General features: G+C 74.4%; 56 protein-coding genes and 1 riboswitch (2 of these 57 running past the window's edge). Of the genes, 16 read left to right on the top strand and 40 right to left on the bottom strand.

Going from position 1 to position 55900, the window contains the following annotated elements:
• Nucleotides 1-433, top strand: partial view of an AMP-binding protein gene (locus tag G1H19_RS15795; protein ID WP_202925772.1) — the end only. It extends 1109 nt beyond the left edge of the window; only the last 433 of its 1542 coding nucleotides appear in the window; the start codon falls outside the window, past its left edge; the stop codon is at nucleotides 431-433.
• Between the two features lie 5 nt (nucleotides 434-438).
• Here G1H19_RS15795 and G1H19_RS15790 read toward each other — a convergent pair whose 3' ends face one another.
• The 3 genes from G1H19_RS15790 to G1H19_RS15780 form a co-directional block, all read right to left on the bottom strand.
• The gene (locus G1H19_RS15790) at nucleotides 439-1269 is read right to left on the bottom strand and encodes a ThuA domain-containing protein (protein WP_162392349.1); all 831 of its coding nucleotides are present in this window, start codon (nucleotides 1267-1269) and stop codon (nucleotides 439-441) included.
• A gap of 13 nt (nucleotides 1270-1282) precedes the next feature.
• Nucleotides 1283-2044 (bottom strand): SDR family NAD(P)-dependent oxidoreductase, encoded by a 762-nt coding sequence (locus G1H19_RS15785; RefSeq protein WP_152727378.1) that lies wholly within the window; start codon nucleotides 2042-2044, stop codon nucleotides 1283-1285.
• Between the two features lie 62 nt (nucleotides 2045-2106).
• Nucleotides 2107-3144, bottom strand: coding sequence for an NADP-dependent oxidoreductase (locus G1H19_RS15780; RefSeq protein ID WP_162392350.1), 1038 nt, complete (start codon nucleotides 3142-3144; stop codon nucleotides 2107-2109).
• Between the two features lie 237 nt (nucleotides 3145-3381).
• On the opposite strand from G1H19_RS15780, the gene G1H19_RS15775 reads away from it, so the two are divergent.
• Complete coding sequence (locus tag G1H19_RS15775; protein ID WP_162392351.1) at nucleotides 3382-4158, top strand: SDR family NAD(P)-dependent oxidoreductase; 777 nt, start codon at nucleotides 3382-3384, stop codon at nucleotides 4156-4158.
• A 57-nt stretch (nucleotides 4159-4215) separates the two neighbouring features.
• Here the strand turns inward: G1H19_RS15775 and G1H19_RS15770 are convergent, their stop codons facing one another.
• Nucleotides 4216-4896: a TetR/AcrR family transcriptional regulator gene (locus tag G1H19_RS15770; RefSeq protein ID WP_202925773.1), complete on the bottom strand. Its 681-nt coding sequence runs from the start codon at nucleotides 4894-4896 to the stop codon at nucleotides 4216-4218.
• 65 nt (nucleotides 4897-4961) lie between these two features.
• Here G1H19_RS15770 and G1H19_RS15765 point away from each other — a divergent pair, with 65 nt between their 5' ends.
• Nucleotides 4962-5564, top strand: a complete 603-nt coding sequence (locus G1H19_RS15765; protein ID WP_152727376.1) for a TetR/AcrR family transcriptional regulator — start codon at nucleotides 4962-4964, stop codon at nucleotides 5562-5564.
• On the opposite strand, the gene G1H19_RS15760 is transcribed toward G1H19_RS15765, so the two are convergent.
• From G1H19_RS15760 to G1H19_RS23370, 4 genes are all read right to left on the bottom strand, one after another.
• On the bottom strand, nucleotides 5551-6774 hold the full coding sequence (locus G1H19_RS15760) for an aromatic ring-hydroxylating oxygenase subunit alpha (protein WP_152727375.1): 1224 nt from the start codon (nucleotides 6772-6774) through the stop codon (nucleotides 5551-5553). The genes G1H19_RS15765 and G1H19_RS15760 overlap by 14 nt on opposite strands.
• Nucleotides 6771-7127 (bottom strand): putative quinol monooxygenase, encoded by a 357-nt coding sequence (locus G1H19_RS15755; protein ID WP_202925774.1) that lies wholly within the window; start codon nucleotides 7125-7127, stop codon nucleotides 6771-6773. Before G1H19_RS15755 ends, G1H19_RS15760 begins: the two co-directional genes overlap by 4 nt.
• The gene (locus G1H19_RS15750) at nucleotides 7117-8268 is read right to left on the bottom strand and encodes an aromatic ring-hydroxylating oxygenase subunit alpha (protein WP_162392352.1); all 1152 of its coding nucleotides are present in this window, start codon (nucleotides 8266-8268) and stop codon (nucleotides 7117-7119) included. The genes G1H19_RS15755 and G1H19_RS15750 overlap by 11 nt, the downstream gene beginning before the upstream one ends.
• Before the next feature lie 113 nt (nucleotides 8269-8381).
• Entirely contained in the window at nucleotides 8382-8975 is a 594-nt protein-coding gene (locus tag G1H19_RS23370) for a pyridoxamine 5'-phosphate oxidase family protein (RefSeq protein ID WP_162392353.1), read from the bottom strand.
• Nucleotides 8976-9069: 94 nt separating this feature from the next.
• Here G1H19_RS23370 and G1H19_RS15740 point away from each other — a divergent pair, with 94 nt between their 5' ends.
• Entirely contained in the window at nucleotides 9070-9513 is a 444-nt protein-coding gene (locus G1H19_RS15740; protein WP_162392354.1) for a nuclear transport factor 2 family protein, read from the top strand.
• Between the two features lie 43 nt (nucleotides 9514-9556).
• Here the strand turns inward: G1H19_RS15740 and G1H19_RS15735 are convergent, their stop codons facing one another.
• Nucleotides 9557-11278, bottom strand: a complete 1722-nt coding sequence (locus G1H19_RS15735; RefSeq protein ID WP_152727371.1) for a PEP-utilizing enzyme — start codon at nucleotides 11276-11278, stop codon at nucleotides 9557-9559.
• Between the two features lie 131 nt (nucleotides 11279-11409).
• The gene (locus G1H19_RS15730; protein WP_152727370.1) at nucleotides 11410-11850 is read right to left on the bottom strand and encodes a nuclear transport factor 2 family protein; all 441 of its coding nucleotides are present in this window, start codon (nucleotides 11848-11850) and stop codon (nucleotides 11410-11412) included.
• Nucleotides 11851-11888: 38 nt separating this feature from the next.
• On the opposite strand from G1H19_RS15730, the gene G1H19_RS15725 reads away from it, so the two are divergent.
• Complete coding sequence (locus tag G1H19_RS15725; protein ID WP_152727369.1) at nucleotides 11889-12653, top strand: histidine phosphatase family protein; 765 nt, start codon at nucleotides 11889-11891, stop codon at nucleotides 12651-12653.
• Nucleotides 12654-12691: 38 nt separating this feature from the next.
• Here the strand turns inward: G1H19_RS15725 and G1H19_RS15720 are convergent, their stop codons facing one another.
• From G1H19_RS15720 to G1H19_RS15710, 3 genes are all read right to left on the bottom strand, one after another.
• Nucleotides 12692-13444, bottom strand: coding sequence for an SDR family NAD(P)-dependent oxidoreductase (locus G1H19_RS15720; RefSeq protein WP_162392355.1), 753 nt, complete (start codon nucleotides 13442-13444; stop codon nucleotides 12692-12694).
• A 102-nt stretch (nucleotides 13445-13546) separates the two neighbouring features.
• Entirely contained in the window at nucleotides 13547-14923 is a 1377-nt protein-coding gene (locus G1H19_RS15715) for an aromatic ring-hydroxylating oxygenase subunit alpha (RefSeq protein ID WP_162392356.1), read from the bottom strand.
• Nucleotides 14920-15165, bottom strand: coding sequence for a hypothetical protein (locus G1H19_RS15710; protein ID WP_152727367.1), 246 nt, complete (start codon nucleotides 15163-15165; stop codon nucleotides 14920-14922). The genes G1H19_RS15715 and G1H19_RS15710 overlap by 4 nt, the downstream gene beginning before the upstream one ends.
• 170 nt (nucleotides 15166-15335) lie before the next feature.
• On the opposite strand from G1H19_RS15710, the gene G1H19_RS15705 reads away from it, so the two are divergent.
• From G1H19_RS15705 to G1H19_RS15690, 4 genes are read left to right on the top strand one after another with little or no spacing between them, the layout of a single operon-like run.
• Nucleotides 15336-16715, top strand: coding sequence for an aromatic ring-hydroxylating oxygenase subunit alpha (locus G1H19_RS15705; RefSeq protein ID WP_162392357.1), 1380 nt, complete (start codon nucleotides 15336-15338; stop codon nucleotides 16713-16715).
• Nucleotides 16712-16954 (top strand): hypothetical protein, encoded by a 243-nt coding sequence (locus tag G1H19_RS15700; protein WP_152727366.1) that lies wholly within the window; start codon nucleotides 16712-16714, stop codon nucleotides 16952-16954. Before G1H19_RS15705 ends, G1H19_RS15700 begins: the two co-directional genes overlap by 4 nt.
• Nucleotides 16955-16958: 4 nt before the next feature.
• The gene (locus G1H19_RS15695) at nucleotides 16959-18017 is read left to right on the top strand and encodes a zinc-dependent alcohol dehydrogenase (protein WP_152727365.1); all 1059 of its coding nucleotides are present in this window, start codon (nucleotides 16959-16961) and stop codon (nucleotides 18015-18017) included.
• A complete protein-coding gene (locus G1H19_RS15690; protein ID WP_162392358.1) occupies nucleotides 18014-18844 on the top strand; it encodes a sugar phosphate isomerase/epimerase family protein in 831 nt (276 codons plus the stop codon). Before G1H19_RS15695 ends, G1H19_RS15690 begins: the two co-directional genes overlap by 4 nt.
• Nucleotides 18845-19057: 213 nt before the next feature.
• Here the strand turns inward: G1H19_RS15690 and G1H19_RS15685 are convergent, their stop codons facing one another.
• From G1H19_RS15685 to G1H19_RS15660, 6 genes are all read right to left on the bottom strand, one after another.
• A complete protein-coding gene (locus G1H19_RS15685; RefSeq protein WP_152727363.1) occupies nucleotides 19058-20410 on the bottom strand; it encodes an aminotransferase class V-fold PLP-dependent enzyme in 1353 nt (450 codons plus the stop codon).
• 37 nt (nucleotides 20411-20447) lie between these two features.
• Nucleotides 20448-20562, bottom strand: a riboswitch (SAM riboswitch).
• Between the two features lie 126 nt (nucleotides 20563-20688).
• A complete protein-coding gene (locus G1H19_RS15680; RefSeq protein ID WP_162392359.1) occupies nucleotides 20689-21666 on the bottom strand; it encodes a DUF4352 domain-containing protein in 978 nt (325 codons plus the stop codon).
• Between the two features lie 204 nt (nucleotides 21667-21870).
• Nucleotides 21871-22824, bottom strand: a complete 954-nt coding sequence (locus G1H19_RS15675; RefSeq protein ID WP_152727361.1) for a D-2-hydroxyacid dehydrogenase family protein — start codon at nucleotides 22822-22824, stop codon at nucleotides 21871-21873.
• A 133-nt stretch (nucleotides 22825-22957) separates the two neighbouring features.
• Nucleotides 22958-23524: a hypothetical protein gene (locus G1H19_RS15670; RefSeq protein WP_152727360.1), complete on the bottom strand. Its 567-nt coding sequence runs from the start codon at nucleotides 23522-23524 to the stop codon at nucleotides 22958-22960.
• Between the two features lie 632 nt (nucleotides 23525-24156).
• On the bottom strand, nucleotides 24157-26904 hold the full coding sequence (locus G1H19_RS15665; RefSeq protein WP_202925775.1) for an MGH1-like glycoside hydrolase domain-containing protein: 2748 nt from the start codon (nucleotides 26902-26904) through the stop codon (nucleotides 24157-24159).
• A 79-nt stretch (nucleotides 26905-26983) separates the two neighbouring features.
• Complete coding sequence (locus G1H19_RS15660) at nucleotides 26984-27862, bottom strand: alpha/beta hydrolase fold domain-containing protein (protein ID WP_235927931.1); 879 nt, start codon at nucleotides 27860-27862, stop codon at nucleotides 26984-26986.
• Nucleotides 27863-27966: 104 nt separating this feature from the next.
• Here G1H19_RS15660 and G1H19_RS15655 point away from each other — a divergent pair, with 104 nt between their 5' ends.
• Complete coding sequence (locus G1H19_RS15655; protein WP_162392360.1) at nucleotides 27967-29703, top strand: DUF429 domain-containing protein; 1737 nt, start codon at nucleotides 27967-27969, stop codon at nucleotides 29701-29703.
• A gap of 87 nt (nucleotides 29704-29790) precedes the next feature.
• Here the strand turns inward: G1H19_RS15655 and G1H19_RS15650 are convergent, their stop codons facing one another.
• Both G1H19_RS15650 and G1H19_RS15645 read right to left on the bottom strand, forming a co-directional pair.
• Complete coding sequence (locus G1H19_RS15650) at nucleotides 29791-30489, bottom strand: hemerythrin domain-containing protein (protein WP_152727359.1); 699 nt, start codon at nucleotides 30487-30489, stop codon at nucleotides 29791-29793.
• Between the two features lie 104 nt (nucleotides 30490-30593).
• On the bottom strand, nucleotides 30594-30884 hold the full coding sequence (locus G1H19_RS15645) for a helix-turn-helix domain-containing protein (protein ID WP_152727358.1): 291 nt from the start codon (nucleotides 30882-30884) through the stop codon (nucleotides 30594-30596).
• Nucleotides 30885-30949: 65 nt separating this feature from the next.
• Between G1H19_RS15645 and map the strand changes: the two genes are divergently transcribed.
• On the top strand, nucleotides 30950-31732 hold the full coding sequence (map, locus tag G1H19_RS15640) for a type I methionyl aminopeptidase (protein WP_152727357.1): 783 nt from the start codon (nucleotides 30950-30952) through the stop codon (nucleotides 31730-31732).
• Here map and G1H19_RS15635 read toward each other — a convergent pair.
• The 9 genes from G1H19_RS15635 to G1H19_RS15595 all read right to left on the bottom strand — a co-directional run bounded on the left by G1H19_RS15635 (nucleotide 31701) and on the right by G1H19_RS15595 (nucleotide 41839).
• Entirely contained in the window at nucleotides 31701-33674 is a 1974-nt protein-coding gene (locus tag G1H19_RS15635; RefSeq protein ID WP_152727356.1) for an acetoacetate--CoA ligase, read from the bottom strand. The two genes, map and G1H19_RS15635, sit on opposite strands and share 32 nt — an antisense overlap.
• Nucleotides 33667-34467 carry a cyclase family protein gene (locus G1H19_RS15630; protein ID WP_152727355.1) on the bottom strand — a complete coding sequence of 267 codons (801 nt, stop codon included), beginning with the start codon at nucleotides 34465-34467 and terminating at the stop codon, nucleotides 33667-33669. The genes G1H19_RS15635 and G1H19_RS15630 overlap by 8 nt, the downstream gene beginning before the upstream one ends.
• A gap of 8 nt (nucleotides 34468-34475) precedes the next feature.
• Nucleotides 34476-35366, bottom strand: a complete 891-nt coding sequence (locus G1H19_RS15625) for a fumarylacetoacetate hydrolase family protein (RefSeq protein ID WP_152727354.1) — start codon at nucleotides 35364-35366, stop codon at nucleotides 34476-34478.
• 8 nt (nucleotides 35367-35374) lie between these two features.
• On the bottom strand, nucleotides 35375-36862 hold the full coding sequence (locus tag G1H19_RS15620; protein ID WP_162392362.1) for a flavin-containing monooxygenase: 1488 nt from the start codon (nucleotides 36860-36862) through the stop codon (nucleotides 35375-35377).
• Nucleotides 36863-36982: 120 nt separating this feature from the next.
• The gene (locus tag G1H19_RS15615; RefSeq protein WP_152727352.1) at nucleotides 36983-38242 is read right to left on the bottom strand and encodes an ABC transporter substrate-binding protein; all 1260 of its coding nucleotides are present in this window, start codon (nucleotides 38240-38242) and stop codon (nucleotides 36983-36985) included.
• Nucleotides 38243-38364: 122 nt separating this feature from the next.
• Nucleotides 38365-39459, bottom strand: a complete 1095-nt coding sequence (locus G1H19_RS15610) for a branched-chain amino acid ABC transporter permease (protein WP_162392363.1) — start codon at nucleotides 39457-39459, stop codon at nucleotides 38365-38367.
• The gene (locus G1H19_RS15605; protein ID WP_162392364.1) at nucleotides 39456-40352 is read right to left on the bottom strand and encodes a branched-chain amino acid ABC transporter permease; all 897 of its coding nucleotides are present in this window, start codon (nucleotides 40350-40352) and stop codon (nucleotides 39456-39458) included. The genes G1H19_RS15610 and G1H19_RS15605 overlap by 4 nt, the downstream gene beginning before the upstream one ends.
• A gap of 1 nt (nucleotide 40353) precedes the next feature.
• Entirely contained in the window at nucleotides 40354-41055 is a 702-nt protein-coding gene (locus tag G1H19_RS15600; RefSeq protein WP_235909169.1) for an ABC transporter ATP-binding protein, read from the bottom strand.
• Nucleotides 41042-41839, bottom strand: a complete 798-nt coding sequence (locus G1H19_RS15595) for an ABC transporter ATP-binding protein (RefSeq protein WP_152727351.1) — start codon at nucleotides 41837-41839, stop codon at nucleotides 41042-41044. Before G1H19_RS15595 ends, G1H19_RS15600 begins: the two co-directional genes overlap by 14 nt.
• 120 nt (nucleotides 41840-41959) lie before the next feature.
• Here G1H19_RS15595 and G1H19_RS15590 point away from each other — a divergent pair, with 120 nt between their 5' ends.
• Nucleotides 41960-42496 carry a nuclear transport factor 2 family protein gene (locus G1H19_RS15590; protein ID WP_152727350.1) on the top strand — a complete coding sequence of 179 codons (537 nt, stop codon included), beginning with the start codon at nucleotides 41960-41962 and terminating at the stop codon, nucleotides 42494-42496.
• A 136-nt stretch (nucleotides 42497-42632) separates the two neighbouring features.
• Here the strand turns inward: G1H19_RS15590 and G1H19_RS15585 are convergent, their stop codons facing one another.
• Genes G1H19_RS15585 through G1H19_RS15565 form a run of 5 tightly spaced genes read right to left on the bottom strand, consistent with a single transcriptional unit; the run spans nucleotide 42633 to nucleotide 47463 of the window.
• Nucleotides 42633-43895, bottom strand: a complete 1263-nt coding sequence (locus G1H19_RS15585) for an NAD(P)/FAD-dependent oxidoreductase (protein WP_152727349.1) — start codon at nucleotides 43893-43895, stop codon at nucleotides 42633-42635.
• On the bottom strand, nucleotides 43892-44203 hold the full coding sequence (locus tag G1H19_RS15580) for a 2Fe-2S iron-sulfur cluster-binding protein (protein WP_152727348.1): 312 nt from the start codon (nucleotides 44201-44203) through the stop codon (nucleotides 43892-43894). Before G1H19_RS15580 ends, G1H19_RS15585 begins: the two co-directional genes overlap by 4 nt.
• A 10-nt stretch (nucleotides 44204-44213) precedes the next feature.
• Nucleotides 44214-45470, bottom strand: a complete 1257-nt coding sequence (locus tag G1H19_RS24630) for a cytochrome P450 (RefSeq protein ID WP_152727347.1) — start codon at nucleotides 45468-45470, stop codon at nucleotides 44214-44216.
• Between the two features lie 26 nt (nucleotides 45471-45496).
• The gene (locus tag G1H19_RS15570; RefSeq protein WP_217269536.1) at nucleotides 45497-46261 is read right to left on the bottom strand and encodes a glucose 1-dehydrogenase; all 765 of its coding nucleotides are present in this window, start codon (nucleotides 46259-46261) and stop codon (nucleotides 45497-45499) included.
• Between the two features lie 8 nt (nucleotides 46262-46269).
• Nucleotides 46270-47463 (bottom strand): acyl-CoA dehydrogenase family protein, encoded by a 1194-nt coding sequence (locus G1H19_RS15565; RefSeq protein WP_162392365.1) that lies wholly within the window; start codon nucleotides 47461-47463, stop codon nucleotides 46270-46272.
• 212 nt (nucleotides 47464-47675) lie between these two features.
• Between G1H19_RS15565 and G1H19_RS15560 the strand changes: the two genes are divergently transcribed.
• On the top strand, nucleotides 47676-48146 hold the full coding sequence (locus G1H19_RS15560; protein WP_152727346.1) for a nuclear transport factor 2 family protein: 471 nt from the start codon (nucleotides 47676-47678) through the stop codon (nucleotides 48144-48146).
• Nucleotides 48147-48148: 2 nt separating this feature from the next.
• On the opposite strand, the gene G1H19_RS15555 is transcribed toward G1H19_RS15560, so the two are convergent.
• From G1H19_RS15555 to G1H19_RS15535, 5 genes are read right to left on the bottom strand one after another with little or no spacing between them, the layout of a single operon-like run.
• The gene (locus tag G1H19_RS15555) at nucleotides 48149-48901 is read right to left on the bottom strand and encodes an SDR family NAD(P)-dependent oxidoreductase (protein ID WP_152727880.1); all 753 of its coding nucleotides are present in this window, start codon (nucleotides 48899-48901) and stop codon (nucleotides 48149-48151) included.
• A gap of 5 nt (nucleotides 48902-48906) precedes the next feature.
• Nucleotides 48907-49377 (bottom strand): DUF3237 domain-containing protein, encoded by a 471-nt coding sequence (locus G1H19_RS15550; RefSeq protein ID WP_202925777.1) that lies wholly within the window; start codon nucleotides 49375-49377, stop codon nucleotides 48907-48909.
• Nucleotides 49374-51014, bottom strand: coding sequence for an acyl-CoA dehydrogenase family protein (locus G1H19_RS15545; protein ID WP_152727345.1), 1641 nt, complete (start codon nucleotides 51012-51014; stop codon nucleotides 49374-49376). The genes G1H19_RS15550 and G1H19_RS15545 overlap by 4 nt, the downstream gene beginning before the upstream one ends.
• 46 nt (nucleotides 51015-51060) lie before the next feature.
• Nucleotides 51061-52167 (bottom strand): oxidoreductase, encoded by a 1107-nt coding sequence (locus tag G1H19_RS15540; RefSeq protein ID WP_162392366.1) that lies wholly within the window; start codon nucleotides 52165-52167, stop codon nucleotides 51061-51063.
• A complete protein-coding gene (locus G1H19_RS15535; RefSeq protein ID WP_152727344.1) occupies nucleotides 52164-53012 on the bottom strand; it encodes an alpha/beta fold hydrolase in 849 nt (282 codons plus the stop codon). Before G1H19_RS15535 ends, G1H19_RS15540 begins: the two co-directional genes overlap by 4 nt.
• Before the next feature lie 244 nt (nucleotides 53013-53256).
• On the opposite strand from G1H19_RS15535, the gene G1H19_RS15530 reads away from it, so the two are divergent.
• The 3 genes from G1H19_RS15530 to G1H19_RS15520 form a co-directional block, all read left to right on the top strand.
• Nucleotides 53257-53841, top strand: coding sequence for a nuclear transport factor 2 family protein (locus G1H19_RS15530; protein ID WP_152727343.1), 585 nt, complete (start codon nucleotides 53257-53259; stop codon nucleotides 53839-53841).
• A gap of 28 nt (nucleotides 53842-53869) precedes the next feature.
• Nucleotides 53870-54457, top strand: a complete 588-nt coding sequence (locus tag G1H19_RS15525) for a TetR family transcriptional regulator (RefSeq protein WP_152727342.1) — start codon at nucleotides 53870-53872, stop codon at nucleotides 54455-54457.
• Between the two features lie 151 nt (nucleotides 54458-54608).
• Nucleotides 54609-55900, top strand: partial view of a M28 family metallopeptidase gene (locus G1H19_RS15520; protein WP_204282687.1) — the 5' portion only. The gene runs 274 nt beyond the window's last position; the window shows 1292 of its 1566 coding nt (coding positions 1-1292); it begins with the start codon at nucleotides 54609-54611; its stop codon lies off the right edge, out of view.

Raw genomic sequence — 55900 nt, 5'->3', positions numbered from 1 at the left:
CGACGAGGACAAGACCCGCGCGGCGCACCCCGCCCCCGGGGTGGCCACACTCGGCGACGTGGGGCACGTGACCGCCGACGGGTTCGTGTACGTCACCGACCGGGTCGCCGACATGGTCGTCTCCGGCGGGGTCAACCTGTACCCGGCCGAGAGCGAGCAGGTGCTCCAGCAGCACCCGGCGGTCGCCGACGTCGCCGTGATCGGCGTCCCCGATGCCGACCTGGGCGAGACGCTGCGGGCCCTGGTCGTCGCCGACGGGCCGGCACCGGCCCCCGCGGAGCTGGACGCCTGGTGCCGGGCACGGCTGGCCGCCTACAAGTGCCCGCGGGGCTACACCGTCGTGGAGTCCCTGCCGCGCACCGTCATGGGCAAGCTGGACAAGCGGGCGCTGCGCCGCCCGTTCTGGGACGGCGAGCGCACCATCGCCGGCTGAGCCGGTCAGCCCGGTCGGCCCGGCGAGGCCGGGGACGCCGCGGGCCCCACCGCGGGGAACGCCCCGGTGACGCCCCACTCCAGGCAGCGCTCCAGCACGGTGGTGAACGCCGGGACCAGCCAGCTGCCGCGGTCCTCCCGGCCGGTGTCGTCGACCCCGAGGTCCTGCACGTCGAACCGGCCCCGGGTGTGCCCGAGCGTGAGGTAGCAGACCGTCCCGGCGCCGGTGCGCTTGAGGTAGAGCACCGGCCGGGGCTCGTCGTCGTCCACCCGGCCCTCCTGGAAGCCGCGGCACGACCCGGTGAAGCGGGCGTGCAGCAGCACCTCCAGCGGGGGGTGCAGCTCGCTGACGTAGAGCTCGTCGCCCACCTCGAACGGCGCGATGCCGGCCACCAGCGGGTGCTCGGGCCGGGTCACCTCCACCCGGTACGGCGCGATCGGCGGGTGGCCGAGGAACTGGCTGCCCAGCACCTCGGCCACCGGCCCCAGCACCCGCGGGGTGCCGAACACGCGGGGGCCGCCGTCCGGGGGTGGGTCGATGGCCGCGTTGGTCCCGTGCAGCGCGAGCCACCGCCCGCCGGCGGCCACCCAGTCGGCCAGCCGGCGCTGCTGGTGGGGGTCGGGCCGCAGGTCGCAGGCGTAGGTCACCAGCAGGTCGGCCCGGGCGAGGGCATCCCCGCCGGCGGCGCTGCCCGTGGCGTAGTCCTCGAACACGCGCGTGCGGGCGTGCGGGTGCCGGGCGAGGGCCTCCAGCAGCCGCAGCCGCGCGTGGTCGACGTCGTGCCAGCGACCGCCGCACACCAGGACGACGTCGACCCGACCCGCCGGCCCCGCCACGACGAGCCGGCCGTCAGCTCTGGACGCGGGTGACGATGCCGCCGTCGACGACGAGGTTCACCCCGGTGGTGAAGGCCGAGCGGGGGCTGAGCAGGAACGCGACGGCCGCGGCGACGTCCTCCGGGCGGCCGTAGCGGCCGACCGGGATCTTCGCCAGCACCTCGTCGTAGACCTCCCGGCGGCCCGCGCGGATCTTCTCCCAGTCGCCGCCGGGGAACTCGATCGGCCCGGGTGAGACGGTGTTCACCCGGATGCCCCGGGGGGCGAGCGCCCGGGACTGCGCGGCGGCGTGGTGCAGCACGGCCGCCTTCAGCGCCGAGTAGGCGTTGGGCGAGGCCGGCCGGACCGTGTCGAAGGCGTTGGTCGTGCCGATCGAGACGATCGATCCCCCGCCCTGCTCCAGGTGCGGCACGGCGGCCTCGATCAGCCGGACCAGCGGCAGCAGGTCGCCGTCCAGGCTGCGCTGCCACTGGTCGGCGGCCTTGGAGGCACCGGCGGAGACGTTGGAGACGACGGCGTCCAGGCCGCCCAGCTGCTGGGCCGAGCGGTCGACGAAGCCGGCCAGCTGCGCGGTGTCGGCGACGTCGAAGGCCTCGGCGTGCACCGTGGCGCCCCGCTCGCGCAGCGCGGACGCCGCGGCGTCCAGGCCCTCCTGCCCCCGGGCGCAGATCGCCAGCGCGCAGCCCTCCTCGGCGAGGGTCTCGGCGATCGCCCGGCCGATGCCCCGGCTGGCGCCGGTCACCAGCGCACGCGCACCGGTCAGCTGCAGGTCCATGTCGTCTCCTCGGGGCGGGGGTGCACGGGTGGGGGGTGCGCGGGTGGGGTGTGCACGGCCGGTCAGGCCTGCACGGACGGGTCGAGGCGGACGAGCATCTTGCCGACGTTCGCCCCGCGCAGCATGCCCAGGAACGCCGTCACGGCCGAGCCCAGGTCGTCGGCGACGGTCTGCTTGGCGACCAGCTCACCGGAGCGGAGCCAGCCGGCGACGCGGCGCTCGAACTCCGGCCGCAGGTCCTCGTGGTCGCGCACGATGAACCCGCGCAGGGTGACCCGCTTGAGCACGGCCTGGATCAGGTGGTCGATGCTGGGCCGGCGCTGCTCGGCGTCGAACTGCGAGATCATGCCGCACAGCGCCACGCGCCCGCCCTGGCGCAGGCTCTCCAGCGCCGCCACCAGGTGGTCGCCGCCGACGTTGTCGAAGTAGACGTCGATGCCCTCCGGCGCCACCCGGGCCAGCCCGTCGCGCACCCGCTCGGCGCGGTGGTCGACGGCGCCGTCCAGGCCGAGCTCGTCGACCAGCAGCGCGGCCTTCCGCGCACCGCCGGCGCTGCCCACGACCGACGCGGCACCGAGCAGGCGCGCCAGCTGCCCCGCCGCCGAGCCGACCGCACCGGCCGCGGCGGACACGAAGACCGCGTCGCCGGCCCGCAGCTCGGCGGCCCGCACCAGGCCGACGTAGGCGGTGAACCCGGTCTGGCCCAGGACGCCCAGCCAGTCGGCGGGCGCGGCCAGCCCGGGGTCCACCACGGCCGCGGTGGCGGCGTCGACCACCGCGACGTCGCGCCAGCCCAGGCGGTGCCGCACCCAGGCGCCGGTCGGGACCCCCGCGGCCCGGCTGTCCAGCACCCGGCCCAGCGCTGAGCCGTCCAGCGGCTCGCCGACCCGGAAGTTGGTCGTGTAGTGCTTCTCGGTCTCCTCCAGGCGCCCCCGCATCGACGGGTCGACGCTCATCCAGGCGTTGCGCACCAGCAGCTGCCCCGGCCCGAGCTCCGGCAGGGCCCGCTCCTCCAGGGCGAAGTCGGCCGGCTGCGGGGCGCCCGCCGGCCGGCGGGCCAGCGTGACGACCCGCGTGGTGGTCGGCTGCGCCGTCGTCACGATGGGGCCTCCGCGATGTGGTGGGGCGGCGTGGCTGCGACGGTCCCGCAGCCGGCCGGCGGCCCATGGAGTTTGTTGACTCCGCGCAGAGTAACGGCTGGGCCGCGCAGGACAACCCCGAACCTCGATGGCGGCGCATGCGGTGCACGAAGCCCTTTCTGGCACAGATGTGGCGTGCTTCACTGTACGCCGACCCAAGTAAGTCGATCGCCCGGACCGGGTGCCCGAGGAGGAACCGTGCTGCTGCAGGACAAAGTCGCCGTGATCACCGGTGGGACGGCCGGACTCGGTCTGGGCATAGCCGAGGCCTACCTCCGCGAGGGGGGCAAGGTGGTGCTGATGGGCCGCCGCGCGGAGAAGGGCGAGAAGGTGGTGGCCGAGCTCGGCGTCGGCGACCGGGCGGTGTTCCGGCAGGGCGACGTGATGGAGAAGGACCAGATCGAGGCCACGATCGACTTCGCCGTCGAGCACTTCGGCCGGATCGACATCATGGTCAACAACGCCGGCGGCACCGGCGTGACCGCCCCCGTCGTCGACGTGACCGACGAGGACTGGGACCTCAACATGAAGTGGAACCTGTACTCGACCTTCTACGGGACCAGGCGAGCACTGAGGTACATGATCCCGCAGCAGTGCGGCCGGATCATCAACATGTCCTCGGTGGAGGGCAAGCACGGCAAGGCGGTGCTGTCCGGCTACGTCACCGCCAAGCACGCGGTCAACGGGCTCACCAAGGTCGCGGCCAAGGAGGTGGGCACGCAGGGCATCACGGTCAACGCCCTCTGCCCCGGCCTGGTGATCACCGAGATCGTGCAGGAGAACGGCCCGTCGACGGCGGCCGCCATGGGGATGACCTTCGAGGGCATGGTCGACCTGTTCTCCTCCGAGTCGGCGATCAAGCGGCCCATCACCGTCGAGGAGGTCTCCGCGATGGCCGTGCTGCTCGCCTCCGACGCCGGCGCCGGCATCACCGGGGCCATGCTGTCGATCGACGGCGGCACCGCCGCGTACTGACACCTGCAGCTGACACGTCCCGGCGGGGTGCCGGCCCGGTGGCCCGCACCCTGCCGGTCAGCGGCCGGCGGGCAGGTCCTGGCCGACGATCCGCATGGACACCTCGTCCAGGGCGGCGTGCAGCGCCCGCGGCGAGCGCCGGCTCAGCGGCCCGCCGTCCAGGCGCATGGGGTGGATGGCCATGAGCGTGTGGATCAGGGTGCGCACCGCCAGGCGCGTCGCGGCGTGCTGCGCGGCGTCCGAGCCGTGCCGGCGCTGGTCGGTGGGCACCGCCCGGGCGTAGACGTAGGCCCGTTCGATGTGCTGCTCCTCGAACTGCACGCGCAGCTGCCGGGCCTGCTCGGTGGCGCCCGGCAGGTGGCTGTAGAGCACCCGCGCGTGGTCCGGCCGGGCCTCGATCCACTGCCAGACGGCGTCGACGACGCGCGGCAGGGCCCGGGCCTGGTCCCCCTGCGGCCGGGCCCGCTCGACCACCTCGTCCAGCTCGGCGATCACCGACTGCAGGACGACGTCGAACAGCTCCTCCTTGCCGGAGAAGTGGTAGTAGACCGCGGTCGGCACCACGCCGGCCTCGTCGGCGACGTCCTGGATGCTCGTCTCGGCGAACCCGTTGCGGCTGAACACCTCGATCGCGGCGTCCACGATCTCCTGGCGGCGGGAGGGCCGGTGCGCGGGCAGCTTGGCCGGCCGGCGGGCGTCCACCTCGGCACCCTCGGCGGGCGGTGCTCCGTCCTCCACGGGTGTGCCTCCTCGGCGCTGGCGGGTGCGGCCCCCGCACCTCGGAGACGCACTAGTCTCTCACCGTGACCGCAGCGGACAAGCGCCCGGCGCACCGTCCGTCACGGCGCACCGCGGTCGTGCAGGCGGCGATGCAGCTGTTCGCCTCCCCCCGCTCCGACGCGGTGACCGTCGCCCAGATCGCCGAGGCCGCGGGGATGACCAGCGCCGCGGTCTACTACCACTTCGCCTCCAAGGACGACGTGCTGCTCGAGGGGCTGCGCTCCTTCGGCGAGGCGATGGTGACCGAGGCCCGCCGGGTGCAGCAGGACGTCGCCGCGCGGGGCGCCTCGGTCGGCGAGGTGCCGGTGCGGCTGCTGGGCTGGATGGACGCCCGCGCGGACGAAGCACGCGTGTGGTTCGTGACCTCCTCCGGGGTCAGCCTGGCCGTCGAGCAGCTGCGCCGCGAGCTGCGGCACGACCTGATGACGGTGTTCACGCGCGCGGCGAAGGCCGCCCGGGCCCGCACGTCGGCGGCCGAGGCCGCGGTCATCGCCACGGCCCTGCTCAGCCTGCTGGAGACCGCGGCCACCTCGTGGCTGGTCGAGGACGAGTCCCTGACCGGTCTGGGCCGGCCGGCGTTCCTGGAGGAGACCGACCTGCTGGCCCGGCGGATCACCAGCCTCTGACGGCCCGCTCACCGCCCCCGCTCGCGAGGTGCTCGCCGAGGGTGCGGTGGAAGTGCTGGACGCCGGGCTCGTTGCGCCCGAAGACGAAGTCCTGGTCGGCCATGGCCGCCAGCCCCCGCTGGATGCCGAAGCCGGCCTCGTAGTCCTCGTCGAGCACCACGTCGTGGAACCAGTCCCGGGTGTGGTCGGCGCCCTTGCGCTCCTCGTCGTCCAGGGGTTCCCGGCGCAGCAGGATGTGCTGCTCGGTGCGGGAGCTGTCCCAGGTGCGCCCCGGGAAGACGAAGGACACCGCGACCTGCTCGCGCCAGCCCCCGGCGATGGCCAGGCCCGGGTACAGCCAGTAGATCGCCCCCACGCAGGTGCGCGGGTCCCAGGTCTCCGGCGGGGCGTCCACGGCCTGGGCGATGGGCCGCAGCGCGAAGGAGTTGCGCTGGTGCGGACCCCAGGAGTCGAACGCGGCCATGTTCGACAGGTTGGTGCGGAAGACCGTGGTCCGGTGCAGCGAGGCGAAGTGGTAGCCCTCCAGGTAGCCGTCGACGACCAGCTTCCAGTTCGGGCCGTCCAGCGTCCGGGTCGACCAGTGGTGGCAGCCGGCCAGCTCGAGGGCGTCGAGCAACGTGAACAGCTCCGGGTCGATCCAGGCGTCGAGGTCGAGCTCCGCGCCCGGGGTCAGGCACACGAACACGATGCCGGCGCGCTCGGCCACCGGGAGCTGCCGCAGGCCGAGCTCGCTGCGGTCGACCGGGCCGAAGGTCTTCTCGCCGTAGACCCCGGTCAGGCACCCGGCCAGGTCGTAGGACCAGGAGTGGTAGGGGCAGGTGAGCCGGCGGGTCTGGCCGGTCCCGTCCGGGAGGATCGCGCCACCGCGGTGCCGGCAGGAGTTGACCATGGCGCGGAGCTCGCCGCCGCGATCGCGGGTGAGCACCAGCGGCGTGCCGACCACCTCGACCGCCTTGTACGAGCCCGGCGTCGGCAGCTCGCAGGACAGCGCGACCGGCAGCGGGCGGGTGCGGTGCACCGCCTGCACCTCGCGCTCCCATACCTCGGGGTCGGTGTAGTTGCGCACCGGCTCCCGCCACTGGTCGGCGACCGTGTCGGTCGTGGTGTGCCGGTGGTGCTCGACCAGCCGGGCCATGACGTCGAAGGCGTCCGCGCGCACGGTCGCGTCGCCGAACGCGACGCCGGCGGCGTACTCGGGTGCGGTGGTCATGCCGGGGACTCCTCGGTGCTGCGGGGGGCGGCGGCGCCGCCCATGGGTGCCGAGGCCACGACGGTGTGCCGGGCCAGCTGCCGGCCCGTGCGGGTCAGGCCGGCGATCGAGGCACGCAGCCGGGCGACGTGCGGCAGGGCCAGGTGCGCGGCCAGCGCCGCCTCGCCGCTCCAGTGCTCGAACACCCGGACCCGGCCCGGCACGAGGGCGTCGGGCGAGAACGCGTAGTCGACGCAGCCGGGCTCGCGCCGGCTCTCGGCCACCACCTCGGCGAAGGCGGCCAGCGCGGCGTCCCGATCGGCCGGGGCGAAGTCCATCCAGCCGGCGACGATCACGGCCGGGTCACTGCTCACGGCGCGCCTCGCCGGCGTCGAGCATCCGCTGCACGGTGCGGTGGAAGTGGGTGATCTTGCACTCGTGGTCGTTGAGCACGTTGCGCGTGTAGGCCGAGGAGGTGCGGGTGGCCGCCACCTCGCCGTAGATCTCGACGTCCTCGGCCACGACCTGCTTGAGCCGCTCCCAGTGCGCGTCCACCTCGGCGGTGTAGTCCTCGTCGCCCTGCGGGTCGTACTGCAGCTCCCAGGTCTCGAACCGGGTGCGGTCGACCGCCAGCGGCACGGCGCGGAAGAGCTGCAGGTGGTTGGGGTTGTTGTTGAACACCGCGGTCGGGAAGACCGTGTAGTGGCAGATGGCCAGGCCCTGGTGGTCGCGGCTCTCCTTGAGCCGGGGCAGCACGCCCTTGTAGGGCACGACCATCATCCCGTGCGGGCCCCAGTGGAAGAACGTGCTCTCCCGGCCGTCCTTGACGTCCTGCGCGGGCACCCGGTGCAGCGCCGGGGCGTGGTAGTTCTCGTTGAAGCCGTCGATGACGACCTTCCAGTTGACCGGCAGGTCGAACTCGAGCTTGTCGATCAGCAGCATGTCCTCCATGCGGTAGGCACCGAGGTCGCCGGTCAGCTCGGGGCCCAGCCACTCGGTCAGCGGCGGCGCGACGCCGGGACCGGCCAGCACCACCCACACCCAGCCACCCCACTCCGCGCACTCGACCGGCGGGGCGGCCAGCCCGTCGAGCTGCTCGGGCGCGAAGTCCTCCCGGTCGGGGACGCCGAGCACGGCGCCCTCCAGGTCGTAGGTCCAGTTGTGCCAGCGGCAGCGGAAGCGCCGGGCACCGCAGCCGGACTCCTTCACGATCCGCGCGCCGCGGTGCTGGCACACGTTGTGGAAGCCGGTCACCCCACCGTCGCGACGGCGGGTGACCACGATCGTCTCGCCCTGCCCCTCCCACACCTGGTGGTCACCGGCGGCGGGGATCTGCGAGGAGCGGCAGACGATCTGCCAGGTGCGGGCCAGCACGTCGGTGCGCTCCCGCTCGTAGCGCTCGGGGTCCCGGTAGACCGACGCCGGCACCGTGGCGGGCTCCGCGCCCGCGGGCAGCAGCGGGACGTCGGGACCGTGCCGGGGAGGCAGGTCCCCCCGGGTGGGGACGAAGACCACGAGACCCTCCGATCGGGGGCGGGACAGGCGCGCCGGCTGCGTGTGACCGAGCACACCTCCGGCGGCCCGACAGTGCCCCAAAGAGGAGACCGTGTCAAGTAACTAGGTCGCGCTCACGACGCCGGGCGGGTGGGCGCGGCCGACGGCGCCGCGGACCACATCGCCGCACCGTCGAAGCCGATCCGGCCGGCGGGCACGACCTCCAGCACGACCCGTCCGGGCGAGTCCAGGTGGGCGGCGAAGGACGCGGCCGCCGCCTCGTCGCCCGGGCGCAGGCGGGCGGCCAGGGCCGGGTAGAACCACGCTCGCGTCGCGTCGTCGTCGTGCACGACGCAGGTGCCGGTGCGGGTCAGCGACCGGCTCACCGCGATGCCCGACCCCCGGGAGCTGATGGCGATGCTGACCCGCGGGTCGCGGCGCACGGCAGCCACCCGCGGCCGGCCGGCCGTGGCGGTGAGCCAGAACCGCGAGTCGGCGACCAGGTAGTTCATGACCACGCCGCGCGGGTGCCCGTCGCGGTCCAGCCAGATGAAGGTGCACTCGGTCTGCCGCTCGAGCAGCTCGGCCTCCTGTTGCTGCCCGAGGGGGTAGGCGCGGACGTCCTCCCAGTCCCGGGCGGCGTCCCCGCGCATGGGGTCCCCGCCGCCCAGGGCGGGGCCGGTCGGGGCGGGGCTGGTCGGAGCGGGGCCGGTCGGCTGGTGGGTCACGGTGGTCTCTCCTCCTGCACGGGCGGACCCGGTGCGGCGCGGGTACGACGCCGGACGCCTTGCGCCGTCCGGGGGTGCTGTCTACGTTCTGCCGGTGTCCGATCCCGTACGGCTGCTGCTGGACCGCGCCGAGATCAGCGAGCTGCTGGCCCGCTACGCCACGGCCCTGGACTCCCGGGAGTGGGACCTGCTGGAGCAGGTCTTCACCGCCGACGCCCGCTGCGACTACGGCCCCCTCGGGACGCCGCGGGGCGTGCCGGAGATCGTCGCGCTGGTACGCGGCACCATCGGCGACCTGGACGCCACCCAGCACCTGCTGGCCAACGTGGTGGTGGGCGTCGACGGGGACGCGGCGACCGCGGACTGCTACCTGCTCGCCCAGCACGTGCGCCTGGGCGAGCCGGGGGGCGAGCACTACGAGATCGGCGCCCGCTACCACGACGAGCTGGTGCGCACCCCGGCCGGCTGGCGGATCGCGCACCGCACGCTGCACCGGTCGTGGCACCGGGGCAACCGGGACGTCGTCCGCCGCGGGTGAGCGGTGCCGCCGGCACCCCCGCGGGGGCGCCGGCGGCCGGCGGTCAGACGCTGAGCACCGTCACCCGGCCGGTGGAGCCGTCGACCTCCACCTCGGCCCCGTCGGGGATGCGCCGCGTGGCGCCGGTGACGCCGGCGGCGCACGGGATGCCCAGCTCGCGGCTGACGATCATCGCGTGGCTGCCCATCGCGCCGACGTCCACCACGACGGCGCTGGCCACCATGAACAGCGGCGTCCAGGACGGGTCGGTCTGCGGCGCCACCAGCACCTCGCCCGGCTGGAACTCCGAGATGCTGGCCGTGTCCCGCACGATGCGCGCCCGGCCGCGGGCGACCCCGGCCGAGGCCGGCCCGCCCTGCAGCACGTCGCCCGCCCGGGCGACCTGGACCCCGGCCTGCTCCCGCCGCGGGATGTCGGCCAGCGCTGGCACGCCCGCGCGGGAGTCCAGGAACGTCGGGATGTCCAGGCCGGCGAGGCGGTGCCACTCCCGCTCCCGCTCCGCCAGCCGCTCGGTCAGCGCCTGCGGCTCGGCGATGAGGACGTCGAGCTCCTCGTCGGTGGCCATGAACAGCTGCTGCGGGGAGGCCAGGTGGCCCTCGGCGTGCAGCCGCCGGGCGAGCTCGGTCAACGCCATCCGCGCCTCGTGCATGACCTTGATGCAGTTGGTCTTGGCCCGCTCCCGCCACGCGCCGAAGCGCCGGGCCGAGGCGACGGCGAGCTCGAAGGTCTGCCGGGCCTCGACGCTCTCCCCCAGGACGGCGAACGCCTTGGCGGTCGCCTCGGCGCGCTGCCGGTCCTGCTCCCCCTGCCGCGAGCCGGGCGAGGCCTGGTCGTCCAGCTGGCGCAGCCGGTCCACCAGGCCCAGCGCGAGCTCCGGGCGGGTCTCCCACGAGTCGGCCCCCAGGTCCCACTCGCTGGGGCCGCGGTAGCCGAAGTCGCGCAGGAAACGGTGGAACTGGGAGGCGAAGTCGGCGTGCCCGGCCTCCAGCCGGCCCAGCAGCCCGTCGACGCCGCCGTCGAACGTCGCGGTCAGCGACGGGTCGGCGCGCACCACGCGGGAGAGGTCCCACAGCGCGAACGAGGGGGCGGCGGAGTCCACCTCGCCGGCCTGCCCGATCACCTGGACCACCAGGGAGGCGTCGGCCTCACCGAGGAGCTGGGCGAGGACCGCGGGGCCGGTGGCCGCCTGGTTGCTGGCGATGGTCTCGCTGCGCCAGCACAGCCGCTCCAGCGGCATCAGGGAGCGGGCGTACATCACCAGGGCGGCCGGGGACAGCGTGGCCAGGTCGGGCCGGGCCACCCGCACCCGCTCGGCGATCTGCCGCTCCTCCTCCACCTCGGGGAACGTGGTGGTGGTCAGCGCCCACTGGGTGCGGGCGGCCATCCGGGCGCTGAGCTCGGCGTTGACGTCGTCGGGGCGCTCGTCGTGCGGGGGCGAGTCGGCGCTGAAGAACGCCGCGTCGATGGCCCGCCAGCCGATGCCGGCCCGGATGCCGACGACCCGCACGTTGGACTGGTTGATGTAGAGGTAGCCGTAGAAGAAGCCGGCCACCGGGGCCATCTCCTCCTGGGCGAGCTCGGAGGGGGTGAAGGCGTCCAGCGCGGCGTAGCCGGCCGCCCAGCCCGGGATGATGTGCGGGATCCAGCAGAAGCTGGCACCCAGCGGGGTGATCGGGTCGGGCAGCACGTCGTTGGCGTTGAGCCGCGTGTAGACCGGGAACTGCTGACTCGGGACGGTGTCGATCAACCAGCCGTGCTCGGCCATCGGCGAGGTCCTTCCTGGCTCGGAGCGGGAGGACCCGCTGTGACCCGGCTCACGACGCCGGGTGGCCGGAACTCTAGAGGCACTAACTTGTGACTGTCACTAGTTTCAGCGGCGGCGGGCCGGTCGACCGGTCAGCGGGGCGGCAGCGGCACGACGGTGCCGGGGTCCAGCGGCCCGCGGTAGACCATCGAGTGCCGGCGCGCGGCGAACCGCCAGCCCGCGTCGGTGCGGCGGTAGACGTCGTCGTAGTGGCCCAGGTGCAGCGCGCCGGTGCCGTCGGCCCGGTGGTTGAGCTCCAGCACCCACCACGACCCGGTCGCGGTCCCGCCGTCGAGCTGCACGGTGCCGGTGGGGGCCAGCTGGGCGACCCACGGGTAGCGCTCCAGGGCCGAGGTCCACAGCTCGACGACGGCGGCCCGGCCGTGCACGACCCGCCCGCCGCCCAGGTCCCACACCGCGTCGTCGGTCCAGGTCCCGGCCCAGGCGACCGGGTCGCGGCGGGACACCGCGTCGCAGTACCGGGCGACCAGGTCGCGCACGGCGAGCTCGTCCTCGGCGCCGCACCCGCTCACGACCTGCACCCTCGGCCGCGTCCGCTACCGTCCGCCGGGTGACCTCCGCGCACCCGGTGCCCGCGTCCCCGGCGACACCCTCGCCGGCCCGCCGGCCGCCCGCGCCGGCACCTCCGCCGTTCTCGATGCACGACACCTTCCTGCTCTCCCAGCCCGACGGCACCGAGCTCACCCTGGTCCGGCACGGGCAGCAGCAGGTCCCGACCTCGCCGGTGTTCCTGCCGGCCGAGTGGGTGGACCCGCCGCTGTCGGCGGTGGGCCGGCGCCAGGCCGAGCTGGTGGGGCAGGCACTGGCAGCCCAGCCGGTCGACCTGGTGGCCACCAGCCACCTGAGCCGCGCCCGGGAGACCGCCGAGCAGGTCGCGCGCCACCACGGCCTCTCGCCCGAGGTGCACGAGGACCTGCGCGAGGTGGAGGTCTTCCGCGACCTGCCCGACGGCACCTCCCCCGGCGACGCCCTGCCGGAGCCGTTCTGGGCCGGCGTGCGCGCCCGGTTCCCGCTGGAGCGCCGCTGGGACCTGGTGCCCTTCGGCGAGGGCAGCGCCGAGCTGCGCCAGCGGGTGGTGTCCACCATCGAGGGCCTGCTCGCGCTGCACCCCGGCTCGAACCTGGTGGTGGTCTGCCACGGCGGGGTGGTCAACGCCTACCTCGCCCACCTGCTCGGGGTCGCCGAGGACATGTTCTTCATGCCCGCGCACACCTCGGTCAGCCGGGTGCGCCGGCTGGGTGCCCGCCGGGCACTGCACAGCCTCAACGAGCGTGACCACCTGACCGGCGCCGAGCCGGGGCTGCTGACCTACTGACCTCCCCGGCACCCGCCGGCACGGACGGCCCGGCACCGTCAGACCACCGTCTCGCCGCCGTCGACGACCAGCGTCGCACCGGTCACGAAGCCGGCGTCGTCGGAGAGCAGGAAGCACGCGGCGGCGGCCTGCTCGTCGGGCTCGGCGACCCGCCTCTGGATGGTGCCGGCACCGAAGGCCACCGAGCCGCGCTCCAGGTCGCCGTCCCCGCGGGCGAGGATGATCGGCTCGGTCATCCCCGAGCGGGTGCGCCCCGGGGCCAGCGCGTTCACCCGCACCTGCGGCCCGACCTCCAGGGCCAGCTGGCGGGTGAAGCCGAGCACGGCGGCCTTGGCCGCGCCGTAGGGCGCGTTGTCGCGCTGGGCGACCAGCGCGGCGACCGACGCGACGGTGACGATGGACCCGCCACCGCGGCGCCGCAGCAACGGCAGTGCGTGCTTGCAGACCAGGAAGGTGCCGCCGGCGTGCACCAGCATCATCCGGTTCCAGCGCTCCAGCGACCACTGCTCGATCGGCCCGAACTCGGCGTGACCGGCGGCGCTGAGCACGGCGTCGATCCCACCCAGCTGCTGCTCGGCCGCGGCGAGCGCGGCGCGGACCGACTCCTCGTCGGCGACGTCGCAGGCCAGCCCGACCGCTCCGTCCAGCTCCGCCGCGACCGCCCGGGCCCGGTCGCCGTCCAGGTCGGCGACGGCGACCCGACCACCCTCGGCGGTGAAGCGGCGGGCCACCGCGGCCGCGATGCCGGACCCGCCGCCGGTGGCGAACAGGACCTTGTCCGAGAAGCGCACGGGACCTCCGGGTGGGGTGGACGGTCGGCTCACCACGCACGGGCGCAGGCCCGGGTGGTCACCCGCCCACGCAAGCAGATACTGGTGACCCCGTCAAGAAACTCAGCGGTCGTCGCCCACCCACCGGTCGTACAGGTCGTGGAAGTGCCGGATCTTGCTCTCCTGGTAGACGGCGAACGACAGCCCCGGCTTCCGGCTGGCCCGCAGGCCCTTCTGCACCGCCTCCAGGTTGAACTCGTCCTGGTCGAAGACGCGGGCCAGCGACCCCAGCTCCCCCACTGCGCTGCGCCACGGCTCGTCCGGGCCGAGCCGGCGTTCCCGTGCCGGCGGCGGCCGCTCACCGGCGAACGGGGCGAGCAGCAGCACGTCCATGATGCAGCGCTCGTGGTCGTCGCCGTCGGGTCGCCAGCGGTAGGTGATCTGGTTGTAGCCACCCCACGGGTGCATGTTCGGGAACACGGTGAGGAAGTGGCTGTCGACCAGCTCGGCGTCCGACAGCTCGTCGGCCCGCTCGCCGATGACCGGGCGCAGGGAGCGCCGGGCCGACCGGGCCAGCGCCTGGCGCGCCGTCCAGCCGTCCGGCACCTCGAGGCCCGGGGGGTCGTCCATCCGCTGGTCGACCTGGGAGTCCAGCCGCTCCTGCTCGGTCGGGTCCCACGGCAGGTAGGGGCTGGGCACCCCGCGCGGTGAGATGGCGCGGGAGACGTTGCCGAAGACGTCGTACTGGGAGTTGGCGTCACCGAAGCCCGGGAGCAGCTGCGGGTGCGTGGTGATCACGTGGTAGGACTCCATGAAGGCCTCCTGCGCGACCTTCCAGTTGGTCCGGATCACCTTCGACAGGTGCACGCGGGTGTACCGCTCGGTCAGCGGCCAGCGCTCGAACAGCGCGTCCAGGTCACCGAGGAAGTCCGCCAGCGGCGCGCAGTCCGGGTCGGGGTTGAGGAACACGAACCCGCCCCACGTGCCCACCGCCACCTCGGGCAGCGTGAAGGCGTCCGGGCGCACCTGCGGGAAGTCCCAGGCGCTGGGCACCCGCTTGAGCCGGCCGCCCAGCGACCAGCAGAAGCCGTGGAAGGCGCACTCCAGCTCCTCGACCCGCCCGGGCCCGTCGCGCAGCGTCCGGCCGCGGTGCAGGCACGCGTTGACGTAGCCGCGGATGCCCCCGGCCCCCGGCGCGGCGCGCACCAGCAGGTAGCTCTTGTCCACGATGTCGTAGACCTGGGTGTCCCCCACCTCGGCGAGCAGCTCCTCGCGGCAGGCGAACTGCCAGACCCGCGACCACAGGTGCTCCTTCTCCCGCTCGTGCCAGGCGCGGTCGAGGTACCGCTCGACCGGCACGTCCTGCTCGCCGAAGTACCCGGGCTCGGAGCGGCGCAGCAGTGCCGGCACCGGCTTGCTGTCCCGGTCCAGCAGGTCCTGGTAGCTGGGCCCCCGGCCCAGGAAGCCGGTGCGGGGGCGGCCGTCGGGCTCGGCGGTCACGAGAACGTCTCCTCGGTCTCGAAGCGGCGGCTGCGGCTGCCCGGGCCACCCGGCTCCCGGCCACCGCTGACGATCCAGCGGCACAGCTCGGGGTCGGCCCGGCGCACCTCGCCGGCCACCCAGCCGCCGTCCCGGTCGAACCGGCCCTGCCGGCCCTCGCGGTCGGTGACCAGCACCGGCCCGTGGTCGTCGGGTGCCCACTCGTAGACCGCACGGCTGAGCGCGTGCCTGATCTTGCGCATCCACCCTCCCCGGGGCCGGCAGCGGCACGGGCCGCGCACTTTCTGCTGTCCGTGACCAGTATGTACTCGACCGCGCCACCGGGGAGGCCCCGGACACGATCCGACGTCGACAACCGGGCCCGGCACTTTGTACGGTTGCCCTCAAGTTACTCACGCCCAGGGAGCCGACCGTGACGATCTCCGAGGTGCCCGGCAGGACGCGCACGGCCGGCCTGAGCTGGTACGACCTGGTCGGCGAGGACGAGCACCCGCCGGCCGAGCACCTGCGCCGCCGGCACCCCTACACCGCCCGCACGCAGCACGTGCCGGTGGAGCGCTACACCAGCCGCGCCTGGCACGAGGCCGAGCGGCGTCACCTGTGGCGCCGGGTGTGGCAGATGGCCTGCCGGGAGGAGCACCTGCCCGAGGTGGGCAGCTACGTGGTCTACGACATCGCCGGCGACTCCTACCTGGTGACCCGCACCCGGGACGGGTCCATCCGCGCCTACGTCAACGCCTGCCTGCACCGGGGCCGCGCGCTGAAGGACGACGACGGCCGGTGCAGCGAGTTCCGCTGCTCGTTCCACGGCTTCACCTGGAAGCTGGACGGCACGCTGCGGCACATGCCCGGGAGCCGGGAGTTCCCGGAGATCGAGGCCGACCGGGACGCGTGGCGGCTGCCCGAGGCGGCCGTGGGCACCTGGGGCGGGTTCGTCTTCCTCAACCCCGACCCGGACGCCGAGCCGCTGGCGGACTTCCTCGGCGGGCTGCCCGAGCACTTCCGCGGCTGGGACCTGGAGCACCGGTACGTGCAGGCGCACGTGGCCAAGCAGGTGCGCTGCAACTGGAAGGTGGCGCAGGAGGCGTTCGACGAGGGCCTGCACCTGGGCGCCACCCACCCGCAGTCGGCGCCCTACGTCGGCGACGCGAACAGCGCCGTCGACGTCTACGGCACGTGGGCGCGGCAGATCAGCCCGTCGGGCACCCCGATCGAGGAGATCCCGGTCGAGCCCACCGAGCGGGACATCCTCGCCCGGATGCTGGACGTGCGCGAGGGCGAGGACCTGCCCATCCCGTTCGAGCAGCGCACCACCGCGCGCGACAGCATGGCCACCGCGGCCCGGGAACGCTGGCGGGCGGTGCTCGGCGACGAGGTGGACGGCGTCTCCGACGCGGAGTTCGTCGACCACTGGAACTACGCCGTCTTCCCCAACCTGCACCCCTGGGGGGCGTTCAACCGGATCGTCTACCGGTTCCGGCCCGACGGCGACCGGCACGACCGGTGCATCTTCGAGGTCATGTTCCTGACGCCCTTCCGCGGCGAGCGGCCCCCGCCCGCGCCGGTGCGCCGGCTGGGGCTCGACGACCCGTGGACCGAGGCCACCGAGCTGCAGACCCTGGCCCTGGTGATGGAGCAGGACTGCTTCAACATGGAGGCGGTGCAGCGCGGGCTGCAGGCCACCCGGCGCTCGCACCTGATCACCTCCGACTTCCAGGAGGACGTGATCAGCTGGCGCCACGACCTGCTCACCGACTGGGTGGAGCGGCCCGCCGCCCGGGAGCGGGCATGACCCAGCCGACCGGTGGGATCCGGCACCCGCTGAACCCCCGCGCGCTGTACTCCCCGGACGAGGGCGGCACCGTGCGGGTGACCATGGGCCGGCGGTGCGGCCGCTTCAGCCGGGACGGCCGGTGGCTGGAGGGTCCGCTGTTCGAGGCCGACCCCGAGCTGTGCCTGTGGGTGTCGGCGCCGCGGCCGGCCGGTCACCACCGGCTCAGCCGGCTGGTCGACGCGCCCGCCGAACGCTGAGCACGTGGCCGTGACCGCGGTGACCGCGGCGCTGGTCACCGGCGCCGGGCGGCTGGAGCTGCGCACCCTGCCGGCGCAGGAGCCCGGCCCCGGCACGGTCGCGGTGGACATCGCGCTGTGCGGCATCTGCGGCACCGACGTGGCCTCCTACCGCACCGGCCACCTGCACAGCCCCGCGGTGTGCGGGCACGAGTGGGTCGGCGTCGTCGCCGACGTGGGCCCCGGCGTCGCCGCACCCCTGGCCGGGCAGCGCGTCGTCGTCGCGGTGCCCCCGGCGTGCGGGCACTGCCCGGAGTGCCGCGCCGGGCTCGGCGACCACTGCCGCACCGCGTCGCTGGTCGCCCGCGGGCGCGACCCGCTGGCCCCCGCCCACGGCGGGTTCGCCACCCGGATCGTCGTCGCTGCCGGCCGGGTGCTGCCCGCCCACCCCGGCCTGTCCGACGAGGAGGCCGCCCAGGTGGAGCCCGCGGCCGTGGCCCTGCACGGGGTGCGCCGCTCCCGGGTGCGCCCCGGCGACGCCGTGGTGGTGCAGGGCGCCGGCCCGATCGGCCTGCTGGTCGCCCAGTTCGCCCGCGCCGCCGGGGCCGGGCAGGTCCTGGTCGTGGAACCCTCACCCGGCCGCCGCGCCCTCGCCGCCACGCTCGGCGCCACGCTGGCCGTGGCCCCCGCGGCGGCCGCGGACGCGGTGCAGGAGGCGACCGGCGGGCTGGGCGCCGACGTCGTCCTGGAGTGCACCGGCGTGGCGTCGCTGCTGCAGGGCGCCGCGGAGCTGGCCCGTACCGGCGGCGTGGTCGGGCTGCTCAGCTACCTGAGCGAGCCGGCCGCGCTGCAGGGTGCGCACTGGCTGGCCCGGGAGCTGACCCTGGTGGCGTCCAACGCCTGCACCCACGAGGACGTCCGCCGGGCGATGTCCTTCCTCGCCGACGGCCGGGTGCAGGCGGCGCCGCTGCACACCCGCACGGTCGGGCTGGCCGACCTGGACGCGACCCTGCGCTCGCTGGCCGCCGGGGCCGGCGACGACGTCAAGGTGCTGGTGGACCCGCGCCGCGGGCCGGCGTCGTGATCGGCAGCGAGCTGGTGCTCAGCCACTTCAGCCTGGGCCGGCACCGGCCGTTCGAGGAGCGGGTGCGGGCGGCAGCCGGCGCCGGGTTCGCCGGGATTGGTCTCTACGCCGGTGAGCACCGGCGGCTGCTGGCCGAGGGCGCCACCGACGCGGACCTGCGTGCGGTGCTCGACGCGCACGGCATGCGCGTCGTGGAACTGGAGGTGCTGCGCGGCTGGTCGGCGGTGGGCGCGGAGGCCGAGGCGTACCGGGCCGCCGAACGCGAGGTCTTCGCCATGGCCGGGACGCTCGGCCCCGCCCGGCACGTCCAGGTGGTCGGCCCGTACCTGGGCACCCTGGACGACGCGGCGGAGGCCTTCGCCGGGGTGTGCGACCGCGCGGCCGAGCACGGGCTGGCCGCGGCGCTGGAGTTCCTGCCGGAGATGACCAACATCCCGGACGCCGGCACCGCGCTGGAGCTGGTCACCCGGGCCGGGCGCCCCAACGGCGGGCTGTGCATCGACGTGTGGCACCACGTGCGCGGCGCGCACGACGAGGCGATGCTGCGACGGGTGCCGCCGGAGCGGGTGGTCGCCGTCCAGCTGGGCGACGGGCCGCGGCGCCGGGTCGAGGCCGACTACCGCTCGGACTGCACGCGGCACCGGCAGGTGCCCGGCGAGGGCGAGTTCGACCTGCCCCGGTTCCTGCGGCTGCTCGACAGGATGGGGGTGCGGGTGCCGCTGTCGGTCGAGGTGCTCTCCGAGCAGCTGCTGGCGCTGCCGGCCGACGTGCTGGCGCGCCGGTTGTACGACGGCACGCGTGCCGTGCAGGCCGCCGCGGCCGGCTGACCGGCCCGCACGGGCGCGGCCGGCTGCAGCTCCGGGGCCCGGTGCGGGCCTCGGGTCGGCGTGCCCGGATCCAGCGCTGCAGGCCCCTGGTGGCGGCCGGCGTGCCCGGATGCAGCGCTGCAGGCCCCGGTCGCTTCCGACGCGCGCGGATCCCGCGGTGCAGGCCCCCGGTCGGGGTCGGCGCACCGCCTGCCCGCCCAGCTCGCGCCGGGGTCAGGCGGCGGCCGGGCCGCAGACCGAGGCGCGGGCCAGCAGCTCGCCGGCGGACGGCCGCGGGTCGTCCGCCGGCTGCCAGCGCCCGGCCACCCGGGTGTAGGCGACGGCGGGCCCGTCGGTGAGGTACCGGGTCAGCCCGTGGAGCAGCCGGTCGACGTCCTCGGTGGTGCTGCCCACGCCGACGCTCGCCCGCAGCGCTCCCTCCGGGACGCCGAGCCGCTCGGTGAGCGGGTGCGCGCAGAACCGGCCGTCCCGTACGCCGATCCCGTGCTCCGCGGACAGCACCGCGGCGACCAGCCCGGGGTCCGCGCCCTCGACGGTGAACGCGACGACGCCCGTGGGCTCGCCCGCGTCGGGCCAGATGCGCAGCACCCGCACCCCCGGCAGTGCGGTGAGCCCGTCGACCAGCCGGGTGCGCAGCGCCCGCTCGTGCTGCTGGCGGGCACCGTCGGGCAGGGCGACCAGCGCGTCGCACGCCGCCGCCAGCGCCACCGCACCCACCACGTTCGGTGAGCCGCCCTCGTGCCGGTGCGGTGCTGCGGCCCAGCTGGTCCGGTCGACGGTGACCTCGTGCACCGCGCCGCCGCCGGCCAGGTACGCCGGTGCCGCGTCCAGCCAGTCCCGGCGCCCCACCAGCGCCCCGGTGCCGAACGGCGCGTACGTCTTGTGCCCGGAGAACGCCACGTAGTCCGCACCGGTCGCGGCCAGCGAGAAGCGCCGGTGCGGCACCAGCTGGGCGCCGTCCACCAGCACGCGGGTGCCGGCCGCGTGGGCGAGCGCCACGACCTCCTCCAGCGGCAGCGCCTCGCCGGTGAGGTTGGAAGCGCCGGTGACGGCCAGCAGCGCGTACTCGCCACGGGCCAGCTCGGCACCGATCGCGCGCAGCGTGCCGGTGACCGTGCCGGCCGTGGGCAGCACCGTCACCGGGCCGCGGCGCTGCCAGGGCAGCAGGTCGGCGTGGTGCTCGCAGTCCAGCACCAGCACCGCCGCCCCCTCGGGCACGGCGCCGGCCAGCAGGTTGAGCGCGTCGGTGGTGTGCCGGACGAGCACGGTGACGTCGTCGTCCCGGGCACCGACGAAGCGGCCGACGGTCTGCCGGGCCTGCTCGTACAGCGCGGTGGACACCTGGGAGAGGTAGCCGGCGCCGCGGTGCACGCTGGCGTACAGCGGCAGCACCTCGGTGACCCGCGCGGCGACGGACGCGAGCGGGCGGGTGCTGGCCGCGCCGTCCAGGTCCACGTAGCGGGCGGTGCCCGATGGCACGAGCGGCACCTCGATGTCCGCGCCGACCAGCGGCAGCAGGGCGTCGGTGCGAGTTGCGACGGTGGTGGGCAGCGTGGAGATCGACATGGGTGGAGCTCCCAGCGGGCCGGGGACCCGGGGCCCGGGTCCGCGCTTGCCGGCTGCCGGACGGCAACCTGCCTGGTCGTCACCCGGGGCACCCCGTCGCGGAGGAGGGTTGCCGGCCAGCGAGCCGGGGCTTCGCGCTGGCACTCGTGACCGGCCTCCAGACTGACAGCGCAGCCCCATCACGTCAAACCGATCGGCTTGGTGGTCTTTCGTGTCGCGCGCATGTCCGCGCTCGTCAGACGAGTGCACTGGCCGGCCAGCAGGCCGGCCCCCGGGCCTCAGCGGAGCTCGACGCTGACTCCCGTCGAGAAGGGGGAGTCGTGGAGCTCGATGGACGTGGGGATCATGCCGGAGGGCACGTCGAACACGATCTTGGCGTCCAGTGCGTTGCCGGGGTTGATCTGCTCGTAGAACGACTGTGCATCTTCGAGGTAGAGGGCCGCACCGACATCAGCCGAGTACTCCTGCCCCTGGGCGTTGTACAAGGTCGAGTCGTCGCCCGAGAACCTCTGTGCTTCGTCGCCGATGTTGTGGACCGTCAGATCGACGACGCAGAAGGTCCCCTGCGCGGTGGCGTTGAGGTACCTGCCGCCGATGGTGGTGACGGAGCAGTCGATGCCGTGGACGACGAAGCTCAAGTCGCCATCCGCGACTGCTTCGCCGAGCCGTGGAGCGGGAGGGTCCACCGGCTGCGGGGCCGGCGTGGCACCGTCGACGTCTGCGCCGGCGACGTCTGTCTGCGCGGCGTCCGGAGTGACTTGACCCGATGCCGACGCAGGCCCGCTCCCAGCGATGCGTCCGTCCGTCTCGCTCGCCTCCAGGACGGCGCCGAACAGGAACAGGCCGGCACAGACCAGGACCCAGGGCCGCTTGTAGAACGGCGGTTTCGGGGGCGGCAGGTATGCGGTCGGGATCGGTCCGTAGACGTGCGGCGACTGGCCGGGGAACTGATGATGCGGACCTGCGCCGGGCATCGGGTGTGGCCGCGGACCAGGCTGCCCGCCAAATGGGCGCATCCGAGGATCACCGTTCGGCGGCCCGTAGTCCAGTGGGGTCACGTTGCTCGTCCCGGCCTTCGTTCGAGTGCGGGCGACCACCCGCAGCGCGACTGAGCGTAAGCAGGTCCGTGACCGGCGAGGCGCGAGTTTCCCCGCGTGCTGACCCAGACGGGTGACCCGCCCCGATCGGTCCGACAGCGCGGCGTCGAGTGCGGTGAGCACGAGGGCCACCGCGAGCAGCCAGGTGCTGATCTCCACCCGGTCGGCCCCGGCGCCGAGGCCATTGCCGCTGGGTGGAGCGCGCCGACCTCGGCCCGGAGGACCGCGGTGGGCGGCAGCTGTGGAACGCCGAGGGGTGCGCACCAGCATCTCCGCGCTGGGCGCCCGCGCCCGGCGGTGGGCAGCGGACCACGGGCGGCGGGCAGACAGTACACCCGTCGAGACGCGGCCCGCTGACCTGCCTCAGGTCAGGACGCGGACCGGCGTGCCGGCGAGGAAGGCGGCAATGTCCTGGACTGCCTCGGTGAAGTACCCGGTGTAGTTGCGCCGGGTCACGTAGCCCAGGTGCGGTGTGGCCAGCACGTTCGGCAGCGTGCGGAGCTCGTCCTGGGCAGGAAGGGGCTCGACCTCGAACACGTCCAGTCCCGCACCGGCGATCCGCCCCTCGCGCAGCGCCGTCACCAGTGCCGCGCCGTCCACGACGGCCGCGCGCGAGGTGTTGACCAGGAGGGCGGTCGGCTTCATCGCCGCCAGCTCGGCGGCGCCGATCAGCCCGCGGGTGCGGTCACCGAGCACCAGGTGCACCGACAGGACGTCGCTCTCGGCGACCAGCTCCTCCTTGCTCGGCGCCAGCCGGACGCCCACCTCCTCGGCGCGGGCGGCCGTCAGGTTCTGGCTCCAAGCGACGACGTCCATGCCGAACGCGGTGCCCACCCGGGCCACCATCGCCCCGATCTTCCCGAGCCCCAACAGACCGAGCGTGGCCCCGTACAGGTCCGTGCCGACGGTGCTCTGCCACGGTCCCGATGCGCGCAGCGTCGCGTTCTCCTGCGCCAGGTGGCGAGCCAGACCGAGGATCAGAGCCCAGGTCAGTTCAGCGGGCGGTTCGGAGTTGCTGCGGGTGCCGCACACGACGACGCCGTGCTGCTCGGCCGCGACCAGGTCGATCGACGCGTTGCGCATCCCACTGGTGACCACCAGGCGCAACTGCGGCAGCCGGGCGATCAACGACGCAGTGAGAGGCGTCCGCTCCCGCATGACCACGACGATCTCGACACCGGCCAGCGCGGCGACCACCGCGTCCTCGTCCGCCAGGTGCTCGCGGACGACGATCACCTCGACGGCGTCGACGATCGGTGACCAGTCGGCCGACGTCAGGGCGACACCCTGGTAGTCGTCCAGCACGGCGCAGCGCATGTGTTCCCCCATGGACCGGTGTCAGGGCGGCGACGTCCCATGGTCCTCTGCAGACACGGCTGGTTCGCGCCGGGGCGCGCCACCTCCAGGACGTCGATGACCGCCGAGGTGCGCTCGATCAGCGCGCGGCGGCTCACTCACCCCGGGCGGCGCTCAGCGCGGTGAACACGATGGCCACCACCAGCAGCCAGGTGCTGATCTTCACCCAGTCGGCCTTGGCGCCGACACTGGTGCCGTTGGCGTGCAGCGCGTCGACCTTGGCGCGGATGATCGCGGTGTACGCGGCCGCGGTCGGCACGGTGAGGGTGCGCACGAGCAGCTCCGGCGTCGGCGCCTGGTGCCAGCGCCGGACGCCGAGGGCGAACAGGCCGGTGGCGATGACCGCCGCGTGGGCGACGAGGGCCACCACCACGAGGGCGCCGCCCTGCTCGGCGAGCAGGTAGCCGACCAGTGCGATGCCGGCGGCGACCAGCGACCCGGCCTTGGTGTCCAGCTCGTTGATCACCGCGCGCTGCCCGTCGAGCCGCTGGCCGATCTCGGCGTTCACCAGTGCCAGCAGCGTCTCGTCGATCGTGGTGCCGGCAACCGCCCCGGGGACGGCGCGGGCATCGACGAGGTCGGCGTGCGTCCGTGCCCGGGCCGGCGGCAGCACCGAAGCGACCTTGCTCCGCCACCGGTCGACACCCGACGTCTCCCCCACCCGCCGAGTGTCGCAGCCACCACCGACACCCACCGCCGCCGCGCCGCGCCGCCCCCCGCGCAGGCCGCCCCGCGCCGGCCGCGCCTCGCCCGCGGTACCGCTCATCGCCGAGCCGTGTCCCCCTCCTCGCTCCTGCGGTGTCGTTGCGGCTCGTGCGGCCGCGCATCACCGCGAGAGCAACGAGAACACCGCAAGAGCCGGGCGGTGCGCGGCGCCCGCGGCCACCCTGCCGATGGCGGCCGGACGCCACACCACCCCGCAAGCCCGCTTGCCAGCGCCTACCTCTCGCCCGCGCGCCCTGACCCTTCGCCCTTCTCGCCCGCTTCTGCGGTCGTGTTGCTGCTCCTGCGGTGTTGCCGCACCGCAAGAGCAACGAGAACACCGCAAGAGCCGAGCGCGGCACGGCGCCTCCACCGCGCCCGCTCGCCGGCTCGGCCCCTCCCCCCACCCGCGCTCACCCGCACGCCCACTCTTGCGGTCGTGTTGCGCCTCTTGCGGTGTTGCAGCACCGCAGGAGCACGGGGAACACCGCAAGAGCCGGGGATCGCGCGGCGATCTTCGACCCAACGGGCGCCGCAGGCGCAGGCGGTCACCGGCAGACGGTCACTGGCTGGGTGGTCGCCGGGCGGGGGTCACGCCCAGCGGGGGTCCGGGGGCAGCCGCGGGTTGAGCAGGTGGGCGACCAGCGCCGTCCACCCGGTCTGGTGGCTGGCACCCAGGCCCTCGCCGGTGTCGCCGTCGAAGAACTCGCTGAAGGTGGGGTGCTCGCGCCACAGCGGGGAGTCGCTGGACTCGATCCGGTCGCCGTCGGCCGGGCGCTTGCCGTCGACGGGGCGGAACAGCGCGGTCAGCGAGTTGTCGATCAGGTCGGCGGCGTCCACGAGGGTGCAGCGGTTGCCCGAGCCGGTGGGCAGCTCGATGGTGAACGAGTCGCCGTAGAACCGGCCCAGGGTGCGCAGCTTGTCGGCCAGCAGCACGTTCACCGGGAACCACACCGGCCCGCGCCAGTTGGAGTTGCCGCCGAACAGGCCGGTGCGCGACTCCCCCGGCTCGTACTCGATGGAGGCGTCCCGGCCACCGACCTTGGCGATCACCTGCTCGGTGGCCTTGGACAGCGACCGGATGCCGTAGGGCGACAGGAACTCGGCCCGGTCGAACATCCGGGACAGGATGCGCTCCAGCCGCTCCCGGTCCACCAGGGACAGCAGCATCTTGCGGCCCTCCGGCGCCGACCGGCTGCGCAGCGGGCCCATCAGCTCCGGGCGGCGCTTCTGCAGCCAGCGCAGCCGGGCGGTCACGTCGGGCACCTCCTGGGTGATCCACGCCGGCACCTCGGTGGCGCCCAGGATCGGCAGCAGGCCGACCATCGAGCGCACCCGCATCGGCTCCGGTTCGCCGTCCGGGGCGACGAGCACGTCGTAGAAGAAGCCGTCCTCCTCGTCCCACAGGCTCACGCCGTGCGAGCCGAAGGTGTTCATCGCCTCGGCGATGGACAGGAAGTGCTCCAGGAACTTGGTCGCCGTGCCGTCCCACGCCTGGTCGGACCGGGACAGCTCCAGGGCGATCTTGAACATCTGCTGGCAGTAGAACGCCATCCAGCTCGTCGCGTCGCTCTGCTCCAGCCGGTAGCCGGGAGGCAGCGGCGCGGACCGGTCGAACAGCGCGATGTTGTCCATCCCGAGGAAGCCGCCCTCGAAGACGTTGCTGCCGTCGGAGTCCTTGCGGTTGACCCACCAGGAGAAGTTGAGCAGCAGCTTGGTGAACACCCGGATGAGGAACTGCCGGTCGCGGTAGCCGTCGATCCGGTACACGTGCCAGGCGGCCCAGGCGTGCACCGGCGGGTTGACGTCGCCGAAGGCCCACTCGTAGGCGGGCAGCTGGCCGTTGGGGTGCATCGCCCACTCGCGGCACATCAGGAGCAGCTGCTCCTTGGCGAAGTCGGGGTCGACGTGCGCCAGCGGGATGGTGTGGAAGGCGGTGTCCCACGCGGCGAACCACGGGTACTCCCACTCGTCGGGCATGGAGATCACGTCGGCCAGCGCCACGTGCCGCCAGCTGGTGTTCCGCCGTCCCTGCGCGGCGCGGCCGTCCGGCGCCGGGACGTCGCGGTCGCCGTCCAGCCACTGGGCGACGTCGAAGCGGTAGAGCTGCTTGGTCCAGAGCAGCCCGGCGTAGGCGCGGCGGGCGACGTGCCGGTCCTCGGCGGACAGGCCCGGGTGGATGACCACGCCGTAGAAGTCGTCGGCCTCGCTCCGGCGGGCGGCCAGCACCTCGTCGAACTCCGCGCCGAACATGCCGTCGGCCGGGTCCTCGGTGCGCAGCCGCAGCTTCACGCGCACCGTCTCCCCGGGCGCGACGGCGTCCCAGCGGTACCAGAACGCGGCCTTGGTGCCGTGGTCGGCGGGGTTGATGCCGGAGCGGTCGCCGCGCACCACGCGGCGGTCGACGCCGTCCTTGGGGTAGCGGCTGGTGTTGCGCGCGGCGCCGAACAGGTCGACGGCGTTGGTCTCGTTGTCGCAGCACAGCACCACTGGCGAGCCCTCGGCGGCGAGCACGTAGCGGCCCAGGAACCCGTGCTCGGCCTCCACCGCCTCCAGGCCGCTGACGGTCAGGGTGGGGGCCAGCAGCTGGGTGAGGTGGCCCTGCCGCTTGTCACCGCCCCAGGACCAGGTGTTGCGGAACCAGGCCTGCGGCAGCAGGTGCAGCGGCGCCGGGTCGGGGCCGTGGTTGGTGGCGGTGACGGTGATGCAGACGTCGTCCGGGCCGGCCTTGGCGTAGGTCACCTGGACGTCGAAGAAGCGGTCCTCGTCGAGCACGCCGGTGTCGGACAGCTCGTACTCGCGCTCCAGCCGGGTGCGCCTGGCGTTCTCCGCGCGGAGCTTCGCGTACGGGTACTCGGCCTGCGGGTAGCGGTAGAGCCACTGCATCCAGGAGTGGGTGGGCGTGCCGTCGACGGCCCACCAGTGCTCCTTGGCGTCCTCGCCGTGGTTGCCCTCCTCGTTGGTGAGGCCGAACAGCCGCTCCTTGAGCACCGGGTCCTTGCCGTTCCACAGCGCGACGGAGAAGTTGAGGAACCCGTAGCGGTCGCAGATGCCGCCCAGGCCGTCCTCGCCCCAGCGGTAGGCGCGGGCGTGCGCGTGGTCGAACGGGAAGGCCGCCCACGCGTCGCCGTCGGTGGAGTAGTCCTCGCGCACGGTGCCCCACTGCCGCCCGGCCAGGTACGGGCCCCACATCCGCCAGGGCGAGCCCATGTCGCTGGACTCGGCCAGCCGGGCGTGCTCGGCGCTGCGCGGCGCGGTCGCGTCCTGCGGGCCGGGGGGCGGCTGTCGGGGCGAGGAGCCCGGTTCGTGGAGCGGGGAGCCAGGTTCTGCGGCAGACACGCCGACCACCCTGTCACGGCGGTGCGGGGTCACCGGCGACCCGCAGCTCGGCGCAGGCGTTTCGCCGGTCCCCCACCCCTCAGCCGGCGACGCGGCGCACGATGTCCGCCGCGGCCGCGCGGCCCTCGGGGACGGGGATCAGCGGGTAGACGTGCACGGCTCCCTCGCAGACCGTGACGTCGATCGGCGCCCCGGCCCGCTGCGCGCGGCGCTGCAGCTCCAGGACGTCGGGCAGGCAGATCTCGTGGGTGCCGACGTAGACCACCATCGGCGCCAGCCCGGTGAGCGGGCCGTTCAGCGGGCTGAGCCGGGGCAGCGTCGGGTCGTCGCCACCGGCCCAGGACAGCCCGGCCACCCGCAGCCCGGTGCTGGCCAGCCACGGGTCGCGGAGCTCGACGGCAGGGACCTCCGGGTTGCCGATCGTCAGGTCCAGCCACGGCGACAGCAGCACCAGCTGCCGCGGCTGGGGCAGCCCCTCGGCCTCGAGGGTCTGGGCGAACCCGAGGGCGAGGCCGCCGCCGGCGGAGTCCCCGGCGATGCTGACCGCCGACGCGTCGACCTCCGCGAGCAGCTCCCGGTACACCGCGGTGACCAGCGGGTACGCCTCGCGGTGGGTGTGCTGCGGCGCCAGGCCGTACAGCGGCACCTCCACGCGCACACCGGCGTCGGCCAGCTTCGAGACCAGCGTCCAGTGCTGCGGGGAGATCTCGCTGATGTAGGCGCCGCCGTGCAGGTAGACCGCCGCACGGGACGCCGTCCGGCCGCGGGGGGCGACGGTGTGGCAGGCGAACCCGCCGACCGTCCGGCTGCGCACGTCGTGGCGCCGGCGCAGCCGGGCCGGCGGCTCGGGAGAGCCCTTCGGCTCGGCGATCCGCCGCTGGGCCCGCTCGACGGTGGCCATCCGCGGGCGGAAGCGCAGGCGGAACAGGGGCTCGAGAAGGCGCATCCGGAGGCTCACCGGGCCACTCTCGCCGGTCGCCCGGCCGCGCCGCGACCCGGCCCGGTCCCACCTCGGCGGCACCGCCGCACCCGGAGGACGGGCGAGCACGGCAGGCTGGCCCCGTGCAGCACATCGGGATCGACCTCGCCTGGGGCCTCAAGCAGCCGACCGGCCTCGCCGTGCTGGACGACGACGGCCGGCTGGTGCACGTCAGCGCGGTGCGCACCGACGAGCAGATCGAGGCCGCGCTGGCCCCGTTCACGATGGGTGCGTGCACCGTGGCGATCGACGCGCCGCTGGTGGTCACCAACCCGACCGGCAACCGGGCCGCCGAGCGCGCGCTGAACGCCGACTTCGCGCGGTTCCAGGCCGGCGCGCACCCCACCAACACCGGCAAGCCGGAGTTCACCGACGGCGACACCCGCGGTGGCCGGATCGGCCGGATGCTGCGGCTGGACCTCGACCCGCGCTCGGGCCGGGACCGCCGGGCGATCGAGGTCTACCCGCATGCGGCGACCGTGGCGCTGTTCCGCCTGGGCCGGACGCTGAAGTACAAGAACAAGCCCGGCCGCACCGTGGAGGGCCTGCGCGCCGAGCTGCTGGTGCTGATGGCCCACCTGGAGTCGGTGCGGGAGCTCCAACTGGGCGCGCTGTTCGCCGGGCTGCGCGAGCAGGTCGAGCGGGCCGGGCGCAAGAGCGAGCTGCGCGTGGTGGAGGACCAGGTCGACGCGGTGGTGTGCGCCTACGTCGCGTTCATCGCCGTCCGCCGTCCGGACGCCGTCACCACCTACGGCGACGCCGCGCACGGCGCGATCGTGACGCCCACGCTGCCCCCGGACCTGCAGCCGGGCGCGCAGGCGCCGGCGCCGGACCCGGTGCAGCAGGCGATCCAGGCCTACGCCGACGGCCGGCCCGCGACGCTCGCCGCCGGCGCCGCGGCGCTGGCGCTGGTCACCGGGCTGCTGGACGACGCCGGGATCAACTACCTGTCGGTCACCGGGCGCACCAAGACCGTCGCCTCGTTCGCGGAGAAGGCGGCGCGCACCGTCGACGGCCGGCCCGCCTACCCCGACCCGCTGCGGGACATCACCGACCAGATCGGCGTCCGGGTGATCACCTACGTGCAGGACGACGTCCAGGCGGTCGCCGACCTGCTGGGCTCGCAGGTGGTGGTGCTGGACGACCGGGACATGGGCCGGCAGACCGCGCAGGAGGGCAGGTTCGGCTACGCCAGCCGGCACCTGCTGATCGGCCCGGACGCCGCGCGGGCCGCCGAGCTGCCCGAGCTGGTGGGCCGGGTGGTGCAGGTGCAGGTGCGCACCGTGCTGCAGCACGCGTGGGCCGAGTTCGAGCACGACATCCGCTACAAGGGCACGGTGCCGGCCGAGCACGCCTCGGAGTTCGACCGCCGCTTCACCCTGGCCGCCGGCCTGCTGGAGCTGGCCGACCGGGAGTTCACCGCGATCCGCGAGCGGCTGCGCGCCCCGGCCCCGACCGACGACACCGCCGACGACGACCCGGACGACCCGCGCATCGCCCCGCGCGAGCTCGCCGCGTTCCTGGCCGGCCAGTACGCCGAGGCGGGCTGGTCCCGGCCGGACCACTACAGCTGGATCTCCGGGCTGCTGCTGGAGCTGGGCATCACCTCGCTGGTGGAGCTGGGCGAGGTGCTGCGCTCGGCCGACGACGACGCCATCGCCGGCCGGATGGACTACCGGTACCCGCCCGGCGCGGTGCGCCGGCTGGACGACGCCCTGCTCGCCGGCTTCGGGCAGCGGTACGTCGACCTGCACGGCAACGCCGACCGACGCGCGGCCCTGTCCACCCGGCTCGCCCGCCTCCAGCGCCCACCCACCTGACCGGCCGGGTCCCGCGCACCCCCCACACCGCCACGATGGCCATCTTGGCGGTGGGTTCGTGTCGATCCTGGTGGGACGGAGCCGGGGTCAGCGGCGCGCGACGGGCGGGACGGGGACGGGGACGGCGCTGCCGAAGACCATCCGCTCCCGGCGGTGCAGGGCCGGGCCGCGGAGGGCGAGACCGACGAAGGGCAGCAGCCCGGCGCGGGCGACGACGGCCGACCACTGGTCGGTCCCGGCGGCCCGGAACAGCTCCAGCGCGGTGCGCGCACGCCGCCGCAGCGGCTTGTCGACCCGGGCGAAGTCGGCCACCGACACCCAGCGCTCGACCAGCGGCAACACCGTGTCGTCGGCGTCGGCGGCGCGCTCGGCGAGCAGGTCGCGCACCTCGGCCAACGTGCCGGCCAGCGCGGTCGCGGTCTCCTGGCCGGGGCGCGCGGTGAACGAGTCGGCCGCGGCGCGCAGCCGGGTCAGCGCCGGTGCCAGCGCGCGGGGCCGGTCGGGCAGGGCGACGTCCGGGCCGGCGGAGGCGACGAGCACCGGCCAGAGGACGTCGTCCTCGGTGGTGTGCAGGTGGTGCACCGCGTCGGCCCAGTCGCACACGTAGCGGGCGATCGCGTCGGCGCGCCGGCCGTCGACCGGGGTGACGCCGGCCGCGACCCGCTCGGCCAGGCCGGCCAGCCGGTCGGCGTCGTGCCGCACGACCCGGGTGGTCACCCGCAGGCCGTGGACGTCGGGCAGGGGGTCGCCGGGACGGCGGGGTGTGACACGGACGGGAACGGGCATCGGGACTCCTCCGGGGCGGGTGCGGCGACGCCGACCGTGCTCCCCCGCCCTTGCCGATCGCTTGTCGTGCCCCGGCAAGGGACCGGTCAGCACCGACGGGATGCCTACGAGGCCGCGCGCTCCGGTGCCCGCGTACCCGCCGCCTCGCCGTCGGGCAGGGTGATCTCGGCCCAGACCACGTCCAGGGAAAGCCCGAGGACACCGGCGATGGCGGCGACGGTGCTGAACGCCGGGGTGGCCACCCGGCCGGACTCGATCTTGCGCAGCGTCTCCGGGGAGACCCCGGCGTCCAGCGCCGTCTCCAGCATCGAGCGCCCGGCGCGGGCGCGGCGGAGCAGGGCGCCGAGGCGCCGACCGCGCTCGACCTCGGCGGGGGTGAGCGGCAACCGGACCATGCGCGGGATAGTAGTACCGGTACTGTCATCCGGGACAGTGGTCGGTCGAACGAGTGAGGCAGCTGATGATCGAGGTCCTGGACCGCACCGAACTGGCCCGGGCGAAGATCACCGGCGCCCTGGTCGCCGACGTGCTGGAGGCCATGCGGGAGCGCAGCACGGTCGGCACCAACCTGCTGGACATCGACCGCTGGGCGCAGGACATGATCCTGGGCGCCGGGGCGGTGTCCTGCTACGTCGACTACGCGCCGTCCTTCGGCCGCGGGCCCTTCGGGCACTACATCTGCACCTCGGTGAACGACGCCGTGCTGCACGGGCTGCCGCACGACCGCGTGCTGGCCGACGGCGACCTGCTGTCGCTGGACCTGGCCGTCTCCCTGGGCGGCGTGGTGGCGGACTCCGCGATCAGCTTCGTCGTCGGCGGGTCCCCCTCGCCGGCGGACACGGCGATGATCGAGACCACCCAGCGCGCGCTGGCCGCGGGCATCGCCGTGGCCGGGCCCGGCGCCCGGGTCGGCGACATCTCGCACGCCATCGGCACCGTGCTCCAGGCCGCGGGCTACCCGGTCAACACCGAGTTCGGCGGGCACGGCGTCGGGTCGACGATGCACCAGGACCCGCACGTGCCGAACACCGGGCGCCCCGGCCGCGGCCCGAAGCTGCGCCCGGGGATGTTGCTGGCCCTGGAGCCGTGGGTGATGGCCGACACCGACGAGCTGATCACCGACGACGACGGCTGGACCCTGCGCAGCGCCACCGGCAGCCGCACCGCGCACAGCGAGCACACCATCGCGGTGACCGAGACCGGCGCCGAGATCATGACCCTGCCGCGGCACGCCCGGCGGTGAGCCGAGCGCGGCGCTCCCGGGCGACCTGCTGGAAGTCGGCCAGCAGCGACACGTCGTCGACGACGTCCGGTGCGACGACGTCGTCGGGGTCGGCACCCTGCAGCAGCCGCTTCACCGGCACCTCGAGCTTCTTGCCGGTGCGGGTGTGCGGGATCCCGCGCACGGCGAGGACGACGTCGGGCACGTGCCGCGGGCTGGCCCGCTCGCGCACCCGCGCCCGGATGGCCGCGTCCAGCGCGGCGTCCAGCACGCACCCCGGCGCCAGGACGACGAACAGCGGCATCCAGTACCCGCCGTCGTCCTCCTCGGCGCCGATGACCAGCGCCTCGGCGACCTCCGGCATCGACTCGACCGCGGCGTACACGTCCGCCGAGCCCATGCGGACGCCGTGCCGGTTGAGCGTGGAGTCCGAGCGGCCGTGCACCAGCAGGCTGCCGCGCTCGGTGAGCGTCACCCAGTCGCCGTGCCGCCACACGCCGGGGAAGGTGGCGAAGTAGGCGTCCCGGTACCGGGCGCCGTCCGGGTCGTCCCAGAAGCGGGTCGGCATGCTGGGCATCGGCCGGGTCACCACCAGCTCACCGACCGCGCCGACCAGCGGCCGGCCCGCGTCGTCCCAGGCCTCCAGTGCCACGCCGAGCCCGCGGACCGGGATCTCCCCGGCGACCACCGGCTCGGTCATGGCGCCCATCGCGAAGGCGCCGGCGACGTCGGTGCCGCCGGACATGGAGAACACCGGCACCGGCCCCACCTCGGCCGCCACGAAGTCGTAGGCCCGGGCCGGCAGCGGCGCACCGGTGCTGCCGACCACGCGCAGCGCGGACAGGTCGTGCTCGGCGGCCGGGCGCGCGCCGGCGTCCTGCGTGGCGGCCAGGAAGCCGGGGCTGGTGCCGAACACGGTGACCCGCTGGTCGGCGACCAGCCGCCACAGCAGGTCCGGTGTCGGCGCACCGTCGTAGCAGACCACCGAGCCCGCGACCGCGAGCCCGCCGACCAGGCAGTTCCACACCACCCAGCTGGGCGAGGTGTACCAGCAGAACCGGTCGGCCGGGCCGAGGTCCAGGTGCAGCCCGAGCATCGTGAGGTGCTCCAGCAGCACCCCGCCGTGGCTGTGCACGATCCCCTTGGGCAGGCCGGTCGTGCCGGAGGAGAACAGCACCCACAGCGGGTCGCCGAACGCGGTGTCGGCCGGCGCGAACGGGGCCGGCTCGGCGACGGCGTCGGCCCACGGCAGGGCGTCGTCCAGGCCGGGCCCGAGCCGGGGGACGCCGACGACGTGCCGCACCGTGGGCAGCGCCGCCCGCAGCTCGGCGACCGCGGCACGGCGGTCGCGGGGCCGGCCGTCGAAGACGTGCCCGTCGGCGGCGACCAGCAGTACCGGGCGCAGCTGGGCGAACCGGTCGGCCGCCGCCGACGGCGCGTACTCCTGCCCCACCGCCGACCAGATCGCGCCCAGCGAGGCCGTCGCCAGGAACGTCACGACGGTCTCGCCGACGTTGGGCAGGTAGCCGGCGACCACGTCCCCGGGGCGCACCCCCAGCCGGCGCATCGTGGCCGCGAGCGCGGCGACGTCGCGGCGCAGCTCCCGCCAGGTCAGCTCGGCCGGTGCCGCGCCCTCCCCCACGGTGACCACCGCGACGGCGTCCTCGTCGGCGCGCGGACGCAGCACCCGGGCGGCCAGGTTGACCCGAGCGTCGGGGAACCAGACCGCGCCGGGCATCGCCTCGTCGGTGAGCACCCGCGCCGGGTCGACCGGTGCGCCCAGCCCGCCGTGCTCCCACACCGCGCTCCAGAAGCCGGGCAGGTCGGTCACCGACCACTCCCACAGCCGGGGGTAGCCGTCGAGCTCGAGCCCGCGGGTGTCGGCCACCCAGCGGGTGAACTCCGACAGCCTGCTCGGGGCCCCGGGCGTCGGCGTCCAGACGACGCGCGGGCCGTCAGTCATCGAGGAAGGCGACGGCCCGGCACGGGGCGGCGCTGGTGCGCGGCAGGTTGATCGGGAAGAAGCCGACCATGAACCCGGACAGCGGGAGCCGGTCGAGGTTGACCAGCTTCTGCACGATGAACGCCTCCCGGTCGCGGATGGCGAAGTGGCCGTCCCAGATCTGCCGCGGGTCGCCGGTCTCCCGGTAGGCCTGGACCATCACCGGCGTGGGGCGGTCCCAGGCCAGGGCGTCGGTGCCGAGCACGGTCGCGCCGAGCCCGGTCAGGTACCGCGTGCCGTCCCCGGTCATCCCGGGGTAGTGGTAGAACGCCGGCTGGTCGTTGGTGTACCGCTCCTGCCCGGTGCGCACCAGCACCGCCTGGCCCGGCTCCACCTCCTGTCCGGTGGCCGCGATCGCCTGCTCCAGGGCCGACACCGGGATGCCCTCGTCCGGCAGCGCCCACGGCCGGACGTCGAGCACCAGGCCGGGGCGGAACAGCTCCTCCAGGCCGATGTCGCTCATCGTGCGCGCCGGCCGGCCCTCGACGGTGCGGCCGCTGTGCAGCGGGGCGTCGACGTGCGTGCCGCAGTGCGTGGTCATCTCGGTGACCAGGTCGGAGCCGAAGCCGTCGCCGTCGGGCAGGTGCTCGACCGGGCAGCCGTAGATGCCCATCATCGCCTCGCGCCCGGCGGTCTCCGGCGGTGCGTAGCTGATCAGCGGCGCGACGATGCGGTCGAAGCGCGGGAACTCCGCCGGCACCAGCGCGCGGTGCGCGGGGTCCATCACGGCGGTCAGGTCGACCAGGCGGGTCATGGTGCTCCTCAGCAGCCGGAACTCAGGGGGTGGAAGGGCAGCGGGGCGGCGATGGTGTGGTCGAGCCGGCCGATCAGCTCGACCTCCAGCTCCACCCGGTCGCCGGGCTGCAGCCAGCCGGGGAACCGGTCGGGTGCGGAGATGTCGTGCTCCAGCAGGCACCCCCAGCCGACCGTGCCGGAGCCGATGACGTCGCCGGGCACCAGCCGGGTGCCGCGGGAGGCGTAGGAGACGATGTCGGCGAACGACCAGTCGATGCTCGACCAGTTGCCGGCGCTGAACGGGGTGCCGCCGAGCGTCACCGTCATCGCCAGGTCGAAGCCCTTGCCGCTGCGCCGGTGCTCGAGCTCGTCGGCGGTGACCAGGACCGGGCCCAGCGTGGTGGCGCCGTCCTTGCCCTTGATCATGACCAGCCGCTCGCGCTGCAGGTCTCGGGCGCTCCAGTCGCAGAACACGGTGTACCCGGCGATCGAGGCCTCGGCCTGCTCCGGGGTCATGTTCTCCCCCGCCCTGCCGATGACCGCCCCGACCTCCAGCTCGTAGTCGAACTTCGCGCTCTCCGGGCTGATCCGCACCTCGTCGTGGGCGCCCACGACCGACTGCGGGTTCTGGAAGTAGAAGATCGGCCACTGCTCGTGCCGCGGCTCGACCTCGGTGGGCCGGCAGTTGCGGATGTGCTCGTGGAAGCACATCGAGTCGCGCAGCGACGGCGGCACCAGCAGCGGCAGCACCCGGACGTCGGCCACCGCGACGGTCTCGGACGCCGGACGGCCCGCCGCCTCCTCCAGTGCCCCGGCCTGCAGCAGGCCGAGCATCGTCTCCCCCGGCGCCAGCCCGGAGACGACGCCGTCCCGCTCGATGCCCACCCGCTCGACGCCGTCGGCGTGGGAATAGCTCATCCAGCGGGTCACGGTACGGCCACCGGCAGCGGGACCAGCTCGAGGTCGTCCAGACCGAGCGGGACGAACATCGCGTGGTAGGTCGCCTCGTCCCAGGGCCACAGCACGACCCGGTCCCCGGCGCGGTACCAGCTGTCGCAGTCGCCGGCCCAGATGGTGTTCGGCATGGCCTCGTCGATCGCGGCCACGAAGCGCTCCGCCGCCTCCGCCGTCGGGGCGGTCGCGACGCCGTGCTCGGCGCCGTACTCGACGAGCCGGCAGACGTAGTCGCTCTGGTCGACCACGCAGATGGTGGGTGAGATGTTGGCGACCGGCGCGAACGGCCCGTTGACCACCCAGAAGTTGGGGAAGTCCGGCACCGAGACGCAGCGGTAGGCGTACGGCCCGTCCGCCCAGGCCTCGTCGATGGTGCGCCCGCGCAGACCGGTGACCTTCATCGGGCGCATGTAGGCGTGCGAGTCGTAGCCGGTCGCGTAGACGATGACGTCGAGCTCGTGCAGCTCGCCGTCGGCGGTCACCAGCCCGGCCGGCACGACCCGGTCGATGGCACCGACGGCCACCCGCACGTTGGGCTGCTGCACGGCCTCGAAGTACCGGTCGGACTTGGGGATGCGCTTGCAGCCCGGCTCGAAGTCCGGCGTCATCCGGGCGCGCAGATCCTCGTCCCGGATGTGCAGCACGTCCTCGCGCAGCGCGTCCTGGGCCGCCACCCGGTCGGGGCCGGGCTGGATCCGCCACTGGATCGACCGCCACAGTCGCGGGTCCAGCTGCGGGCCGCCGAGCAGCCGCTTCCAGACCAGCCGGCCGACGGCGGGCACCCGGGCGCCCAGCAGGCGCCCGACCGCCTTCAGCCAGCGGGGGGCGGGCGGGTTGGTGATCACCTCCACCCACTGCGGGGAGCGGACGAACTGGGTGACCTGGCTGCCCATCGAGGACAGCGACGTCGTCAGCTGGATGCCCGAGGAGCCGGTGCCGACGACGCCGATCCGCTTGCCGGCGACGTCCAGGCCCGCCGGCCAGTTCGAGGAGTGGAACGACAGCCCGGCGAACCCGTCCATGCCCGGGATGGCTGGCATCGACGGCTTGTCCAGGAAACCGGTGGCCGACACGACCGCGTCGGCCACCTCGGTGGTGCCGTCGGAGAGCTCGAGCTCCCAGTGGTCGGCCACCCAGGTCGCGGCGAGCACCTCGACGCCGAAGCGGATGTGCCGGCGCAGGTCGTGCTCGTGGCTGGCCCGCACCAGGTACTCCTGGATCTCGGTGCCGCGCGGGAAGGCGTGGCTCCAGTCGTACTTCCTGGCGAAGGACAGCTGGTACAGCGACACCGGGACGTCGATGAACAGGCCCGGGTAGGTGTTCTCCCGCCACGTGCCGCCCACCTCATGGCCACGCTCGTAGACCGTGTGCGAGATCCCCCGGCGGGTCAGGTCGCGGGTGAACTGCATCCCGGCGATCCCGGCTCCGATGACCGCCACGTGCACCTGTCTCGGCGTCATGCGCCCTCCCGTCCCTGCAATCGATGAACCGAACGTTGTTAGGTAGAACGTAGGTGCTGGCACCTGCCGTGTCATCCGACGCCGGCACCGGGCGGGCCCGGGTCGGGCCCGCCCGGGGGCCTAGTTGACGATGACCGGGTCGCCGTCGAGCACGAACTGCGCCGTCTCGGCGTCCCAGGCGAACGGCTGCATGCCCGTGACCCCGCCGGTCGCGGTGTCGAAGTCGATGCCCTCGATGAAGGTCGCCGGGTGGAAGTCCTGCGCCCGGGCCGCCTCCATGATCGACAGGCGGGTGAGCCCGTCGTCGGACTCGGCGGCGGCGGTGAGCAGGTCGGCGTAGACCTCCCCGATCGTCCAGCCGGTCACCGACCAGTTCGACATCGGGTCGGCCAGGCCCTGGGATGCCGCGTCGGCGAGGTACTGCTCCACGGCCGGGGTGCCGGCGAACTCCGGCAGCGAGGGGACGACCTCGTACTTGAAGACCCGCTGGCCGTCGGCGGCCGCACCGGCCGGCTCGTACAGCGAGCGGTCGGCGCAGGTGGAGTTCTGGTAGACCTGCGGCGCCCAGCCGATGCGGGAGATCGCCGTCGTCATGGCCAGGCACTCCTGGGCCGCCGAGGCCACGAACAGGACGTCGGCACCGGAGGCCTTGAGCGTGCTGGCCGCGGCGTTCGGGTCGGTGAGGCTCGCCTCCTCGACCACCTCCACGCTGGTGCCCTGCGCCGAGGCCTTGAACGCGTCGGCGTAGACGGTGCCCGACTCCGAGGGGCTGATCGCGACGGCGGCGGTGGCGCCGTCCGGGAACTCCCGCTCGATGGCCGCGACGATCGCACTGGTCTCCAGCTGGACCGAGGGCAGGTAGAGCGTGGCCCACGGGTAGGTCGCGGCGTCCCGGTAGGTCCCGCTGGCCGAGGTGGCGGCGATGAAGGGCACGCAGGCCGCGGCCGCGTCGTCGATCATGGTGGCCACCTGGCCGGTGCCGGTGGAGGAGACGATGTCGGCGCCGTCCTTCTGGATCATCTCGTTGTTCAGTGCCTTGGCGATCTCCGGGTCGAGCTTGGAGTCGGTGGTGAAGAAGTCCACGTCGACCCCGCCCGCGCCGCCCTGCTCGTTGTACAGCGCCATCCGCGCGGCGAACGCGTCGGTGATCTGCTGCCAGACACCGGCGTACGGCCCGGACAGCGGCACGGTCCAGCCCACCTTCACGGCGTCGTCGATGACGGCGGTCGCGGCGTCCGGGTCGGTGCAGCCGTCGGTGGAGACCGTGCCCGCCTCCCCGGTCGCCGCGGGGGCAGCGGCGTCATTGGTGACCCCGCCGCAGGCGGTGACGAGGAGGCCGGTCGCGACTGCGAGGGCGGCGACCGTTCTGGGTCGGCTCATGCGTGTTCCTTCTCTGTGGGGTGGAGCGGGGAGGGTGGTGCGGGGCAGGCGACCGCGGACCCACCGGCGGTGCCGGTGCGTCGAGCAGGTGGGGTGGCGGGGTCGGCCCCAGGCGGCCGAGCTCAGGGCGGGTCGGCGACCGGCGCCGGCATGCCGCGGGGGACGACGTCGACGCGCTGGCGCCACAGCTTGTTGAGCCGGCCGACCACGCCCTCGGGCATGACGAACACGATGACGATCAGCAGCGCGCCGAACAGCACGCCCGAGCCCTGGCCCTGGACCACGTCGGCCAGCAGCACCGGCAGGTAGACCACCACCGCGGCGCCGACCAGCGGGCCGAGCTGGGTGGCGACCCCGCCGAGCACCAGACCGCTCAGCAGCTCGATGGCCTTGAGGATGGTGAACGAGCCGGCCGGGGAGAGTGCCCCGACGTACATCGCGAGCATCGCGCCGGCCAGGCCGGTGATGCCACCGGAGATGGTGAAGGCGAGGATCTTGGTCCGCGCGACGTGCACCCCGAACGACTCCGCCGCCGCCTCGTGATCGCGCACCGCGCGCATGTCCCGGCCCAGCCGGGAGCGCAGCACGCACCAGACCAGCAGCATGGAGACCAGCAGCGCGCTCAGGCAGAGCAGGAAGGTCCACAGCGGGCGGTCCGCCAGCGTGAGGCCGGTCCACGCCGGCGGGGCCAGGAACCGCAGCGGGATCGACAGCCCGGAGTTGCCACCGGTCACCTCGGGCAGCGCGCGCAGCACCTCGGGGAAGGCGACGGCGAGCGCCAGGGTGACCATGGCCAGGTACAGCCCGCGGATCCGGATCGACGGCAGCCCGACGAAGGCGCCCACCAGGGCACCGGTCAGGACCGCCGCCGGGACCGTGATCAGCGGCAGCAGGTTCAGCTGCACCACCAGGACGCCGGTCGTGTAGGCGCCCACGCCGAGCAGTGCCGAGTGGCCGACCGACAGCAGGCCGGTGTACCCGGTGACGACGTTGAGCCCGACGATCGCGGTGGCGATCACGACCGCCCCGGAGAGCTGGCCGAGCCGGTAGGGCTCCAGCCCGGTGGCGGCGAGCACCAGCAGGGCGACCACGAGCCAGCTGCCCAGCACGAGCAGCCGGTGCCGGGTCGAGCCGATCACCAGCCGCAGCCGGCGGGCGGACGGCCGGGGCGGGGCGCCGGCGACGGCGGGCGCGGGCGGGGTCGTCGTCGTGGTCACACGCGCTCCAGCTTCTTGGTGCCGAACAGGCCCTGAGGCCGGACCAGCAGGACGAGGACGATGATCACCAGCACGGTGGTCTCGGAGAGGTTCGAGCCGACGCCGGGCACGTAGCCGATGACCAGCGCCTCCAGCACCCCGATGGACAGGCCCGCGACGACCGCACCGACCAGGCTGTCCAGCCCGCCGAGCAGCGCCGCGGCGGCGGCGGACAGGAAGATCGCCAGCATGGTCAGCAGGCTGAGCTGGGCCGGGGCCAGCGGCGTGACCAGCACGCCCGCGGCGGACCCGATCGCGCCGGCCAGGCCCCAGCTGAGGCTGAGCACCCGGCCCACCCGGACGCCGGCGAGTGCCGCGGCCTCGCCGTCGTTGGCGACCGCCCGCATGTGCAGGCCGGTGCGGGTGCAGCGGAACAGCACGGTGAGCGCGATGAGCACCAGCACGGTGCCGATCCACACCGCGGCGGTGTCGCCGTAGATGCGGGCCGGGCCGAGCGCGACGTAGTCGTCGGGGCCGTTGGGCAGCAGGCTGGCCAGCACCTTGGTCTCCCCGCCCCAGATCAGCCCGTCCAGGGAGTTGAACACGGTGAACAGGCCGAGCAGCACGATGAGCACGGCCATGTCGTTGCGCTTGCGCACCGGCCGGACGAGGAACCGCTCGACCAGCGCGCCGAGCACGAACCCGCTGGCGGTGGCCACGAGCAGGGCCACCCACACCGGCAGGTCGCGGGCGATGACCGACCAGGCCACGAAGGTGGTGAACAGGGCCATCTCGCCCTGCGCGAAGTTGATCGTGCCGGTGCCGCGGAACACCACCACCAGTGAGAGCGCGATGAGCGCGTAGACCGCGCCCTCGGTGGAGCCGGCCACCAGCCGCTCGACGAGCACGTCCACGTCAGCGCCCCCCGAGGTAGGCGCTGCGCACCCGATCGTCGTCCAGGAAGTCCGCGGCCGCGCCGGAGGCGACCAGCCGGCCGGCCTCCAGCACGTGGGCGCTGCGGGCCAGCCGCAGGGCGAGGTCGGCGTTCTGCTCCACGATGAGCATCGACGTCCCGTCGGTGGCGTTGATGTCGGCCAGTGCGGCGAAGACCCGCTGCACCACGATCGGGGCGAGCCCGAGGCTGGGCTCGTCGAGCAGCACCAGCCGGGGCCGGGCCATCAGCGCCCGGGCGATGGCGAGCATCTGCTGCTCCCCGCCGGACAGCGAGCCGGCCTTCTGCTCGCGCCGCTCGCCGAGCACGGGGAAGAACCCGCACCACTTCTCGACGTCGGCGTCGGCCTCGTGGCGGGGACGCACAGCGGCTCCGACCAGCAGGTTCTCCAGCACCGTGAGCTCAGTGAGCGTGCCGCGGCCCTGCGGCACCATGCTCAGGCCGACCCGCACCGTGTCCTCGGGCCGGGTGGGCATCGGGCGACCGTCGAACTGCACGACGCCGGAGCGGGCCAGCACGCCGGAGATCGCGCGCAGCGTCGTCGTCTTGCCCGCGCCGTTGGCCCCGAGCACGACGGCGATCTCGCCCTCGGCGACGTCCAGGGAGATCCGGTGGACGACGTCGGCGGCGCCGTAGCCGGCCGACATCCCCTCAACGTGCAGCAAGGTCGGCACCCCCACCCAGGTAGGCGCTGATCACGGCGGGGTCGTGCCGGACCTGCTCCGTGGGGCCGTCGGCGATGGTGCGGCCGGAGTCCATGACGACGATGCGGCTGCAGACCGAGAGGATCAGCCCCATGTGGTGCTCGATGAGCAGCACCACCGGCGCGAGGTCCCGGACGACGTCGGTGATCAGCCCGCCGAGCTCGTCGACCTCGGTGTGGGTGAGCCCGCCGGCGGGCTCGTCGAGCAGCAGGACGCGCGGGCGGGCCATGAGCGCCCGGGCGAACTCGACCCGCTTCAGCGTGCCGAACGGCAGGCCGTGCGCCGGGTGCCGGGCGTGCTGCACCAGGTCGAAGCGCTCGAGCATCGCCCAGACGGCGTCCCGCTCGGCGGCACCGGTGCCGGGCGGGCGCAGGCCGGGCACACCGCGCAGCCGCCGTCGGCCGCGCGGGGCGCCGGCGGCGACGTTGTCGTAGACGCTCATCTCGCCGAAGAGCGCCAGGTTCTGGAAGGTGCGGGCGATGCCCTGGCCGGCGAGCTGGTGCCGGCGCATGTCCAGCACACTGCGGCCGTCCAGGGTGACGTCGCCGCTGGTGGGCCGGTAGAACCCGGAGATGCAGTTGAGCAGCGAGGTCTTGCCGGCGCCGTTGGGCCCGATGAGGCCGATGATACCGCCGCCGGCGAGGTCGATGCTCACCTCCGACAGTGCCCGCACGCCGCCGAACTCCAGCGTCAGCCGGTCGATCCGCAGGTGTGCCGGCGGCGCGGCGACGGGGGTGCTGGGCATGCCGTGGTCCTTCCTCGCAGCGGTGCGGGGTTTCCTAACGGTGTTAGGTGGAACGTAGCGGAGGTCACTCCCGCTGTCACGTAGTTGTTGTGCAGCACCCCACGAACCCTGGAGGCACCCATGCAGATCCCGCCCGACCTGGCCGAGCAGCTGGCCGACCTGGACCGCGAGCTGAGGGCCCTGCGGGACCGCGAGGAGATCCGGCAGGTGCTGGACTCGTACGCGTTCCTGCTCGACACCGCCCGCTGGCGCGACGTCGCCGAGGCGGTGTTCACCGAGGACGCCGTCGACCACCACAGCCCGGCCATGGGCGCCGAGCCCCGGGGCCGGGCGGAGATCGCCGACTTCCTCGACCGGACGATGCGCGGCTTCGCCGGCTCCCAGCACCTGATGGGCAACAGCCGCGTCGACGTCGATGGCGACACGGCGCACAGCCGCACCTATGCCGTCTGCGCGCACTGGCGCACCGACGGCCCGGGGCCCGCCGACCTCACCGTCGCCGTCGCCTACGACGACACCTGGCAGCGCACTCCCGAGGGCTGGCGGATCAGCGAGCGCTGGGTGCACACCTTCGGCCCCAACGCGCTGGTCAGCGGCACGCGCGACCCGGCGCTCCCCCGCCTGGGCTCCGACCTCTACGGCGCCCGCGACCGCTGACGTCGGCCACGGACTGCGCCGGACGACGCCTGCCCGGCACAGTTGTGCTCTGCTCGCCCAGGCCGAGCAGAGCACAACTGTCTGCAGGTCGGAGTCGCCCTCGGGGCAGGCACTCCCGAGATGGCCTGAGGTGGCGTCAGGTGACCGACGTGCCGGCCGGCTGGAGGCGGGGCAGGTCGGTGTCCGGGTCGATCAGCTCCGCCCGGGTGGGCTGCCAGGCGGCGGCGACGAGGGCCTGGCCGCGGGCGAAGTCGCGCGGTCGGTCGACGGTGTCCAGTGCGGCCAGCCGTCCACCGCGCAGGTAGGCGACGCTGAACGACCCGGTGGCCGGGTCACCGCGCAGCACCTGCTCGTCGTCCCCGGCGGACAGCCCCACCGTGCGCAGCTCGACGCCGTACTGCGTCGACCAGAACCGCGGCGGCACCGGACCGGCGGGCAGCCGGCCGGTGAGCGCCCGGGCCGCGGCAGCCGCGTGCAGGCCGGCGTTGTGCACGGACTCGACCCGCATCGCCGCACCCGTCGCCGACCACGGGTTCGCCTGCCGCGCGCAGTCACCGACCGCCAGCACGCCGGGCAGCGACGTGCGGCACTGCTCGTCGACGTCCACGCCGCCGGTGTCCCCCCGCGCCCCGGCGGCCAGCAGGGCGTCGACCTCCGGCCGCATCCCGACACCGACCACGACGACGTCGGCTGCGAGCTCGGTGCCGTCGGCCAGCACCACGCCCGCCACCCGGTCGCCGTCGGCCCGCAGCCGGGTCACCGCGGTGCCGAGCCGGACGTCGACCCCGCGCCGGCGGTGCAGGGCCGTGAACGCTGCCGAGACGACCGTGCCGGTGACCCGGGCCAGCAGCCGCGGGGCGACCTCGACGAGGGTGACCGCCAGACCCAGCTGCCGCAGCCCGGCCGCGACCTCCAGCCCCACGTAGCCGCCGCCGACGACCACCGCGCGGGCCGCGGCACCCCCGGCGAGCTGCCTGCGCAGCGCGGTGAGGTCGGCCAGGTCGCGGATGCTGTGCACGCCGCGCAGGTCCTCCCCTGGCAGTCCGCACCGCGCGGCACGGCCACCGGTGGCCCACACGAGGTCTCGGTAGCCGATCGTCTCCCCGGCGTCGGTGCCGACCGTGCGGGCGTCCGGGTCGACGGAGACCACCCGGGTACCGGTGCGCAGCGTCACCGGCGAGCGATCCCAGTAGGCGGCCGACCGGAGCGGCACCGGCACCGGCTGGTCGCTGCCGACCAGCAGCTTCTTGGTCAGCGGCGGCCGCTCGTAGGGCAACCCCGACTCGGCCCCGAGCAGCAGCACCCCGCGCGGTCCAGCCGACGTGGCCAGCGCGACGGCCAGCTGCACCCCCGCGTGCCCGGCCCCCACCACGACGACGTCGGCCCGGTGGGTGCTCATGACGGGGCGGGGACCCGCAGGCGCAGGCCGGCGACCGCCGGGGTCACCGGCAGCTGGCAGGCCAGCCGGCTGCCGGGGGCCGGGGCGTCGACGACCTCCAGCATGTCCTCCTCGTCGTGGCTGCGTGCGGCGGTGTACCCGGCGGGCGTCGACTCGACGTGCACGTGGCAGGTGCCGCAGGTCATCTCCCCACCGCACTCGCCGACGATGCCGGGCACGTCGGCCTCCACCGCGACCTGCATCAGCGTGGCGTGGCCGCTGGCGTCGAGCACCAGCTCGCGGCCGGTCTCCTCGACGGTGAACGTCACCGGGAGCACCTCACACCCCCACACGGACGGGGTAGCGCTTGAGGCCGGTGGCGTTGTCGCTCACCAGCCACTCCGGCTCGCCGCGGGTCTGCAGGTCACCGAAGCGCTGCACGAAGGCGGGGAAGAGGATCTCCAGCTCCAGCCGGGCCATCGCGCGGCCGATGCAGGTGTGGTCGCCGTGGCCGAAGGAGAGGTGCTTGTTCGGCGTCCGGGTGATGTCGAAGTCGTCGGGCCGGTCGAACACGGCCTCGTCGCGGTTGGCCGAGGCGATCCAGCCGACCACCCAGTCACCGGCCCTGATCTGCTTGCCGCCGAGCTCGGTGTCGGCCGTGGCGACCCGCAGCCGGTTCTTCGACGGCGTGGTCCAGCGGAGCACCTCCTCCACCGTGCCGGAGGTCAGCGCCGGGTCGGCGGCCAGGGCGCGGGCCTGCTCCGGGTGCGCCATCAGCTCCATCAGCCCGACCGAGACCGCGTTGCGGGTGCCCTCCAGGCCGCCGAGCACGAAGCCGACCGCCATGAAGGCCGCCTCGCGCTCGGTGAACAGCTCGTCGCCGTCGCGCAGCTGGGCCAGGATCGTGGCGTAGTCGTCGGCCGGGGTGGCCCGGCGGTCCAGGATCAGCCCGAGCACGTACTGGTACACCTGGTCGATGTAGGTGACCACGGCGGTCAGCTCGTCGTGCCCGTCCACCTGGAACTCGGCGTCCTGGGAGTGCAGGGCGTTGACCGCCATCTGCTGCACCGCGGCCCAGTCCTCCTCCTGCACGCCGAGCAGCCGCAGGATCACCTTGACCGGCAGCGGTGCGGCGATGTCGGCGACGATGTCGAAGTCGCCCTTGGCCTCGGCGGCGTCCAGCAGATCGGTGACGATCTCGCTGAACATCGGTCGCAGCCGGGTGACCACCGGGACCGAGAAGTGCTTGTTCATCGGCCGCCGGCGGCGACCGTGGTCGGGCGGGTCGGACATGAGGATGTGGGTGTTCGTGCCGAACATCCGGTGCTCCTCGGGCGTGAGGTCGCGGCCCTTGGGAGGCAGGTGCGGCCCGGCGAGGTTGCTGAACAGCGTCGAGTCGCTCATCAGCGCCACGCAGTCGTCGTAGCGGGTCAGTGACCAGTAGGGGCGCTCGTAGTCCCCGACGGTCCAGTGCACCGGGTCCTCGGCGCGCAGCCGGCGGAACAGGTCGTGGAACTGCATCCCGGCGAAGAACTGCGGGTCGGTCAGGCACCGGTCGACGTCGAGGGTGGGTGCGGCGTGCACGTCTGCGGACACGGGGGCTCCAGTCGGGAGGGGGGCGGTCAGCCCAGGGGGACGCCGGCGGTCACGCCGCCGTCGACGGTGAACTCGGCACCGGTGCAGTAGGACGACTCGTCACTGGCCAGGAACAGCACCAGCTGGGACACCTCGTCGGACTCACCGGGCCGGCCCAGCGGGATGGTGAGCACGTCGCGGGCCCGGGAGGCCGTCATCGGGGTGACGATCATCCCGGGGTGCACCGAGTTGACCCGGATGCCGAGGCCCGCGACCTCCAGGGCGACGGACTTGGCCAGCCCCCGGGAGGCGAACTTGGCGGCCACGTAGCCGTGGATCACCGGCATGCCGCGCAGCCCGAAGATCGAGGAGACGTTCACGATCGAGCCACCCCCGGACGCCGCCATCGCGCGCACCGCCGCCTGCATGCCGAGGAAGGTGCCGGTCAGGTTGACGTCGATGACGCGCTGCCAGTCGGCGAGGGTGATGTCCAGCAGCGCCGAGCTGCCGCCGCCGACACCGGCGTTGTTCACCAGGACGTCGAGCGGGCCGAACGTCGACTGGGTGTGCGCGAGCGCCGCCGCCCAGCTGTCGGGCTCGGTGACGTCGAGCGGGGTGAAGGCGGCACTCGGCCCCAGCTCGGTGGCCAGCGCCCGGCCCTCCTCGCCCAGGACGTCGGCGACGACGACGCGCGCGCCCTCAGCGACCAGCCGCGCGGCGTGCGCGGCGCCCATGCCGCGCGCGCCGCCGGAGACCAGCACGGTCTTCCCGGCGACCCGCCCGGTGCCGGCCGGCGCGCTGGCGGGGTCCACGACGGCCGTCACCGGAACGCCGCCATGCCGGTGACGGCCCGCCCGATGACGAGCTGGTGCACCTCGGAGGTGCCCTCGTAGGTGAGCACCGACTCCAGGTTCGCCGCGTGCCGCATCATCGGGTACTCCGCGACGATCCCGGCGGCGCCGAGCACGGTGCGGCACTCCCGGGCGATGGCGATCGCCTCCCGCACGCTGTTGAGCTTGCCCAGGCTGACCTGGTCGGGGGCCAGCCGGCCGGCGTCCTTGAGCCGGGCCAGGTGCAGGGCCAGCAGCACGCCCTTGCCCAGCTCCAGGGTCATGTCGGCGAGCTTGGCCTGGGTGAGCTGGTAGGAGGCCAGCGGCCGGTCGAAGATGATCCGGCTCTGGCTGTAGGCAAGCGCGCTCTCCAGGCTGTCCCGGGCCGCACCGAGCGCGCCGAACACGATGCCGAAGCGCGCCTCGTCCAGGCAGGACAGCGGGCCGGACAGCCCGGCCGCGCCGGGCAGCACCGCGTCCGCGGGCAGCCGGACGCCGTCCAGCACCAGCTCGGAGGTGACCGAGGCGCGCAGCGACATCTTGTGCGCGATCGCCGGGGCGGAGAAGCCCGGGGTGTCCGTCGGGACGACGAAGCCGCGGATACCGTCCTCGGTGCGCGCCCAGACGACGGCGACGTCAGCGACGCTGCCGTTGGTGATCCACATCTTGGTGCCGGTGAGCACCCAGTCGGTGCCGTCGCGGCGGGCGGTGGTGCGCATGCCGGCCGGGTCGGAGCCGAAGTCGGGCTCGGTGAGGCCGAAGCAGCCGATCGCCTCGCCGCGGGCCATCGCCGGCAGCCAGCGGTCCCGGTGCTCGTCGCTGCCGAACGCGTGGATCGCGTACATGGCCAGCGAGCCCTGCACCGACACCAGCGAGCGCAGGCCCGAGTCGCCCGCCTCCAGCTCCAGGCAGGCCAGCCCGTAGGCGGTGGCCGTCGTCCCGGCACAGCCGTGGCCCTCCAGGTGCATGCCCAGGACGCCGAGGTCGCCGAGCTCGCGGGCCAGCTCGCGGATCGGCAGGACGCCGTCCTCCCACCAACCGGCGACGTGCGGGGCGACCCGGTCGTCGACGAAGCGCCGGACGGTGTCCCGGATCGCGAGCTCCTCCGGGGCGACCAGCCCGTCGAGGTCGAACAGCGCCAGCGGCGCGCGGGGCCGGGTGAGCGAGGCGGTACCGGGTGCCACGGGCTGTCCTCCACGGGTCTGCCGCCCGGGGTTCCGAACGGTGTTAGGTTATTGGAGCACAGAGCGGCCGGGGTGACCAGCCCCGCTCCCGACCCGCAGCCGGAGGCGCCCGTGACCACGTCGGCAGTACGGCTGGACGGCCACGCGGTGCCGGTCACCGTCCCTGCTGGCGCACGCCGCTATAGGCACACCACCGACCCGGGGAGCACGCCGTGGAGCTGACCGAGCTGGCCGACCGGCTGCTCATCGCCGAGACCCTGCACGCCTACTGCGACCTGGTCGACCGGGCCGAGGTCGAGCAGCTGCTCGCGCTGTTCACCGCCGACGCCGTGCTGGACATGGGACACGGCGCGACGGCGACCGGGCAGCCGGCGCTGCGCGCCATGGTGCGCGACCGGGTCGGCCGCTGGACCACCACGAACCACCACTGCTCGACCACCCGGGTGCTGCACTACGACGGCGCGACCGCCGGCACGACCAGTCAGCTGTACGCCTTCCACGACGCCCCGGGACGCGGCGAGCGGATGCACCTGTGGGGCCGCTACGACGACGAGCTGGTGCGCGCGGACGGCGGCTGGCTGATCCGGCGGCGGGCGCTGCGGGTGACCGGGGTCAACCGGACGGCGTCGGAGGAGCTGCCGGGACGCTTCCAGCGCCTGGAGCGCGCTCCGCTGCCGGACTGACGTCACCCGCCGCTGGGGTGACCGGTGACGTACAGGGTCTGACCGGTGACGAAGCCGGCCTCGGGCAGGGCGAAGAAGGCGACCGCGGCGGCGATGTCCGCGGGCTCGCCGATCCGCCCGACGGCGAGCTGCCCGGCCGCGCCGGCCTCGAACTCCGTGACCGTCCGGCCCCGCGCCGCCAGCCCGTCGCGCAGCATGGCGGTGCGCACGTACCCGGGTGCGACCACGTTGCTGGTGACGCCGCGGGCTCCCAGCTCCAGCGCCACGGTGCGCGCCAGCCCGGCGGCCCCGGCCTTGGCGGCGGCGTAGTTGGCCTGCCCCGGGTTGCCCAGCGCGGCGAGCGAGGTGACGAAGACGATCCGCCCGTAGCCGGCGGCGGCCATGTGCGCCACGACGGCCTGGGTGACGGTGAACGGACCGGTCAGGTTGGCCGCGAGCACCGCCGCCCAGACGTCGCCCGGCATGTCCAGCAGGTCGGCGTTGCGCAGCATGCCGGCGTTGTTGACCAGCACGTCCACCCGGCCGTACCGCTGGAGCACCGCGCCGACCGCGGCGGCCACCGAGTCCGGGTCGGTGATGTCGCAGCGCAGGCCGAGCCCGCCGTGCGGCAGGTCACCGGCCACCGCGGCGGCGCCGTCGGCGTCCAGGTCGAGCACCGCCACGCTCGCGCCGTCCCGGGCGAGGCGGTGGGCGGTGGCGGCACCGATGCCGCCGGCGCCACCGGTGACGAGGGCGACCCGGCCCTGCTGCGGCATCCCGCTCACGTGATCGCGAAGACCTGGTAGCGCCCGCCGGTGGCGGTGCGCTCGCCGTTGGCCACGGCGACCAGCCCGTTGAGCCAGGCGTAGCGCGCGTCGCCGGTCTCGAAGCGGGGCGTGGTGCGCAGGTAGAAGTCGTCGTAGCCCAGCAGCTCGCGGCGGCGGAACCGCTCGGTCAGCTCCGGAGTGCGCCCGCGGGCCAGGCCGGTGTAGGTCATGCCGATCACCGCGCCGTCGTCGGTGGCCAGCGTGAGCCGCACGTCGATCACCATGACGCCGTCGCTGCGCTGGGTCACCCAGTCGGCGCCGCCAGGCTGCACGGTGCCGTTCACCCGCTCGCCGGTGACGGTGCCGCCGTCCACCGGGTAGACCCCGCGCCACCCGGCGGCGGTGGCGCCGATCGGCTGCGCCCGGTCGTAGCCCACCTGTAACTCCATCAGGAACAGCGGCTCGTGGCGCAGCTCGCCGATCACCGGGGCACCAGCACCGGGGTCGCACGGGCCACGATCGCCCGGGCGTCGACCGACGGCGACAGCGTGCCGAAGGAGCTGCCCCAGTCACCGCCGAGCCGGGAGGCGCAGAACGCGTCGGCGACCGACGGCGGGCTGTGCCGCACCAGCAGCGAGGCCTGCAGGGTCAGCGCCATCAGCTCGACGGTGCGCCGGGCGCCCGCCTCGGGCCGCTCGGGGGCGTGCAGCTCCTCGGCCAGCCGGGTGCGGGCGGCGTCCAGGTGCCGGTCGGCGCCGGCGGCGAGGTCCAGCTCGGCCAGGAACGCCGGCAGGGTGGCCGGCTCCCGGCTGAGCGCGCGCAGCACGTCCAGGGCGACGACGTTCCCCGAGCCCTCCCAGATCGAGCCCAACGGCGCCTCCCGGTAGAGCCGCGGCATGACCGAGTCCTCGATGTAGCCGTTGCCGCCGAAGCACTCCAGCGCCTCGGCCGCCAGCACCGGCGCCCGCTTGCACACCCAGTACTTGGCCAGGGCGACGGCGACCCGGCGGAAGGCGCTCTCGGTGGCGTCGCCGCGGACGGCGCGGTCGGCGGCACCGGCGACCCGCATGGTGAGCAGGGTGGCGGCCTCGCTCTCCAGCGTCATGTCCGCCAGCACCGCGGTCATGGCCGGCTGGTCGACCAGCGCGCGGCCGAAGGCGTGCCGCTGCGTGGTCTGGTGCACGGCGGCGAGCAGGGCCGCGCGCATCCCGGCCGCACCGGCCAGGGCGACGTCCAACCGGGTGCCGTTGACCATCTCGATGATGGTGCGCACGCCGCGGCCCTCCTCCCCCACCAGGAAGCCGGTGGCCCGCTCGTACTCCAGCTCGGAGGAGGCGTTGGAGCGGTTGCCGAGCTTGTCCTTGAGCCGCATCAGCCGCATGGCGTTGCGGCTGCCGTCGGGCAGGACCCGGGGCAGCAGGAAGCAGGACAGCCCGCCGGGGGCGTACGCGAGCACCAGGAACAGGTCGCAGGTCGGTGCGGAGGTGAACCACTTGTGCCCGGTGATCGCGTAGCTGCCGTCGCCGGCCGGCTCCGCGCGCGAGGTGTTGGCCCGCACGTCCGAGCCGCCCTGCTTCTCGGTCATCGACATCCCGGCGAGCAGCCCGCGCTTGGTCAGCGGGGCGGCGGCGGTGGGGTCGTACTCGGTGGAGGCGAGCAGCGGCTCGTAGGCCGCGGCGAGCTCCGGGGCGTGCCGCAGCGCCGGGACGACGGCGTAGGTCATCTCGATCGGGCACATGTGGCCGGCCTCGGCCTGGCCCCACACGAAGCCGGTCGCCGCCCGGGCGACGTGCGCGCCGGGCCGCTCGTCCCGCCACGCGGCGCCGGTCAGGCCGAGACCGACGGCGGTGGCCATCAGCGCGTGCCAGGCCGGGTGGAACTCGACCTCGTCGACCCGGCGGCCCACCCGGTCGTGGGTGTGCAGCACCGGGTGGTGGGTGTTGGCCAGCCGGGCGAGCTCGAGGGTGTGCGCGGAGCCGGCCAGCTCACCGGCGGCGCGCACGTCCTTCTCCGCCCAGCCGGCGCCCTCCCGGTGCAGCGCGTCCAGCAGGGCCTCGTCGGCGGAGGGGTCGGAGTCGGCCAGCGCCTCGGCCTGGTTGAACACCTCGTGGGTGGTGGTCATCGGTTCCTCTCGGGGGCGGCACGGCGGGGTGACTGTCGGCGGGCGGTCAGGTGAGCACCTCGAGCTGGGCGCGGTCGAAGCCGATCAGCTCCTCCAGCGCGCCGCGCCGGACCTTGTGCACCCACGCCGGGTCGGCCAGCAGCGCCCGGCCGACGCCGACCAGGTCGAACTCGCCGCGGGCCAGCATCCGGTCCAGCTCGTCGAGCCGGCCGACGCCGGAGTGCTGCTCCCGCCCGTGCAGCGAGGCGACGACGTCGCTGTCCAGGCCCACCGAGCCGACGGTCATGGTGGGCCGGCCGGACAGCCGGCGCGTCCAGCCGGCCAGCGTGCGGTCCGAGCCGTCGAACTCCGGCGTCCAGAACCGGCGGGTGGAGCAGTCGAAGACGTCCACGCCGGCCTCGGCCATGACGGCGAGGAACCGGCCGAGCTCGTCCGGGGTGCTGAAAAGCCGGGCGCCGTAGTCCTGGGTCTTCCACTGGGAGAACCGCAGGAACAGCGGGAAGTCCGGGCTGGTCGCGGCGCGGCAGGCGGCGACCACCTCGGCGGCGAAGCGGGACCGGGCCTCGACGTCGCCGTTGTAGCCGTCGGTGCGCCGGTTGGTGGCCGCCCACAGGAACTGGTCGATGAGGTAGCCGTGCGCGCCGTGCAGCTCTACGCCGTCGCAGCCGATCGCCTGGGCGGCGGCCGCGGCGCGGGCATAGGCCTCGACGACCGCGGCGATGTCCCCGTCCCCGGCCGGCGCGCCGATCCGCTCGCCCGGGCGGTACAGCCCCGACGGCGAGAGCGCCGGGACGTCGGGCCGCGGCCGGTCGGCGACGAGCGCGCGGTAGCCGCCGACGTGCCACAGCTGCGGCACGAAGGCCGCACCGGCGGCCTGGACGCGGGCGGCGATGCCGGCCCAGGCGGCCAGCGCGGCCTCGCTGTGCAGGTCGGGGATGGCGGCGGAGTGCACCGAGGCCGGGTGGGCGATCTCCAGGCCCTCGCTGATGATCAGGCCGACCCCGCCCTCGGCCCGCCGCACGTAGTAGTCGCCGACCTCGGCGGTGGGCACCCCGCCCGGGGAGAACTGCCGGGTCATCGGGGCCATGACCACGCGGTTGCGCAGCCGCAGCGGCCCGAGCTGCACCGGGTCGAACAGGCGGCTGCCGCTCACGCGGTGCCCTGCAGGGCGGGCCGGTCTGCCGGGTGCCCGGCTACCGGCAGGTCGGCGAGCCAGTCGAGCACCAGCCGGTTGAACTCCACCGGGCGCTCCTGGTGCAGCCAGTGCCCGGAGCCCTCCCAGCTGACCGCCCGGCTGGCCGGGTGGGTGAGCACGCCGCGCTCCCAGTCGGCCATGTCCGGCAGCCGGTGGAAGGCCAGGGTCGGGCAGCGGCGCCCGGCCAGGTAGCGGTCGGTGGCCGGCTGCCCGGACACCTGCTCCGGGACGACGTACATGTCGCGGAAGGTCCGGGCGAGCAGCGCCGGCGCCATGCCGAGCGTGCGGCGGCGGTGCCAGGCGCGCTGCCGGGCCGGCGCGGTCGGCTCGGTGGCGGCCTGCAGGTCGGCGGCCAGCGCGTTGCCGTCCTGGGTGCCGAACTGGTCGGCCACGCCCACCAGCCACTCCAGCGCGGGCGGGGGCTGGCCGTAGGCCGGCTCGACGACGACAGTGGCCAGCACCCGCTCCGGGTGCTCGACGGCCAGTGCCGCGGCCACCACGGCGCCCAGCGAGTGGCCGATGACGACGACCGGGCCGACGTCGAGCCGGTCGAGCAGGGCCACGAGGTCGGCGGCGTGGTGCTGGGCGGTGTAGCCCGCGGCGGGGGTCGAGGACCGGCCGTGACCGCGCAGGTCCGGGGCGATCACCCGGTGCCGGGTGGCCAGCGAGTCCAGCTGGTCGGACCAGTCGTGGGAGTCGCAGGTCCAGCCGTGCACCAGCAGCACCGGCGGGGCGCCCACACCGGACAGCGGTCCGGTGTCGGTGACGAACAGCTGCACCTCCCCCAGGTCGACGACGCTCATCGCTCCTCCTCTCGCCGGTCGGGGCGCCGTGACGCCCGTCGTCCGCCGTCCTCGTCGTCGGCGGTGCGCGCGCTCGGGTGACCGGCTCGCCTGATCGAGAAGTTACCAAACAGCGTTAGGTTCAGCTAGTCCCCTCGATCGGACGAACAGCGTTAGGAAGACGCTGCGCCGACCGCTAGTCTGCCCTCGATGTGATCCCGACCACCATGCCGACCGCTCCGGCAGCTGCACCCCACGAGGAGCCATGTCCCGAGACGACGACGTCCAGGAGCTCATCGACCGCGCCCGCATCTCCGACGCCGTGCAGGCCTACTGCGATCACTGCGACAGTGCCGACGTCGAGGCCGCGCTGGCACTGTTCACCGACGACGGCGCCGTCGACCTCGGTGGCGGCGCGGTGCACCGCGGGCAGCTGGAGCTGCGGGACCTGTTCGAGGACAGGTTCACGCTGTACTCGGCGATCAGCTTCCACTGCTCCGACGTGCGGCTGGTGCGCTACGACGGCCGGACGGCCTCGACGACAACGCACCTGATCGGCTTCCACGAGGCCGCCGACGTCGACCGGGTGCTGCACATCTGGGGCACCTTCGAGGACCAGCTGGTCAAGGACGGCCGCCGCTGGCTGTTCCGGCACCGGCACCTGCGCGTGGCCGGGATCAACCACACCACCGCGTGCGAGGTGCCGCGGCGTTTCGACCAGATCGCGCACCGCCGGGCACACCCGGCGGCCGCCGGCACGCCGGTGCGCGGCATCCGGGACGATCTGGGCGGCGGCGCCAGCCGGGTCACCCGGCTGCGGGCCGACCGGAGCCCGGTCACCACCGGCTGAGCGGCCGGACACCGACGAGAGGACCACGATGGCACGCCCCAAGGAGGCGATCCTCAGCCAGAGCCTGATCCGCGACCAGGCGCTGGCGATCATCGACGAGGACGGGCTGGACGCGCTCACGATGCGCAGGCTGGCCACCCGGCTGGGCGTGCAGGCGGCCTCGCTCTACACCCACTTCCCCAACAAGGACGCCGTGCTCGAGGCGATCGCCGACCGGCTGGCCAGGCGGATCGACCCGTCGGACTTCGGCGCGAGCTGGCAGGCCGGGCTGCGCACCTGGGCCACCTCGTTCCACGCCGCGGTGCACTGGCACCCGAACGCGGCGCCGGTGGTGGCCGGCGGCAGCCCCGGGCGCACCGACCACCTGGTGAAGGCCGACCAGGTGCACGAGGCGCTGCTCGGCTACGGCTGGCCCGCCCGGCACGCCACCATGGTCGCCGCGGCCGCCCGGTTCCTGGTGCTGGGCGCCGCCACCACCGCCGGGGGTGACGGGCCGGACGGGGAGTCACCCGACCGGTCCGGCTTCACCTTCGCCCTGGACGCGCTGATCGACGGGCTCGAGGCCGTGCACGAGTCCGTGGCCGGCCGGGGCGCCCGGCGACACGCCGCCGGCTGACCGGTCGACACGCGGGACGCGCTCCGGCGCGTCGCCCGTCGGCGTGTCCGAGCTGTGCGACAGCTGTGCGTCGGCAGCGACCAGTGGCTTCACCCCCCGCCGTCGGACGACGGGAGTCCACGCCGGATCAGTGAGGTGTTGACGCCAACTCATGAGCATGGCTGCGTTCCTCGGCACCGACCGCGGGTGGTCCCCCGCGGTCCGCACCGAGAGGACACCGATGTCGCTCCGTCCCCGCCGTACCGGGCTGACCCTCGCCACCGCGACGGCCGCCCTGGCGAGCTCCCTGCTGGTCGCGGCTCCCGCCGTGGCCGCCCCCCACCCGAACCCGAACGGGTTCGCCAACCGCGTCTCCACCGAGGAGGTGCTCGGGCACCTGCGCGCACTGCAGGGCATCGCCGACGCCAACGGTGGCAACCGCGCCAGCGGCACGCCCGGCTACGACGCGTCCGGCGACTACGTGCAGGGCCTGCTGGAGGACGCCGGCTACCAGGTCGAGCGCCAGCCCTTCGAGTTCACCTCCTCCCGCACGCTGACCCAGACCCTCACCGTCGGCGGTCAGGCGGTCGACGTCATCGCGATGACGTCCTCGCCGTCGGGCACCGTGCAGGGCCCGCTGTCGGTGCTCGCCGCCGGCGACGCGACCCCGGGCTGCGAGGCCACCGACTACGGCACCGGCACCGCGGGCTCCGTGGTGCTGGTGTCCCGCGGCGGGTGCGCGTTCGCGGTGAAGCAGCAGCTGGCCAGCGCGGCCGGTGCCGTCGGGGTCGTGGTCTACAACAACACCGAGGGGCCGCTGAACGGCACGCTCGGCGCGACCCCGGCGACCGGCGCGCCCGCCGGCGGCATCACGCAGGCAGCCGGCCAGGCGCTGCTCGGGCAGGCCGGCGCGCCGACGACGCTGGCGATCGACATCCGGACGACCACCACCTCGACGTTCAACATCGTGGCCCAGACGCCGTACGGCGACGCCGACAACGTGATCATGATGGGCGCGCACCTGGACTCGGTCGACGAGGGCCCGGGGATCAACGACAACGGCACCGGCTCGGCGGCGATCCTGCAGACCGCCCTGGAGCTCGCCCAGGTGGCGCCGACCCGGAACGCCGTCCGGTTCGCGTGGTGGGGCGCGGAGGAGTCCGGGCTGATCGGGTCGAGCACCTACGTGGACTCGCTGACCGAGGCCGAGCGCGCCCAGATCACCGGGTACCTGAACTTCGACATGGTGGGCTCGCCGAACTACGTGATCGGCGTGTACGACTCGAACCAGTCGACGTACCCGGCGCCGGTCGCCGTGCCGGCGGGCTCGGAGTCGCTGGAGCAGGTGTTCACCGACTACTTCGACCGCAAGGGCCAGCCGTGGGTGGACACGGAGTTCTCCGGCCGCTCGGACTACCAGGGCTTCATCGAGGCCGGCATCCCGGCGACCGGGCTGTTCACCGG

This window comes from Goekera deserti, assembly GCF_010685995.1.
Lineage (GTDB): Bacteria > Actinomycetota > Actinomycetes > Mycobacteriales > Geodermatophilaceae > Goekera > Goekera deserti.
This window is presented reverse-complemented; position numbering and strand designations above follow the sequence as displayed.

Bases quoted from the DNA above. Each gene is read 5' to 3' on its own strand.
- G1H19_RS15785 (WP_152727378.1), bottom strand. From the start codon at position 2,044: ATGGACCTGCAGCTGACCGGTGCGCGTGCGCTGGTGACCGGCGCCAGC.
- G1H19_RS15760 (WP_152727375.1), bottom strand. From the start codon at position 6,774: ATGACCACCGCACCCGAGTACGCCGCCGGCGTCGCGTTCGGCGACGCG.
- G1H19_RS15735 (WP_152727371.1), bottom strand. From the start codon at position 11,278: ATGGCCGAGCACGGCTGGTTGATCGACACCGTCCCGAGTCAGCAGTTC.
- G1H19_RS15710 (WP_152727367.1), bottom strand. From the start codon at position 15,165: ATGCGCAAGATCAGGCACGCGCTCAGCCGTGCGGTCTACGAGTGGGCA.
- G1H19_RS15700 (WP_152727366.1), top strand. From the start codon at position 16,712: ATGACCCAGCCGACCGGTGGGATCCGGCACCCGCTGAACCCCCGCGCG.
- G1H19_RS15685 (WP_152727363.1), bottom strand. From the start codon at position 20,410: ATGTCGATCTCCACGCTGCCCACCACCGTCGCAACTCGCACCGACGCC.
- G1H19_RS15675 (WP_152727361.1), bottom strand. From the start codon at position 22,824: ATGCGCTGCGCCGTGCTGGACGACTACCAGGGTGTCGCCCTGACGTCG.
- G1H19_RS15650 (WP_152727359.1), bottom strand. From the start codon at position 30,489: ATGCCCGTTCCCGTCCGTGTCACACCCCGCCGTCCCGGCGACCCCCTG.
- G1H19_RS15645 (WP_152727358.1), bottom strand. From the start codon at position 30,884: ATGGTCCGGTTGCCGCTCACCCCCGCCGAGGTCGAGCGCGGTCGGCGC.
- map (WP_152727357.1), top strand. From the start codon at position 30,950: ATGATCGAGGTCCTGGACCGCACCGAACTGGCCCGGGCGAAGATCACC.
- G1H19_RS15635 (WP_152727356.1), bottom strand. From the start codon at position 33,674: ATGACTGACGGCCCGCGCGTCGTCTGGACGCCGACGCCCGGGGCCCCG.
- G1H19_RS15630 (WP_152727355.1), bottom strand. From the start codon at position 34,467: ATGACCCGCCTGGTCGACCTGACCGCCGTGATGGACCCCGCGCACCGC.
- G1H19_RS15625 (WP_152727354.1), bottom strand. From the start codon at position 35,366: ATGAGCTATTCCCACGCCGACGGCGTCGAGCGGGTGGGCATCGAGCGG.
- G1H19_RS15620 (WP_162392362.1), bottom strand. From the start codon at position 36,862: ATGACGCCGAGACAGGTGCACGTGGCGGTCATCGGAGCCGGGATCGCC.
- G1H19_RS15615 (WP_152727352.1), bottom strand. From the start codon at position 38,242: ATGAGCCGACCCAGAACGGTCGCCGCCCTCGCAGTCGCGACCGGCCTC.
- G1H19_RS15595 (WP_152727351.1), bottom strand. From the start codon at position 41,839: ATGCCCAGCACCCCCGTCGCCGCGCCGCCGGCACACCTGCGGATCGAC.
- G1H19_RS15590 (WP_152727350.1), top strand. From the start codon at position 41,960: ATGCAGATCCCGCCCGACCTGGCCGAGCAGCTGGCCGACCTGGACCGC.
- G1H19_RS15585 (WP_152727349.1), bottom strand. From the start codon at position 43,895: ATGAGCACCCACCGGGCCGACGTCGTCGTGGTGGGGGCCGGGCACGCG.
- G1H19_RS15555 (WP_152727880.1), bottom strand. From the start codon at position 48,901: ATGCCGCAGCAGGGCCGGGTCGCCCTCGTCACCGGTGGCGCCGGCGGC.
- G1H19_RS15545 (WP_152727345.1), bottom strand. From the start codon at position 51,014: ATGACCACCACCCACGAGGTGTTCAACCAGGCCGAGGCGCTGGCCGAC.
- G1H19_RS15535 (WP_152727344.1), bottom strand. From the start codon at position 53,012: ATGAGCGTCGTCGACCTGGGGGAGGTGCAGCTGTTCGTCACCGACACC.
- G1H19_RS15530 (WP_152727343.1), top strand. From the start codon at position 53,257: ATGTCCCGAGACGACGACGTCCAGGAGCTCATCGACCGCGCCCGCATC.
- G1H19_RS15525 (WP_152727342.1), top strand. From the start codon at position 53,870: ATGGCACGCCCCAAGGAGGCGATCCTCAGCCAGAGCCTGATCCGCGAC.